This is a genomic window from Streptomyces sp. NPDC006435 (genome assembly GCF_040612315.1).
Classification (GTDB): domain Bacteria; phylum Actinomycetota; class Actinomycetes; order Streptomycetales; family Streptomycetaceae; genus Streptomyces.
The window spans coordinates 114,105-169,765 of sequence record NZ_JBEXPY010000010.1 but is presented as its reverse complement, the minus strand read 5'-3'; the positions used below and the strand labels follow the sequence as shown (position 1 = coordinate 169,765).

Below are 55,661 nucleotides of genomic sequence, written 5' to 3'. Positions count from 1 at the left end.
GTCGAGGAGGAACTGGACCCGTGGCCCGCGGCCGTCCGTCTCACCGCCGTGACGGAGGGGCTGGCCATGCAGGTCTACCGCGACCCCGCCGGGGTGAACGGCGTGCCCGCGGCCGAACTGTGCGCGTCGCTGATCGCCGCCGAACTGGCCACCGTCTTCACCGGCGAGTGCCGCCAGTACACCGCCGGGAACGCCGTCGGGGCCGCCGACGCGTGATCGCGTCGACGGCCCCGGCCGGGTCCGGCTCCGGCCTCAGCCGGTCGCGAGAAGGATCGTCAGCAGCACGGCACCCACCACCGCCGGCGCGATCACCTCGTACGCCCAGCGCACCGACACGGCCGACTCCGCGCCCCCCTCCGAGGAGGAGGCCGAGGGCTTCGCGCCCGCCTTCGCACGCTCCGCCAGTTCCCGCAGGTCCGCCATGGTCTGGTCGGCCGTCGCCGTCCGGGCCTTGGTGTCGCGGACGTCGGCGGTCGCGGACGTACGGTCGTACGGGTCGTCCAGCGAGCGCCGGGACTGCTGCCGGGCCGCCTTCTTCCGCTGCCGCAGCGACACCGGCACCGCCCACAGCTGGTACTTGGCGCCGCCCTCGGTGAACAGCTCGCTCGAATACCCGGCCCGCAGGTCCGCGACCTCGGTCCACGGCATGGTGATCGTCCGGAACGGGTTGCGGATGCGGATGCGCTGCTCGTTGGCGGACACCACGGGCCGCAGCGTGAACGCGACGATCAGCGGCACCGCCGTCAGCGCCCCCGCCAGCGCCAGCCACGGCACCCGGCCGCTCCCCCGGAACAGGGCGTCCCCGCCGATCCAGCAGATGAGCAGGAGCAGCAGGACGCCTCCGACCATCCCGGCGGGCGAGCGGAAGGTCCGGTCGGCGTAGACCGGCTCGGCGGGCGGTGTGGGGCTCGTCATGGGCCCGATTCTGCCTGACGGTCCCGAGCGGCGCCGGGGCGGCCGCCCCGTACCGCGCACCCGCCGCGCGGCGCACCGCCCCGCCCCCTGGAGGACCGGGCCCCTGTACAGGTCGCTACGCGCGTAGATATGCTCCCCTGGTGACCATGCCCACCACAGCTCCAGCATTCGCCGACGCGACCGCGTCCGACAGTGCGCTGCGCCGCTTCCTGCACGGGCTGCCCGGCGTCGACGCCGTCGGCCTCGAAGCGCGTGCCGCGTCCCTCGGAACCCGTTCGATCAAGACGACGGCCAAGGCCTACGCCATCGACCTGGCCATCTCGATGATCGACCTGACGACCCTGGAAGGCGCGGACACCCCGGGCAAGGTCCGGGCCCTCGCCGCCAAGGCCCTCAACCCCGACCCGATCGACCGCACCACCCCGCGCACCGCGGCGCTCTGCGTCTACCCCGACATGGTGCCCACCGCCGTCGCCGCGCTGGCCGGCTCCGACGTGAAGGTGGCCTCCGTCGCGACGGCCTTCCCCGCCGGACGCGCCGCGCTCGACGTGAAGCTCGCGGACGTCCGCGACGCCGTGGCCGCCGGGGCCGACGAGATCGACATGGTGATCGACCGGGGCGCCTTCCTCTCCGGCCGCTACCTGAAGGTCTACGAGGAGATCCTCGCCGTGAAGGCCGAGTGCGCGCGGCCCGACGGCCCCGACGCCCGCCTGAAGGTGATCTTCGAGACGGGCGAGCTGTCCACGTACGACAACATCCGCCGCGCCTCCTGGCTCGGCATGCTGGGCGGCGCCGACTTCATCAAGACGTCGACCGGCAAGGTCTCCACCAACGCCACGCCGGCGAACACCCTGCTGATGCTGGAGGCGGTGCGCGACTTCCGGGCGCAGACCGGCGTGCAGATCGGTGTGAAGCCGGCCGGCGGCATCCGCACCTCCAAGGACGCGATCAAGTTCCTGGTGCTGGTGAACGAGACCGCGGGCGAGGACTGGCTGGACAACCACTGGTTCCGGTTCGGCGCCTCCAGCCTGCTGAACGACCTGCTGATGCAGCGTCAGAAGCTCAGCACCGGCCGTTACTCCGGCCCCGATTACGTGACGGTGGACTGATCCCCATGGCATCTGCATTCGAATACGCGCCCGCGCCCGAGTCGCGCTCGGTCGTCGACATCGCGCCCTCGTACGGCCTGTTCATCGACGGCGAGTTCACCGACGCGGCCGACGGCAAGGTCTTCAAGACCGTCTCGCCGAGCAGCGAGGAGGTGCTCTCCGAGGTCGCGCGGGCCGGGGCGGCCGACGTGGACCGGGCGGTGAAGGCGGCCCGCAGGGCGTTCGAGAAGTGGTCGGCGCTGCCCGGCTCCGAGCGCGCCAAGTACCTCTTCCGGATCGCCCGGATCATCCAGGAGCGCAGCCGCGAGCTGGCCGTCCTGGAGACCCTCGACAACGGCAAGCCGATCAAGGAGACCCGCGACGCGGACCTCCCCCTGGTCGCGGCGCACTTCTTCTACTACGCGGGCTGGGCCGACAAGCTGGACCACGCCGGTTTCGGCGCCGACCCGCGCCCGCTCGGCGTCGCGGGCCAGGTCATCCCGTGGAACTTCCCGCTGCTGATGCTGGCCTGGAAGATCGCCCCGGCGCTCGCCACCGGCAACACGGTGGTCCTCAAGCCCGCCGAGACGACCCCGCTGTCCGCGCTGTTCTTCGCGGACATCTGCCGTCAGGCGGGCCTGCCCAAGGGCGTCGTGAACATCCTTCCCGGCTACGGGGACGCGGGCGCCGCCCTGGTCGCGCACGAGGACGTGAACAAGGTCGCGTTCACCGGCTCGACCGCGGTCGGCAAGGCCATCGCCCGCCAGGTCGCCGGCACGGACAAGCGGGTCACCCTCGAACTGGGCGGCAAGGGCGCCAACATCGTCTTCGACGACGCCCCGATCGACCAGGCCGTCGAGGGCATCGTCACCGGCATCTTCTTCAACCAGGGCCAGGTCTGCTGCGCCGGTTCGCGCCTGCTCGTGCAGGAGTCGATCCAGGACGAACTGCTGGACGCCCTGAAGAGGCGGCTGTCCACGCTCCGGCTCGGCGACCCGCTGGACAAGAACACCGACATCGGCGCGATCAACTCCGCGGAGCAGCTGGCCCGGATCACCGCGCTCGCCGAGACGGGCGAGGCGGAGGGCGCCGAACGCTGGACCGCGCCCTGCGAACTGCCCTCCGCGGGCTACTGGTTCGCCCCGACGCTCTTCACCGGCGTCACCCAGGCGCACACCATCGCCCGCGACGAGATCTTCGGCCCGGTGCTGTCGGTGCTGTCCTTCCGCACCCCCGACGAGGCGGTCGCCAAGGCCAACAACAGCCAGTACGGCCTCTCGGCCGGCATCTGGACGGAGAAGGGCTCCCGCATCCTCGCGGTGGCCAACAGGCTCCGGGCCGGCGTCGTCTGGGCCAACACGTTCAACAAGTTCGACCCGACCTCGCCCTTCGGCGGCTACAAGGAGTCGGGCTTCGGCCGCGAGGGCGGTCGTCACGGCCTGGAGGCGTACCTCGATGTCCGATAACCGTCTGAGCGTCTTCAAGACCTACAAGCTGTACGTCGGGGGCAAGTTCCCCCGTTCCGAGAGCGGCCGGGTGTACGAGGTGACCGACTCCAAGGGCAGGTGGCTGGCGAACGCCCCGCAGTCCTCCCGCAAGGACGCCCGCGACGCGGTCGTGGCCGCCCGCAAGGCGTTCGGCGGCTGGTCGGGCGCGACGGCGTACAACCGCGGCCAGGTCCTCTACCGCGTCGCGGAGATGCTGGAGGGCCGCAGGGACCAGTTCGTGCGGGAGGTCGCGGAGGCCGAGGGCCTGTCGAAGTCCAAGGCGGCGGCCGTCGTGGACGCGGCGGTCGACCGCTGGGTCTGGTACGCCGGCTGGACCGACAAGATCGGCCAGGTCGTGGGCGGGGCGAACCCGGTCGCGGGCCCGTTCTTCAACCTGTCCACACCCGAACCGACCGGGGTGGTCGCGGTCCTGGCCCCCCAGGAGTCGTCGTTCCTGGGCCTGGTCTCGGTGATCGCCCCGGTGATCGCGACCGGCAACACCGCGGTCGTCGTCGCCTCGGCGGACCGCCCGCTGCCCGCGCTCTCCCTGGGCGAGGTGTTCGCCACCTCCGACCTGCCGGGCGGCGTGGTGAACGTCCTGTCCGGCCGGACGGCGGAGATCGCGGCCCCGCTCGCGTCCCACCAGGACGTCAACGCCATCGACCTCACGGGCGCGGACGCCGGGCTCGCGAAGGAGCTGGAGATCGCGGCGGCGGACAACCTGAAGCGCGTCCTGCGCCCGCAGGACACGGACGGCGACGGCACCGCGGACTGGGTGGCCGCCCCCGGCATCCACCGCCTGACGGCCTTCCTGGAGACGAAGACGGTCTGGCACCCGACAGGCGCACTGGGCGTGTCGGGCTCCTCGTACTGAGGGGCCGCCGGGTGGCCTCCGGGCCACCGGCCGCCCCTCCCCCGTGCCGCCGGCCGGCCCGTGCGTTCCCCCTCGCCGCGGGTCGGCCCGTGCGGCCGGGCGGCGGCCCGCCCCTCCGGGACTCCCGGGCGGGGCGGGCCGCCGTCGTCTCAGCCGCCGTGCAGCGCCTGGGCCACCTGCCCCACCACGGGCAGGTCCTTGAGCGCGCCGCCGCTGGTCAGCGGGTCGGTCAGGACGGTCGTGGAGAGCGGCTTGAAGTCGGCGACCTGGGTCTCCACCCCGTTGTTCAGCGGGTCCGTGCCGGTCCTGGCCAGCGGGTCGAGCTGCAGATGCGTGACGGGGGCGATGCCGTGCTTCAGGGACGACCCGAGCGCCCCGGTCGCCGCACCCGTCGCCGCGTCGATGTCCGTGCCGAGGCCGGTGTCCTGCGCACCGACGGCCGGGGCGGGGGCCGGCGCCGCCTGGGCCGCCGCACCTCCCGCGCCGAGCGCGGCACCCACCGCGGTGACGGTCAGACCTGCCCTCAGCAGGGCGCGGCGCGGGGACTTGGAAAGTGCATGACGTGCCATGTGTTTCCCACCTGATCGAGACGATCGAGTAATCATCTGAGTGCGTAGAGTAGTTGAGATGTGATGCTGGATACCAACACGGGTACCGGGGGATCCCCTGCACGGGTGGATGCCTCACACTCGTGTCCTGTGAATTCCCAACCGATCCCGACCCGCGTGGTGCTCCTCGCGGGACCTTCCGGCTCCGGCAAGTCCTCCCTCGCCGCCCGCACCGACCTTCCGGTGCTGCGCCTGGACGACTTCTACAAGGAGGGCGACGACCCCACGCTGCCGCTCGTTTCCGGCAGTACGGACATCGACTGGGACTCCGCACAGTCCTGGGACGCGGACGGGGCGGTGGCCGCGATCGTCGAGCTGTGCCGCACGGGACGCACGGACGTCCCGGTCTACGACATCTCCACGAGTTCGCGGATCGACCGGGAGACCCTCCACATCGAGCGCACGCCGCTGTTCGTGGCCGAGGGGATCTTCGCCGCCGACATAGTCGCGCGGTGCCAGGAACTGGGCGTGCTCGCCGACGCGCTGTGCCTGCGCGGCCGCCCGACGACGACGTTCCGCCGCCGGCTGCTGCGGGACCTGCGCGAGGGCCGCAAGTCGGTGCCGTTCCTGCTGCGCCGCGGCTGGCGGCTGATGCGGGCCGAACGCCGGATCGTGGCCCGCCAGACGGCCCTGGGCGCGTACCCGTGCGGCAAGGAGGAGGCGCTGGGCCGCCTGGCAGCCGCCGCGGCGGGACGGTGTCGCCGCGCGTCCGTCTCGCGCGAAACGGCCTGACACCGGGCCCCCGCGGCCCCGACGCCCCGGCCCTCGGCCCCGTGGGCGCCCGGTCCGTGCGGGACCCGGGCCGCGAGGGTACCGGTACATGCCGACGGGGCCGGACAGGACCCCCCGGCCCGTCCGACCCCGCGACTTTTCCCCGTACTGCGCCGCCTCCCCCGAAGCGGCGCCCCCGTTGTCCCCCGTGGTTCCCCCCTCGGGCCCCCCGTGGTTTCCCCCTGCCTCAGGCCACCAGCTCGCCGAAGGACTCCTCCTGGTCACGGCCGAAGCTGAGGACCTCGTCCTCGCGCAGCCGGCGGAGCGACCGCCAGATGCTGGACTTCACCGTGCCGACACTGATGTCGAGGATGGACGCGATCTCCGGGTCGGTGCGGCCCTCGTAGTAACGCAGGACCAGCATCGTGCGCTGGAGTTCGGGCAGCCGCGCCAGCGCCTGCCAGAGCACGGCGCGCAGTTCCGTGCCGCGCATCGCGTCCGTGTCGCCCGCCGTCTCCGGCAGCTCCTCGGTCGGGTACTCGTTGAGCTTGCGCCTGCGCCAGGCGCTGATGTGCAGGTTCGTCATGGTGCGGCGCAGGTAGCCGCCGACCGCCGCCTTGTCGCTGATCCGGTCCCACGCCCGGTACGTCGAGAACAGGGCGCTCTGCAGCAGGTCCTCGGCCTCGAACCGGTCACCGGTCAGGTGGTAGGCGGTCGCGTACAGGGAGGCGCGGCGCTCCCGGACGTAGGCGGTGAACGCCGCTTCGGCGTTCTCGGCCTGCGCCGGGACCTTCCGCTCCCCCGTGCCCTCCCCGTACGCGTTGCCCCCGTTGTTCCCCCCGTTGCCCCCCACGGGCACGTCAACCACCGTCATGTACGACGTGTGCTGACGCCCGGCACCGCGAATGCACCCCCGCCCACCCGAAGCACCGGACTTCTCGGCACTCCGACCGACATCGTGCAGACGCGTGACAACTGCGCTTGCGGTGATGCTGTGAGTTGCGTTCATCTCGCGCCCCCCATCGGTGGAGTCCGTCCGTTCCTTGTGTCGAAGAGCTTGCCGGGGCAGTTTCATGGCCCTGTCCGCCGACTGTCACAGGCCTGTCACAGGGGACTTCGCCCCGCGCCGGAGGTGCGCCGTGGGTACGCCGGAGGCACGAGTGGGCCGTAACGGTCGAACTGGGGCTCCACCATGGGTCAGAATGACCAGCGTGCCTTTCCTGTTGCTGATCGAGGACGACGACGCCATCCGCACGGCCCTCGAACTCTCGCTGTCACGCCAGGGCCACCGTGTGGCCACTGCGGCGACGGGAGAGGACGGCCTGAAACTGCTGCGCGAGCAGCGGCCGGATCTGATCGTGCTGGACGTGATGCTGCCCGGCATCGACGGTTTCGAGGTGTGCCGGCGCATCCGGCGCACCGACCAGCTGCCGATCATCCTGCTGACCGCGCGCAGCGACGACATCGACGTCGTGGTCGGGCTGGAGTCCGGTGCGGACGACTACGTGGTGAAACCCGTGCAGGGCCGGGTGCTCGACGCCCGTATCCGCGCGGTGCTGCGCCGCGGCGAACGCGAGTCCACCGACTCCGCGTCCTTCGGGAACGTGGTGATCGACCGGTCCGCGATGACCGTGACCAAGAACGGGGAGGACCTCCAGCTCACGCCGACCGAGCTGCGCCTCCTGCTGGAGCTGAGCCGCCGGCCGGGCCAGGCCCTGTCGCGGCAGCAGCTGCTGCGGCTGGTCTGGGAGCACGACTACCTCGGTGACTCCCGGCTGGTGGACGCCTGTGTGCAGCGGCTGCGCGCCAAGGTGGAGGACGTGCCGTCCTCGCCGACCCTGATCCGTACCGTTCGCGGTGTGGGCTACCGGCTGGACTCGCCTCAGTGAGCGATGCCACCGCGCGGCGCCTGCTGACCGGGCTCCGCTGGACCAGTCTGCGCCTGCGTCTCGTCGTCGTGTTCGGGCTGGTCGCCCTGACCGCCGCGGTCTCCGCCTCGGGCATCGCGTACTGGCTGAACCGCGAGGCCGTGCTGACCCGCACCCAGGACGCCGCGCTCGGGGACTTCCGCCAGGAGATGCAGAACCGGGCGGCCGCGCTGCCGTTGCGCCCCACCAAGGACGACCTGCAGAACGCGGCCACGCAGATGGCGAACAGCTCGCCGGGCTACAGCGTGCTGCTGGTCGACGAGCGCGACGCCGGCAAGCCGATCGTCGGCAACTCCGACCTGGACACCTTCACGCTCGACAACGTGCCGCCGGCGTTGCAGAAGGCGGTGAACAAGAAGCAGTCGCTGGAGTCCGGCAACAAGTACGAGTACCACCTGTTCTGGCAGCGGACCAGCATCCGGGGCACCCCGTACCTGGTGGGCGGCACGAAGATCATCGGTGGCGGCCCGACCGGCTACATGCTGAAGTCCCTCGACCAGGAGCGGCAGGACCTCAACTCCCTCGCCTGGTCGCTGGGGATCGCCACCGGGCTCGCGCTGGTGGGTTCGGCGCTGCTCGCGCAGGCCGCGGCGACGACCGTGCTGCGCCCCGTGCAGCGGCTCGGCGACGCCGCCCGCAAGCTCGGCGAGGGCAAGCTCGACACCCGCCTCGTGGTGTCCGGCACGGACGAACTGGCCGATCTCTCCCGTACGTTCAACAAAACCGCGAGTTCGCTGGAGAAACGGGTCGCGGACATGAGCGCCCGGGAGGAGGCGAGCCGGCGGTTCGTCGCCGACATGTCGCACGAGCTGCGCACCCCGCTCACCGCGCTGACCGCCGTCACCGAGGTGCTGGAGGACGAGGCGGACGGCCTCGACCCGATGATCGCGCCCGCGGTGCACCTGGTGGTGAGCGAGACCCGGCGCCTCAACGACCTGGTGGAGAACCTGATGGAGGTGACCCGCTTCGACGCGGGCACGGCCCGGCTGGTCCTCGACACCGTCGACGTCGCCGACCAGGTCACCGCCTGCATCGACGCCCGCGCCTGGCTGGACGCGGTGGACCTGGACGCCGAGCGCGGCATGATGGTCCGCCTCGACCCGCGCCGCCTCGACGTGATCCTGGCGAATCTGATCGGCAACGCGCTCAAGCACGGCGGTTCGCCGGTACGGGTCGCGGTGCGGACCGAGGGCGACGAACTCGTCATCGAGGTCCGCGACCACGGCCCCGGCATCCCCGAGGACGTGCTGCCGCACGTCTTCGACCGGTTCTACAAGGCCAGCGCCTCGCGTCCGCGCTCCGACGGCAGCGGTCTCGGCCTGTCGATCGCCATGGAGAACGCGCACATCCACGGCGGCGACATCACGGCCTCGAACTCACCGGACGGCGACGGCGCGGTGTTCGTGCTTCGGCTGCCGCAGGACGCCGAGCGGCTCACCCGTTCCGACGGGGGGCACGGTGCCGGGATCCGGGACGAGGAGGGCGACGAGGCATGAGGAACAGCGAGAACCACCGGACACTCCGCCGGGCCGCGGCACTGACCGGCGCGGTGGCCGGGGCCGTGCTGCTCTCGGCCTGCGGGATCAGGACCACGTCGGTACCGGTGGACGCCGGGGCCGCGCCGTCCCAGGTGCCCTGCACGACGTCCGCGAAGAGCGTGGCGACGCAGGACCTGCGCGGCGTCCCCGTACAGGTCTATCTGGTCTGCTCCTCGCAGCTGGTCACGGTGGACCGTACGGTGCGGGCGACCGACGGGTCCGGGGCGGACCGGATCCGCATCGCGCAGGACCTCCTCGACGAGCTGCGGCAGAAGCCGCCCGCCGCCGAGCGGAAGGCCGGATACTCCACCACCGTCCCGGAGTCCCTGCGGATCGGCCCGGCCCGCGCCGGCGACCGGCCGGGCACGCTGCGGCTGACCGAGCAGCCGGAGGACCTGCAGTCCGAGGCACTGGCCCAGATCGTGTGCACGTACGCGGAGAACAAGTCGCTCGCCCCGGACAGCACGGTGATGCTGGCCGGCCCCGGGGAGTACGAGCCGCGCGGGTACCTGTGCACCTCGGAGATGAAGACCCGCCCCAAGGCGGTACCGAACCTGGGCGTGGGCCTGACGGCCGGCACGGGGGCCTGACAGCGGCCGGGGAACGGGGCCGCGGTACCGGGGCACACCCCGCGCCGGGGCACCCCGGACGGACCTCGTACCGCCCCCGAGCAGCCCGGAACGAGCCCCGGACCACCTCCGAGCCACCCTCCGAACGGGCCTCGGACCGTCCCCGAACCGCCCCCGAACCGGATTCCGGCTATGCGGAACCGATCCTGCCGTGCGGCGCGTCTTGGGGGACGTGCGTCAAGGTCTGGAAGGTTTGGACGGTCAAACCGTTATCCGTTTCCGCGGGGCCGGGGTATCTCTCCTCCTCGCGCATCTGCTGTTCGTCGGGTGGCTGACCCTGCGGCCGCTCGACGTGCCCTGGATGACTGCCTCGAATCTGCAACCCCTCGCCGGTATCAGAGCGGACCTGTCCCTCGGCCCCGTCGAGGCCACCCGCCGGATCGGCGAGGGACTGCTGCTGCTCGCCCCGCTCGGCGTGCTGCTGCCGATGGCCGGGGGCCGGCTGTTCGTCTCCCCGTGGGCCTCGCTGGCCCGCACCGTCGCCGCGGGCGCGCTGATCTCGCTGGGCATCGAGCTGGCGCAGACCGGCGTGCCCGGCCAGGTCGTCGACGTCGACTCGCTGCTCCTGAACACCGCCGGCGTGGCGTTCGCCCACCTGCTGGTGGTCCCCATGTGCCGGGCGCGGCTGCGCCGGAAGCATGAGCGGGTCGGAGTGCTGCGCCGGAAGCAGCAGCGGATCGGGGTACTGACCCGTCCCAGGGACGAGGCGGCTCAGGGGGCGACCCCGACGATTCCCAGGGTCGGGATCGCCCCGTAGAGCGACGCTTTGCCCCTGTTCGCCGGAGCACCATGGATGCACCGGGAGCACGACGGAGCTGCTCCCCGCAACGGTTCGCGAAGGAGCCCACCATGGCCGCACTTGCCCGCCCCACGGACGGACGCATGATCGGCGGAGTGTGCGCGGCGCTGGCACGGCGCTTCGGCACCTCCGCGGGGACCATGCGGATCATCTTCCTGGTCTCCTGCCTGCTGCCGGGACCGCAGTTCCTGCTCTACCTGGCGCTCTGGCTGCTCTTCCCGTCCGAGAAGACGTCGGCGGCCTCCGCCTGGTGACCCTGGTACGCGCATACGCCTGTGGGCGGACACCCGGTCCGGGTGTCCGCCCACAGGCGTATGCGCGTATGCGCCGCGGGTCAGCCGCCGAGCGGGAGGGTGCTGGTCGACAGGCCGTTGGCCGTCAGACCGTTGGCGTTCAGGCCGCCGCCCGCGGGCAGGCCGCCGAGCAGGCCCTTCGCCGTGCCGGTGGCTCCGCCGACGAGCTTCTGCTGGCCCTTGCCGAGGAGCGTGGTGGTGACGTCCTCGGCCGGCAGGGTCCGGGTCGCGGTGTCCAGCGCCGCACCGGCGACCGGCAGGACGGTGGTGGCGGCGGCTCCGCCCGGCAGCACGGCGGCGGAGGCGGTACCCGCGGCGGCAGCGGCGAAAGCGGCCCCGAGGGCGGCGACGCCGAGAGTCCTGGCAGCAGACTGCTTCATGTGAAATTCATCCTTGGGGAGAGGGATGTGGGCTCCGAAAATTAGCCAGCCCATCGCCTTCCCGCAAACATGGCGACACGCGGAAAAAGACGACCGGCGGCCGGGAAATCATTGCCCCGGCCGCCGGTCGTCAAGGCACCGATCAGTCGGTGGAGGCGGAAGAAACGCTGGTCGCAGCGGTCTGCTCGAAGAGCCACTCGGACTTCAGCTCGGCGTACCCGGGCTTGATCACCTCGTTGATCATCGCCAGACGTTCATCGAAAGGAATGAATGCCGACTTCATCGCATTGACGGTGAACCACTGCATGTCGTCGAGCGTGTATCCGAAAGTCTCGGTCAGCTTCTCGAATTCATTGCTCATGGTCGTACCGCTCATCAACCGGTTGTCCGTGTTGACGGTGGCCCGGAAATGCAGCTTCCGCAGCAGCCCGATGGGGTGCTCGGCGTACGAGGCGGCGGCACCGGTCTGCAGGTTGGAGGTCGGGCACAGCTCCAGCGGGATGCGCTTGTCCCGTACGTAGGAGGCGAGGCGGCCGAGCTTCACGCCGTCGTCGGTGACCTCGATGTCGTCGATGATGCGGACACCGTGGCCGAGCCGGTCCGCGCCGCACCACTGGAGGGCCTGCCAGATCGACGGCAGACCGAACGCCTCGCCCGCGTGGATGGTGAAGTGGTTGTTCTCGCGCTTGAGGTACTCGAAGGCGTCGAGGTGGCGGGTGGGAGGGAAGCCCGCCTCCGCGCCCGCGATGTCGAAGCCGACGACGCCCTGGTCGCGGTGGCGGTTGGCGAGCTCGGCGATCTCCAGGGAGCGGGCGGCGTGCCGCATCGCGGTCAGGAGCGCGCCCATCCGGATGCGGTTGCCGTCCTCGCGGGCCCTGCGCTCGCCCTCGCGGAAGCCCTCGTTGACCGCCTCGACGACCTCTTCGAGGCTCAGCCCGGCCTCCAGGTGCTGCTCGGGGGCGTACCGCACCTCGGCGTAGACGACCCCGTCGGCGGCGAGGTCCTCGGCGCACTCGGCGGCCACCCGGAACAGCGCCTCACGGGTCTGCATGACGGCGCAGGTGTGGGCGAACGTCTCCAGGTAGCGCTCCAGCGACCCGGAGTCGGCCGCCTCGCGGAACCAGATGCCGAGCTTGTCGGGCTCGGTCTCGGGAAGTCCGTCGTAGCCGCTCGCGCGGGCGAGGTCGACGATCGTTCCCGGGCGCAGACCACCGTCGAGATGGTCGTGGAGAAGGACCTTGGGGGCACGCCGGATCTGATCCTGGCCGGGCACGTGAAGGGTCGGGCTCATCATCTGCGCACTCTAGCCCCTACGCGCGTAGATGTCGCTTGTCGATACGTAACAGTGACCGCGAATACGGGTGGAGTACACCCGCCCTTCTGACACTGTTCTGCCATGGCACAGCGCGCACTCCCCCTGCCTGCTGCGAGGCTGGGACGGGCCGTCAGGACGGCCGGAGCACCAACAGCGGTCAGCGGCGTGGTTCTGCTGCTCCCGGACGGCGAGGCCGACTCGTATCGCCGCCCTTCCCCTGTCTCCTACGCACTCCAACTCCCCCTGGCCCGGTCCCTGGCCCGCGCGGGCCGCGAGGACGGGCTCGTCACGCACGTGGTGCGGTACCGCTGCCACGGCTGGAACGCGACGGCCGCCCACCTCGCGGCGGACGCCGAGTGGGCGGTGGACGAGGTCGTACGACGGTACGGCGACGTCCCCGTCTGCCTGGCCGGCCACGGCATGGGCGGCCGGGCGGCCCTCCGGGCGGGCGGCCACCCGGCGGTCAACTCCGTCCTCGCGATGGCCCCCTGGCTGCCGGAGGACGAAACCGACCACCCCGAACCGGTGAAACACCTGCTCGGCCGCCAGGTCCTCCTCGTCCACGGCACCAACGACGCCCGCACGGACCCCGAACTCTCCTTCCGCCTGGCCGAACGCGCCAAGAAGACCAACCGCGACACCTGCCGCTTCGAGGTCCACTCGGACGGCCACTCCCTCCGCCAGCACCGATCCGAAGTCTCCGCCCTGGCAACCGACTTCATCCGCGGCTCCCTCTTCGACCACCCCTACGCCCGCCCGGTGGCCGACGCCTTGGCGGCCCCGCCGCCACTGGGGCTGCGGATGCCGTTGGCGGCGGGGTTCGGGAAGTCCTTGCGGAACTGAGGAGTTGAGGAGTTGAGAAAATGACTCAGGACGCCCGTGTCGCGCGGATGCCACCTGCCCACGCGAACGGGGCAGGCCTTATGGCCGTTATGCCGGAACCTTTGGAGGTGAGCGAAATCGGCACCTGGGCGCGGTGACGTCGCAGGTCACGAACTGTGATCCCTGCGTGGGCGGGGGTGGTCCCTCTCGGCGCTTGCGGCCCTGGAGGTCTTCACCGTGGTCCCCGCGTGGGCGGGGGTGGTCCCGCGATGGCCTTGGCCACCTGCCGCATCTGCTTGTGGTCCCCGCGCGTGCGGGGGTGACCCTGCACAGGCCACCGTTCGTCGCCCCGGTGACGGCCTGCGTCAAAGCACGCTGGTGTTATCGGCGTACCGGCTCACATGGTCGGAAGTGCCGACGGCCAGGTACAGGACCACGAGGAACAGCCGCTGCACCGCCGTTCGTATGCTTGTCCACAGGCGGTGGCGGCATCCCCGAACCTCGGGCCTCGAACGGTCCCACGCGCCAAGCGCCAAGCGCTGCGGAACTGGGGGACAGACATGCGGAAGAGACGCCCTCTCTCGGCGATCTGCTACTTCCTGATGGGCAGTGCGTGCCTGCTGGTCGCCGTGGCGATGGCGACGGGCGTGCGCAACGTGACCGGCCTGATCCCGATCGTGGTCCTGGGTGTACCGGGTGTGATGCTGACGTTCCGCGCGCCGATGTTCAGCGTCTCCTATGGGTCGACCGGGGTGAGGTACTCCGGGATGTTCGGGACGCGCTCCCACGCGTGGGCGGACGTCCTGGAGGTGCGGGTGGCCGTTCTGTCGGGCAGCGTCTACCAGTCCGACGTCCCGGAGCTGGTACTGGCCTCCGGCGGGACGGACCAGCTGCTGATGATGGGGGGCCACAGCTGGGGCCGGGCCCGGAATCGGCGGGTCGTGCGGCTTGTGGCCCAGCTGGAGGCGGCGCGCGTGGCCGCGTCCTGACGCCGGTCGCTTCCACCGGCGGCGCGCGGTACCGGCAGTTTCCCGATACCGGTTTCCCAGCGGGCTGCTCGGGACGCGGACGTTGAGCCATAGTGGGCTCGGGCACGAATGCCACAGCAGCGGTTGCCGGGCCGGGTTCGGCGGCAGATTTCGACCTCGGCGGCATCTGCCGCGCCGAGGTGATGGCTGTCGCGCTTCGGCATACGGTCCAGTGATCCCCGCGTGTGCGGGAGTGGTCCAGTGAAGGACTTCGTGAAAGGCCTGATGCCTGGATGGTCCCTGCGTGAGCGGGGGTGGTCCCTCGGGACACTTGTTGGCCAGGAAACAGCCGTCGGTGATCCCTGCGCGTGCAGGGGTGGTCCGCCGTCGAGGCCGATCCGGACCGCGTAGAGGTCGTGGTCCCCGCGCGTGCGGGGGTGGTCCGCCGTAGAAGCGCGCGTTGCCGTCGGCGTTGGCATGTTCCCTGCGTGGGCGGGGGTGGTCCGAGCCGTGAGAAGTACGGGCCGGTCATGGTGCCGTGTTCCCCGCGCGGGCGGGGGTGATGTCGGTGCCAGGGTCGCGCCGGGTCTGCTCTGCTCGATCCAGGCGTCCGGGACGGCCGCTCACGAACGCGGACCGTGATGCCGGGCCCGGCCGCAACGAGTCCGCCGTATGCACTCAACTGGCCTTGCATCAAAGGCTGTTGACATTGGGAACATCTCGCCGGCGGACCTCCCGCCACACCCGGGCGAGTTGGACCGCGACCAGACATGGCGCATGTCGACAAGCGGCACACACGCAGGTGTGGCCGAGGAGTGCGCGGTACGCCTTGTCGCCACCCGATCGGGCGGACTTCATCGTAATGATCACTGTTCGTAGCCTTTCCAGCAGACAGGGCAGCAGCGGGGAAACCACAGAGCCGAGGTTCCGTGGGCATCCACCGGGCGGGGCCCGAGGTCACGGGCCGTTCCGTTGACCAGCGCGACGGAGCACCAGACACAGTGGGTGCCGCGTTGCTGCGCGCCGGACAGGAGTGCCGGATCGGGCAGGCCGATCTCAGCAGTGGGCATCGTCGGCTCCAGTACTGACGAAGGAATCGCAGCCGCAGGAGATACTCGGCCGCGACCGAACCTGCCCTGACAGGGCAACGGCCCTGGCCTGCACGGGGTATCGGACCACAGCGCCACAGCACCAACGAGCGGCGTTGTGGAGACAGGTGTTGCGCCCCTGCCCCTCGACGAGCGTGGGGGTGGCCATGAGGCCCTCCTCTACCTGCATGATGCGGACAGACAGAGCTTGAGGCCTGGGCCGAACCGCAACTGCTACTGCTTGTAGCAGTTGGTTCAGACAGCCCCGATCCAGTGCGCGAAGTACGACAGGGCCTCCACGTCGGCGCGATGAAAACGCCGCAGGCTGCCGGCCACTTCACGCGCCCACGGGTGCTCGCGTGTGTGCTGCGGAGCTGCTGCCCGCGCTGCTTTGAGACTCCCGAACGCGTCGGCTTGAAGCCCGGCCCACTCCTGCGCACGGGCCAGCTCGATGTAGAAACCGCTGCGACGCTCGGCCGGCAGGCCGACAGGGGGCGTCCACTCCGTCGCTACGCGCAGAGCGCGGTCGACGTGGTCGCGGCCGAGGCCGACAGCGACGGACACCTCATGGATTCGGACCGAGTCGGGGCCGAACGCAGTGCCCAGATAGATGCCCTCGCGCGCGACCTGATCACCGAGCTGCCGGGCGTGCTCCAGGTGGGTGTCGGCGGCATCTGCGTTTCCGTCGCGTCCGGCGATGACGGCGGCCCGCATGTGGAGGGCACCGCGGGAAGCCGCTTCCGACCGGGACGACGGCGCGGGCGCCACGTCGATCGCCTGCTCCAGTGCAGCAAGGCCGGCGGCGTGGGACCGGGCCGTGAAGAAGACCTCGGTCCGTACGTATGCCGTGGCAGCCTGAACGAGAGGGTCCTCCGTACGGTCGGCTGCCCAGCGCATCAGGTCGATCAGCCGGGCAGAAAGGTCACGTGCCCCGTACTTGAAGGCAATCGCGTCACCGACGCGGGCGGCAGCGGCCAGCATCCGGGCAGCGGTCCGCTGTTCGGCGCCACGTGCGGTGTGGACGTACCGGATGGCGTCGTCCAACAGGCTGGGGATCTCCGCGGCGATCCGCCCGTACTGGGCGCCGAGCCTCCAAACCACTGCTGTACTGATCGCGTCCGCCAGCTCGTCCGGCGTACGGGTCGGAGAGCCTTGTGGGATGTCGTACCCGGCGATCGTGGCCGACAGTTCCGGGAGGGCTTGGTGAACCCGCCGTTCAGTGCCCACATAGCCCGTGCGCAGTTGGGTGGCATCCACCGCGAGAGCGGCGGCGATCGCTTCGATCACCTCGTCGCTCGGCCGCCGCGCACCACGCTCGACGGCGCGGATGGTGGCGTAGGAGACGTGCGCGGCCGAGGCCAGACCGGTCTGGGTGAGGCGGCGCGCGCGTCGGCACGCGGCAATTCGCTCACCGACCTCGCGCGGGGAGTCGGCGGACATGCTCCGACCGTACCCACGCCGTCACGGTGTGGGTACGGAACCGGCTATTCGCCGACGATGCCGATCAGGTCCATGAGCGAATCGATCACCCAGTCCGCAGTCTCCCGGACTTGGGGATCGTCTGCCCACAAGTGTCCCCAGGGGCCACGGCGGAGGTGCGCCGCGCGAAGCCCTGCCCGTGCGGCCGGGACGGTGTCGTTCATGGGGTGGTCACCGACGTAGACGGTGTCCTGCGCCGGGGCGTGGGAGGCATCGAGAACCCTCGCGAAGAACTCGGGCGACGGCTTGGCGCAGCCCCACTCCCCGGAGGTGGCGATGAAGTCGGCCGGCAGATCCATGCCGCGCAGCAGGTCCCCGGCACGAATCGTCTGGTTGCCCGCGACGACGACCCGGGCCCCAGCTTCCCGCAGCGCGGTGAGTGCGGGGCGCACGTCCTCGTACAGGTCGGATTCGTCGAGGCGCTCGCCACGGCCGGCAGCCTCGCGCGCGGCGTACTCGGCCGCAATGTCAATACCGGGGCGCAGGAGGCGGAGGGCTTCCGCGTTGTCGAGGCCCTGTGCGGTGACGGCGCCGACGAGCGCGGACAAGGTGTGTCCGGGTACGCCCAGCCAATCCGCCCAGGAGGCCCAGTAGCGGTCGTCGCGAACGAGGGTCTCACCGATGTCGAACACGATCGTCTTCACCTGGTGAGCTTACGGGCAGGGCCAGCAGCCAGGACTGGCAAGCCGCATGCGTGCCGTACAGCCCGAGGTACCGACCAGATCGACGTCGTCGGTGAACAACTCCCGCCAAATTCCACCGGCGCGGACGACCTGGTTCCCCGCGACGCCGAGCCACGGCCCACCACCTCGAAGCTGTACAAGAGCCGAGCGGACATCGGGGTACAGGCCGACCTCGCCGAAGCGCTCCGCCCGCCCGGCAAGTCGCCGCAGAAATGCCCCGGCAGGCGGTGGGAAGGCGCCAGTTGCCGGGAAGCAGCTGGACCAGGCGGCTACGGGCGTTGGTGTTGTCGGTCCGTCAACATGTGGCCATCCAATCGCGACACAAGCCCAAGCCTCCTCCTTGCGGACCAAGTCCAGTCATGAGGAAGAGCCTTGAGGTGAAGACGGTCTGAGATAATCACTCTGTGCAGGCCCCCTACCCACCACTTAGAAGAAATACCGCTTATGGGCGTCATGTCGGAATCTTTGGAAGTAAGTAAAACTGGCACCCTGCCGCGATAAAGCAGCAGGTCACGAACTATGGTCCCCGCGCGTGCGGGGGTGGTCCCCCCGAACTGACCCCGAACGCTTCCGCGTCGCCATGGTCCCCGCGCGTGCGGGGGTGGTCCCGCCGTGCTGGTCGGGCCGACGCCCACGTTGTAATGGTCCCCGCGCGTGCGGGGGTGGTCCCGACGGGCGCGCCCTCGCGGTGGCCCGGCAGATATGGTCCCCGCGCGTGCGGGGGTGGTCCCTCCATGGACTGGGACCGCCGGCACCGCGGCGTATGGTCCCCGCGCGTGCGGGGGTGGTCCCCACTGGACCATCCACGAGGCGGGGAACGCCGAATGGTCCCCGCGCGTGCGGGGGTGGTCCCTACCAGAATCCGGGCCCCTGCGACCGCTACCCATGGTCCCCGCGCGTGCGGGGGTGGTCCCGCGCTCAACCTCGGCGCGCAGCAGATCCGCCGATGGTCCCCGCGCGTGCGGGGGTGGTCCCGAACGGGCAAGCCTGTCCGCGCTGATCGCAATGTGGTCCCCGCGCGTGCGGGGGTGGTCCCGATGACCGGGCTCTGGGTTCTTTTCGTTGACCGTGGTCCCCGCGCGTGCGGGGGTGGTCCCATGGTGACGGCCGACGGCGAGGACCACCACCGGTGGTCCCCGCGCGTGCGGGAGTGGTTCCCGGCGGGCGCACTTCGAGCGCCGCCAGGCGGAGTGGTCCCCGCGCGTGTGGGGGTGGTCCCGCGGTCTCGCTGGCTCCGGAGCCGAGGATGCCGTGGTCCCCGCGCGTGCGGGGGTGGTCCGTCGCCGAACTCCTCGGGTACACCCGTACCTCGGTGGCCCCAGCGACGGCACCAAGACCGTCATCCGGCTGACGTGGTCCCCCGCGCGTGCGGGGGTGGCCCCTTCGAATACCTCCAGGTCACCGGAGTGACCCGGTGGTCCCCGGGGCGGTGGTGGAAGTTCCGTGGTCCCCGCGCGTGTGGGGGTGGTCCCGGGTTCGGCGAAATGTCTTCGAGCTTGATCTTGATGTCGTGCAGTCCCCGCGCACGCGGGGTGCTGGTTGGTGTTGTCAGTCCGGCAGCAGGTGGCCGCGGCGGGACAGGAGGAAGTGTTTGAAGGCGGCCACCGGTGGGGTGTCGGGGTGGCCGTCGAGCCAGGCGACGCCGATTTCGCGGGCGGCCCTCGGGGCCGTGACCGTCAGTTCGACGACTCCGGGGCGGGCCACCGCCGGAGGGGGGAGGAGGGCCACGCCCAGGCCGGCGGCGACCAGGCCGCGGAGGGTTTCCGCCTCCTCGCCCTCGAAGGCCACCCGGGGAGTGAAGCCCGCCTCGGCGCACAGGTCGTCGGTGATCCGGCGCAGGCCGTAGCCCGGTTCCAGGGTGACGAACTTTTCGTCGGCGGCCTCCGCGAGGCGGATGCGGCGGCGGCCGGCGAGGCGGTGGTCCTCGGGGACGACCAGGCGCAGGCGTTGTTCGTCCAGGCGGCGGGCGACCAGGTCGGGGGCGTCCGGGACCGGGGAGGTGAGGCAGAGGTCGAGGCCGCCGGCCCGGAGGCGTTCGAGCATCGCCTCGCCGTAGTTCTGCACGAGCTGGAAGCGGACCCGGGGGTGGTCGGCGCGGAAGGCGCGGATGAGGGCGGGGACGGTCTCCGAGCCCATGGTGTGCAGGAAGCCGAAGGCGACCTTGCCGGTGGCCGGGTCGGCGTCGGCCCGTACCGAGTCGGCGGCCTTCTCCACCTCGGCCAGGGCCCGCTCGGCGGAGCCGAGGAAGGTGCGGCCCGCCGGGGTGAGCGAGACCGTACGGCCCTTGCGGGCGAACAGGGCGACGCCCAGGTCCTGTTCGAGCCTGACCATCGCCCGCGACAGCGTCGACTGCGGGACGCCGAGCTCCTGCGCGGCGCGTGTGACGTGTTCGTGGCGGGCCACCGCCTCGAAGTGGGCCAGCCTCGGCGCGAGCACGGCGCGGATGTCTTCTTCGTAACTACCCGGTGACAGCCGAGGCTGTGAGCTGCGTTCATGCACCATGGGATTGATTATCGCCAATTTGTGCATTGGACGCATGAAATGGAGAGGTCTACTTTCGAAGCATGCCTCCCGCCAGTACCGGGGCGTCCACGCTCGTCGTGGCCGCCTCGTCCCAGCCGTCCCCCGTCGCCGACTCCCCCGCGCCCGCCGCCGCCGCGACGGACCGCCTCGAACCCGGCCGCCCCGGCTACCGCCGGATGAGCTTCGCGCTCTTCGCCGCAGGCGTCGCGACCTTCGCGCTCCTCTACTCCACCCAGGCCCTGCTGCCCGCCGTCTCCGCCTCCCTCGGCGCCACGGCCGGCCAGGCCAGCTGGACGGTCTCCGCCGCGACGGGCGCGCTGGCGCTGTGCGTACTGCCGATGAGCGCGCTCTCCGAGCGGTTCGGGCGGCGGCAGATGATGACCGCGTCGCTGACGGTCGCCGTACTGGTCGGGCTGCTCGTGCCCTTCGCCCCCTCGCTGGGCTGGCTGATCGCGCTGCGCGCCGTCCAGGGCGCGGCACTGGCCGGACTGCCCGCCTCCGCGATGGCGTACCTGGCGGAGGAGGTACGGCCGAAGGCGCTGGTCGCCGCGATCGGACTGTTCGTGGCCGGCAACAGCATCGGCGGCATGAGCGGCCGCATCGTCACCGGCTGGATCGCCCAGCTGTGGGGCTGGCGGGCGGCGCTCGGCGCGGTCGGGCTGATGGCCCTGGCCTGCGCGGTCGTCTTCCACTTCATGATCCCCAAGGCCCGGAACTTCACCCCCGGGACGCTGAACCCGAAGGCCCTCGCCAGGACCGTGGGCGACCACCTCTCCGACCCGCTGCTGCGTCGGCTGTACGCGATCGGCGCGCTGTTCATGACCGTGTTCGGCGCGGTCTACACGGTGATCGGCTACCGCTTGGTGGAGGCGCCGTTCAACCTTCCGCAGGGCGTCGTCGGCTCGATCTTCCTGGTCTACCTCGTCGGTACGGTCTCCTCCGCCGCGGCCGGCAAGCTGGTCGCCCGGCTCGGCCGCCGGGGCGCGCTGTACCTGGCCGTCTCCACCACCGCCGCCGGGCTGCTCCTCTCCCTCTCCGACCGGCTGGCCGCCGTGCTCCTCGGCCTGGTCCTGATCACGGCCGGCTTCTTCGCCGGGCACGCGGTCGCCTCCTCGTCCGTGAGCCGTACGGCAACCAAGGGCCGCGCCCAGGCGTCGGCGCTCTACCAGTCCGCGTACTACCTGGGCTCCAGCGCGGGCGGCACGCTCGGCGCGGTCGCCTTCCACTCGGGCGGCTGGACCGGGACCGTGGCGCTGGGCCTGTTCGCGGTGCTCGGCGTCGTGTCGATCACCCTGTACGGCTCGCGGGCCGCCCGCGCCGAACGGCTCCGGACCTCGCCGGTGGCGGCCGTACGGGCCTGAAGCCCGGCCCGCCCCGGCCCGTCCCCGGTCCGGCCCGCCCCCGATCCGGCCTCCGGCACCCGCCCGGGGGCGGAACCCGGCGCCCGGTACCCGTGCAGAACTGAGACATCCGGCGCACAACCATCGACTCCCCGACGCGCGTCTAGCAGGCGGAAACACCTCACGGCGCGCGAAGGGGAGTTGGCGTAATGGGAGTCGCGGGGAACATACGGGGAATACGGCTGCGGCGCGGCATCGCGCTGACGGTCGCGGGGCTGGCCTCGGTGCCCGCCCTGGTCATCGGTACCGGCGGGTCGGCGCAGGCGGCGTCCTGCACGAAGTCCACCGGGCCGTACCAGAAGCAGGTCGAGAAGTATCTGCACCTGCCGGTCGACGGCAAGCAGTCGTCCGCCGACTGCAAGGCGATCCGGTCGTTCCAGAGCACGTACGGGGTCACCCCCACCATCGGGTACGCCGGGCCGGTCACCTGGCGCACGATGAAGACGCTCACCGCCCAGAAGGCGGCCGGCAAGAACCCGAACAAGGACAAGAAGTGCCCCACCAACAAGGGGCGCATCGCGTGCGTCGACCTGACCCGGCAGCTGAGCTGGATCCAGGACGGCAGCAAGCTGAAGTTCGGCCCCGTGCCGGTGCGGACCGGACGCAACGGGTACGAGACCCGCACCGGGTCGAAGAAGATCTACTGGCGGAACATCGACCACGTCTCCTCGATCTACCACGTGGCCATGCCGTACGCGCAGTTCTTCGACGGCGGGCAGGCGTTCCACTCGGTGGGCGTGAAGATGTGGAACCCGCCGGGGTCGCACGGCTGCGTCAACATGCGGTCCGCCGACGCGAAGTCGTACTGGAAGCTGCTGAGGAACGGCGACGACGTCCACGTGTACGGGCGCAAGCCCGGCACCTGATCCGGCCCGGCCGCCCGGGCCCGGCACCTGGTCCGGGAGCCGGTCGGAACCCGTTCCGGGCCTGCTCCGGGTCCGGTCCGGGCCTGATCGGCGCTCGGCCGGAACTCGCCCCGAACGCGACTGGAACACGGCTGCGGCAGGAGCGGCTTCGGCGCTTTCCACCCCTGTTGTCAGTGGCCTGCTGTAGCTTCCGAAGTGCTGAAGTGGGCGGTGTCACAGCACAACAGGGGTGGAACGATGGGTGATCTGACGGCGACGACGGACATCGACAGCCGTCTGGAGGGGCATCGGGTCGAGCTGACCGGCTACTGCTACCGGATGCTCGGCTCGGCCTTCGAGGCGGAGGACGCCGTGCAGGACACGCTGGTGCGTGCCTGGCGGAACTTCGAGAAGTTCGAAGGGCGTTCCTCGTTGCGGTCCTGGTTGTACCGCATCGCCACCAACGTCTGCCTGGACATGCTGAACGCGGGCAACAAGCGGGCCCGTCCCGTCGACCTGACGGGGCCGACGCCGCTCGCCCAGGCGGCGCTCAACCCGCTGCCGGAGAACACCTGGCTGGAGCCGATGCCGGACGGCCGCGTCCTGCCGACGGTGGCCGACCCCGCGGAGGCCGCCGTGGCGCGGGAGTCGGTGCGGCTGGCGTTCGTCGCCGCGCTCCAGCACCTGCCGCCCAAGCAGCGGGCCGTGCTGATCCTGCGCGAGGTGCTGGCCTGGAAGGCGAGCGAGGTCGCCGAGCTGCTGGACACCTCGGTCGCCTCCGTCAACAGCGCCCTCCAGCGGGCGCGGGCCACCCTCACGGAGCACGAGGGGAAGCCCGCGGACACCGCGAATCCGCTCGACGAGGAGCAGCGCAAGCTCCTGGAGCGGTACGTGGCGGCCTTCGAGGGGTACGACATGGCGGCGCTGACCGCGCTGCTCCACGAGGACGCCGTGATGACCATGCCGCCGTTCGACCTCTGGCTCCAGGGGCACGACGACATCACCGGCTTCATGCTCTCCATCGGCGCGAGCTGCGCGGGCTCCCGCCTGGTGCCGACGTTCGCCAACGGCACCCCGGCGTTCGCCCACTACAAGCCGAACCCGGAAGGCCCCGGGTTCGTGCCGTGGGCGGTGCAGGTCATCGACATCTCGGACGGCGCCATCACCGGGATGCACTGCTTCCTGGACACGCCGCGCTGGTTCCCGCTCTTCGGACTGCCGGACCACCTCGACGACGACGCGACGGAGTGAGGCCGGGCCGGTGAGACGCGGAATACGGAACGGGCTGGTGGCCGGCTGGGTGGTGCTGGCGGCCGGTGGCTGGGGCGTGGCCCAGTGGATGGGCGAGCCCTCCGCCACCGGCGGCCCGGCCCCGGTGGCAACGCCGTCCTCCGGGGCGGAGCCGGGACCGCAGCCCGAGTCCGACTGCGGGGACTTCGTGGCGGCACCTCCCGGCCCCAGCGCCTCCCCGAACTCGTCCGCCACGCTGACGAAGGTCCCGGCCGACGGAAAGATCTCCATCGGTACGACGTTCTGCGACTCGGTCCGGACCACGTCGTCCGGGGACGAGGAGGACTGAGCGGGACAGGAACGGGCGCGGGGCGAGGACGGGGGCAGGAACGGTAGCGGGAGCGGGCGTGGCTTCGGTGCGGGCGAGGTGGGGGTGAGGTGTCGGCGGCGTGCTCGGGCGGTCGGGTCGTGGGCTTCCCGGTCGGCCCCGGTCCTGCCCGGCCGTCGGCCCCGGCCCGCACCTCGTGTCCGCCGTCTACCTCGTGTCCGGCCCGCCCGCCGGGCCCGTAACGCCCGTCACGCCCGTCACGCCCGTCACGCCCACCACACCCGTAACACCTGTCCCGCCTGCCGGACCCGTCGTGTCTGCCGCACCCGTCACGTCGGCGATGCTCATCACATCGGCCAGTCCCACCAGGTCCAGCAGGCTCCGCAGTTCCGGGGACGCGTTGCGCAGCCGTAGCCTCCGGCCGCCCGCCCGGCGGGCCACGAGCACCAGTCGGGCTATCGCCTCGACCAGTGCCAGGTCCGGCCGCACGACCCCGCCCACATCGCAGTCCACCCCGGCCTCCGGGTCGTGGGCGGCGCCGTCGGGGCCGTGCAGCAGCGCCTCCAGCCCGGCACAGATTCCCGGCACCGCGTCCCTGGTGACGCGGCCGGTGACGACGAGAACGATCGGGGTCATGGCTTCCACATCAGGGGAGACCGGCGCGGCGGCCGAAACTCATCGCTGCCCGGTCCGGCACTTCCCTCGGCCGCCGCGTACCCCCGGCGGCCTCCCGGCGTCCCTCTGCCGCACCACACCACCCGGAACCGGGATGTTCCGGGCTGCTCCGGGCCGTCCCGGGCCGCCCCGAGCTGTTCCGGGCCGTCCCGAAGCACCTCCGGAGCGATGATCTTTCGTCAACTCCGTTGATCTGTGCGATTTCTGTGAACCCGTCTGCCCAATTCCCCCTCTAGGTACGTGAACCGGCCGGCACCGGCGTCGCCGTCGCGCCGGCTGACCAGTGGCCCTCGGGGCCGCCTGATTCTCCAGGGGGAGAGTTGCGCAAACACGTGAAAAACGCGTGTGTTTCGACCGTCGCCGTGGCAGCCGCCGTGGCGCTCGCGGCCGGGATGACCAGCCCGGCCGTCGCACAGCCCGACACCGCCCGGCCGACCGGCACCAAGTCCTCGGCCCAGCACCGGCTGACGCTGATCACCGGTGACCTCGTCACGGTGGACGCCAAGGGCCGGGTCGTCGGTTTCCGCGCCGCGAAGGGCCGCGAGCACATACCCGTGCAGCGCCAGATACGCGACGGGCACACCCTGCTCGTCCCGGCCGACGCACACCGGCTGATCAGCTCCGGGAAGCTGGACCGCCGACTGTTCGACATCACCGAGCTGAGCCGGGCGGAGAACCGCCGGGCCCAGAAGTCGGGCCTGAAGCTGATCGTCTCCTACCGGGGCGCGAAGGCCGCCACCGCGAAGGCCGAGGTCCGCGACGCCGGTTCCACCCGGGTCGCCCGGACCCTGAAGACGCTGAACGCCGAGTCGGTGATCACCCCGCAGCGCGACGCCGGGGACATCTGGCAGGCGCTGACCAGCAAGACCTCGCGCAGCACCCAGCTCACCACCGCCGCCGGGATCGACCGGGTCTGGCTGGACGGCGTGCGCAGGGCGAGCCTCGACAAGAGCGTCCCGCAGATCGGCACCCCGGCCGCGTGGAAGGCCGGTTACACCGGCAAGGGCGTCAAGATCGCCGTCCTGGACACCGGAGTGGACGCCACCCACCCCGACCTCAAGGGCCAGATCCTCGACACGAAGAACTTCACCTCCTCCCCCGACGCCAAGGACCGGGTCGGCCACGGCACCCACGTCTCGTCGATCGCGGCCGGTACGGGTGCCAAGTCGGGCGGCAAGTTCAAGGGCGTGGCCCCGGACGCCAAGCTCCTCGAGGGCAAGGTCCTCGACGACGACGGCTTCGGCGACGACTCCGGCATCCTGGCCGGGATGGAGTGGGCGGTCGCGCAGGGCGCCGACGTCATCAACCTGAGCCTCGGCGGCGGCGACACCCCCGAGGTCGACCCGCTGGAAGCCGCGGTCAACAAGCTGTCGGCCGACAAGGGCGTCCTGTTCGCCATCGCGGCGGGCAACTCGGGCTCCGGCGCCGGAACCGTCGACTCCCCCGGCAGCGCGGAGGCCGCGCTGACCGTCGGCGCCGTCGACGACAAGGACGAGCTGGCGGAATTCTCCAGTCGCGGCCCGCGCATCGGCGACAGCGCGATCAAGCCCGACGTCACCGCCCCCGGCGTGGACATCACGGCCGCCGCCGCCCCCGGCTCCGCCATCGACCAGGAGGTCGGACAGAACCCGCCGGGCTACCTGACGATCTCCGGAACGTCGATGGCGACCCCGCACGTCGCGGGCGCCGCCGCGCTCCTCAAGCAGCAGCACCCGGAGTGGAAGTACGCCGAGCTCAAGGGCGCGCTCACCGCCTCGACGAAGCCGGGCGCGTACACCCCGTTCGAGCAGGGCACGGGCCGGATCGCCGTCGACCGGGCGATCGCCCAGACCGTCGTCGCCGAGCCGGTCTCGCTGAGCTTCGGCCTCCAGCAGTGGCCGCACACCGACGACACCCCGGTCACCAAGAAGCTGACGTACCGCAACCTCGGCGCCAGTGACGTCACCCTCGACCTCACGACCGAGGCGACCGGGCCGAAGGGCGAGCCCGCCCCGGCCGGCTTCTTCACCCTCGGCGCCGACAAGGTCACCGTCCCCGCGGGCGGTACCGCCGACGTGCCGCTGACCGTGAACACCAGGCTCGGCGGCAACGCCGACGGCGTCTACTCCGCGTACGTCGTCGGGACCGGCGGCGGCCAGAGCGTCCGCACTGCGGCCGCGGTCGAGCGCGAGATCGAGTCGTACGACGTCACCGTCAAGACCATCGGGCGCGACGGCAAGCCGGCCCAGTTCGTCGAGACCGACTTCTTCGGTCTCTCGGGAACGGCGCTCGGCCAGTGGCTCTCCCCGACGAGCACCGACGGCACGGCCAAGGTCCGTCTCCCCAAGGGCGGTTACACCCTGAACGGGGCCGTCACCGTCGACCCCGAGGACTACACCAAGGGCACCGACTGGCTGTCCCAGCCGAAGCTGGACGTCACCAAGAACCTCGCCGTGACGCTCGACGCGCGCAAGGCGAAGCCGGTGAACATCACCCTGCCCACCACCGGGACGAAGTCCCTGCTGGCCGCGCCCGACCTCCAGTTCTCGACCGAGGAGGGCGGCTACTCCTACGGCTGGATCCTCGACACGTACAAGAACTTCAACACCGCGCACTTCGGTCCGAAGGTGACCGACGGCTCGCTCTCCCAGCACTGGCTCGGCAGCTGGGCCAAGGGCGCCTCCACCCGGTACGAGATCGCGGCCGGCGGCCCGGCGACGCAGGCGTCCACCGGTTACCAGCGGAAGTACACCGCCGCCCAGCTGGCCAAGGTCGGCCTCACCCTCGGCTCGCCCGCCAAGGGCAAGACCGGTGAGGTCTCCGCGTGGGCCGCGCTGCCCGGATCGGACAACGTCTGGGCGAGCTGGACCGCCCACAAGATCCCCGGCAACGTCACCACCTACGTCTCCACCGCCGACAAGGTGAAGTGGGGCTTCGAGTTCAGCCAGGACGGCGGGCTCGACGAGGACGGCTACCCGGTGACCGAGGCGCAGTACTCCCTCGGCAACCCGCAGACGTTCAAGGCGGGCAAGTCCTACACGAAGAAGGTCAACACCGCGGTGTTCGGCCCCGTGGTCACCTCCGAGTACGGCGTCCTCCGCGACGGCGACAACATCGTCGGCGTGCTGCCGCTGGTGGCCGACGGAAGCGGCAACCTCGGTGACTCCGCCTACAGTTCGGCCAAGACGGTCCTGTACCGCAACGGCAAGAAGTTCGCCCAGAACGAGGACCCGCTGGCGGGCAGCACCCCCTTCGCCGTGCCGGCCGGTGCCGCCGACTACCGGCTGACGACCTCGCTGCGGCGCAGCGCGGCGCTCTCCCCGGTCTCCACCCGGATCGACGCGAGCTGGACCTTCCGCTCCAAGCGGACCTCGGGTCCGACCATGCTGCCGGTCTCCACGGTGCGGTTCACGCCCAACGTCACCGCCGACAGCCGGGTCACGGCCGGCCGGACCGCTTCGGTGCCCGTGACGGTGCAGGGCGCCGCCGCCGGGAAGAACCTCAAGTCGCTGACGGTGTACGTCAGTTACGACGGCGGCAAGACGTGGAAGAAGTCCGCGGTGAAGAAGGGCAAGCTCTCCGTGAAGAACCCGGCCAAGGGGAAGTCCATCTCCTACCGGGCCGATGTCACGGACAAGAAGGGCAACAAGTCGTCGGTGTCGATCTACAACGCCTACTTCGGCAAGTGACCGACACCGGGCGGTGAGCCGACAGGCCCCCGCCCGTGCACGACAGCGGCCCGCCGGGACGGATTCCTCCGCCCCGGCGGGCCGTTCGCATTCCCGGACCACCGCGCCCGGCAGCACTTGTCAGCTCACCGGGAACACCCCGGTGTCCAGGACGAGCCCGAACGGCTCGGGCAGCGTCAGCTTCTCCCCGTACTCGACCGTTTCCAGCACCCGGTAGGTGCCGCCGTCGGGCTCCCCGTACAGCGTGGCAGTGGGGCGGCCCGAGTGCCACGGGTCGAGCAGCAGGAACAGCTCGACACCGGCCTTCGCGTATCCGCGCACCTTGCCGATGCGGTCGTGGTTGGCATTGGCCTTCGAGGTGATCTCGACGACGAGGCGGGCTTCCTCGGCAGGGACCCGGTTGCCCGGTCCGATCACGGCGGCACACGGCATGACGACGAGATCGGGGACGTGGATCCCGCCCCGTCCCGGCACCGAGACGGCGAGGGTCTGGAAGATCCCCCAGTCCTCCGGAACGACGTTGTAAAGCCTGCGCTGCAACAGGGCCGCAGTAGTGCTGTGGTCCTTGGACGGCGGTGGCGACACGGTGACGATCCCCTCGATGATCTCCACCTTGCAGCCCTCGGGCGCGTCCGTCTCCTCCCAGATCCGGACGAGGTCGTCCCATTCCCGGTCGTGGCCCGGAGTGGGGTCGCCGGTAGGTGCGCCCATGGCGGTCTCCTCCCGTCGGTGCGTCGCCTCTTGTCGGTGCGTCACCGAGTCCAGCATGCCGAACGGGACCGGCGGTGGTCCACCGGTCCCGTTCACCCGTATGGGAAAACCGCAGGTCAGGCGATACGTTCCCGCACCACGGGGGTGGCGGTGAAGGGCGTGCCCGCCGGGGCGATGTCGTACGCGTCGGGCAGGGCCTTCAGCGCGTAGTCGAACTTCTCCGGGGTGTCGGTGTGCAGCGTCAGCAGCGGCTGGCCTGCCGTGACCGGGTCGCCCGGCTTGGCGTGCAGCTCGACGCCCGCGCCCGCCTGCACCGGGTCCTCCTTGCGGGCCCGGCCCGCGCCGAGGCGCCAGGCGGCGACGCCGATGTCGTAGGCGTCCAGACGGGTCAGCACGCCGGTGGACGGGGCCGTGACCACGTGCTGCTCGCGGGCGACCGGGAGCGACGCGTCCGGGTCGCCGCCCTGGGCGGAGATCATGCGGCGCCACACGTCCATCGCGGAGCCGTCGGCGAGGGCCTTCTCCGGGTCGGCGTCCTTGAGGCCCGCCGCGTCCAGCATCTCGCGGGCCAGGGCGAGGGTGAGGTCGACGACGTCCTTCGGGCCGCCGCCGGCCAGCACCTCGACGGACTCGCGCACCTCAAGGGCGTTGCCCGCGGTCAGGCCGAGCGGGGTGGCCATGTCGGTGAGCAGGGCGACCGTGCGCACGCCGCTGTCGGTGCCCAGCGCGACCATGGTGGAGGCCAGTTCGCGGGCGTCCTCGATGGTCTTCATGAAGGCGCCGGAGCCGACCTTGACGTCCAGGACCAGCGCGCCGGTGCCCTCGGCGATCTTCTTGGACATGATCGAGCTGGCGATCAGCGGGATGGCCTCGACGGTGCCGGTGACGTCGCGGAGCGCGTACAGCTTCTTGTCGGCGGGGGCCAGGCCGTCACCGGCGGCGCAGATGACCGCGCCGGTGGTGTCCAGGACGTTCAGCATCTCCTCGTTGGACAGGTGCGCGCGCCAGCCGGGGATGGACTCCAGCTTGTCCAGCGTGCCGCCGGTGTGGCCGAGGCCCCGGCCGCTGAGCTGCGGCACGGCGGCGCCGCAGGCGGCGACCAGCGGGGCGAGCGGCAGGGTGATCTTGTCGCCGACGCCGCCGGTGGAGTGCTTGTCGGTGGTGGGCCGGGAGAGCGAGGCGAAGTCCATCCGCTCGCCGGAGGCGATCATCGCGGCGGTCCAGCGGGCGATCTCGGTGCGGTTCATGCCGTTCAGCAGGATCGCCATGGCCAGCGCGGACATCTGCTCGTCGGCGACCTCACCGCGGGTGTACGCGTCGATGACCCAGTCGATCTGTTCGGGGGTCAGCTCGCCTCGGTCCCGCTTGGTGCGGATGACGGAGATGGCGTCCATGTCCTGGGAGTCCTTCCGGCCGGTACGTGCGTGTGCGTGCGGTACGCGAGAGTCCCGAATGACTCTACGCGCATAGAGGGTGGAGATGGGAGTGGCCCTCCCGACGGGCGGGAGGGCCACGGTGGTCCGGGGGCCGCGGTGGTCCGGGGCCATGACGGTCCGGGGCCGCGGTGGTCGCGGTGCGGACGTCCGCCGCCCCGGGCGCCCCGGTTACTTCAGGTGCCCCGGGCCGAACGCCTGCGGCAGCATCTCGTCGAGCGTGCGCAGCCCGTCCGGCGTCTCCAGGACCAGTTCCGGGCCGCCGAACTCGTACAGCAGCTGCCGGCACCTGCCGCACGGCACCAGGATCTCGCCGGCCCCGTCCACGCAGGTGAAGTGGGTCAGCCGGCCGCCGCCGGTGGCGTGCAGCTCGGAGACCAGGCCGCACTCGGCGCACAGCCCGATCCCGTACGAGGCGTTCTCGACGTTGCAGCCGGAGACCGTGCGGCCGTCGTCGACCCGGGCCGCGGCGCCGACCGGGTAGTGCGAGTACGGCACGTACGCGCGCGTCATGGCGGCCCGTGCGGCGCCGCGCAGCGCCGCCCAGTCGACCTCCGCGGCGGCCGTCACTTGCCCTGGCCCTTCCGGTAGACGAGACCGTCCGCCTTGGGCATGCGCAGCCGTTGCGCGGAGAGCGAGAGGACGAGCAGCGTCGTGACGTAGGGGGCCGCGTCGACGAACTGGCTCGGCACCTGGTCGGTCAGCGCGTACCAGGTGAAGAGCAGCCCGGAGACCGCTGCCGAGACCGCCGCCGCCACGTACTTCTTCCGGTACAGCTGCCAGATCAGCACGGCCACCAGCAGGATCGCGAGCAGCAGGAGCATCGCGTGCACGTTCTCGGCACCGCCGCGCAGCTTGAGGCTGTCGGTGAAGCCGAACAGGCCCGCGCCGAGCGCCATCCCGCCCGGCATCCAGTTGCCGAAGATCATCGCGGCGAGACCGATGTAGCCGCGGCCGCCGGTCTGGCTCTCCTGGTAGATGCCGGTGGAGACGATCGCCAGGAAGGCGCCGGCGAGACCGGCGAGACCGCCGGAGACGACGACGGCGATGTACTTGTACTTGTAGACGTTGACGCCGAGCGACTCGGCGGCGACCGGGCTCTCGCCGCAGGAACGCAGCCGCAGCCCGAACGAGGTGCGCCACAGCACCCACCAGGTGCCGGGGATCAGCAGCAGCGCGACGACGGTCAGCCAGGACAGGTTGGTGACCAGGCCGCCGACGACCCCGGCGATGTCCGAGACCAGGAACCAGTGCTTCTGCTGGATGTCCAGGAGCCAGTCCGACAGTCCGGGAATGGTGATGCGGTCGATCGCCTCGATCCGCGGGGACTGCTTGGACGAGCCGCCCTCGACGCCGTCGAAGGCGTAGTTGGAGAGGTAGCGGGTCGCGCCGACCGCGAGGATGTTGATGGCCACACCGGAGACGATGTGGTTCACCCCGAAGGTGACGGTGATGACCGCGTGCAGCAGGCCGCCGAGGGCGCCGCCGATGATGCCGAACAGGACGCCCACCCACGGGCCCCACTGGAACCCGGCCCAGGCACCGAACCAGGTGCCCAGGATCATCATGCCTTCGAGACCGATGTTGACGACGCCCGCGCGCTCGGCCCACAGGCCGCCGAGTCCGGCGAGACCGATCGGGACCGCCAGTTCGAGTGCGCCCGCGACCTGTCCGACGGACGTCACGTCGTTGGCGCCGCTGATCAGGCGGACGAGCGAGACCAGCGCGAGACCGCCCGCGATGATCAGCAGGATGACGGGCAGGGTGAGCTTGCGGCGGCCGCCGCCCTTCTTGGGGGCGACGCTCGCGGCGGAAACCTGGGTTGCGCTCACAGTGCGGCCTCCTTCTCGGTCTTGAGGGCATGGCCGGCGGCGAGTTCCTCGCCGACCTTCTGCTGCTGGCGGCGGGTTCCGTAACGGCGCACGAGTTCGTAGCTGACGACGACCGAGATCACGATCAGCCCCTGCATGATCGTGGCGATCTCCTTCTCGTACCCGAACTGGTCGAGCGAGGCGGACGCCTTGTCCAGGAAGGCGATCAGCAGGGCGCTGAAGGCGATGCCGACCGGGTTGTTCCGGCCGAGCAGGGCGATGGTGATGCCGGTGAAGCCGATCCCGGTCGGGAAGTCGAGGCTGTAGGTGTGCGAGTCGCCCAGGAGCGTCGGCATGCCCGCGAGACCGGCGACGGCGCCGGAGATCAGCATCGAGGTGAGGATCATCTTCTTGGCGTCCACGCCGGAGGCCTGGGCCGCGCTCTCGCTCTCACCCGTGGCCCGCAGGTCGAAGCCGAAGCGGGTGCGGTTCAGGACGAACCAGTAGATGATGCCGCAGGCGGCCGCGACGAAGGTGAATCCGTAGATCTCCCCCGCCTCGTCGCCCATGGACAGACCGGGGAACCAGGCCGACTCCGGGAGGTCGCCGGTGGTCAGGTTGTTGGAGCCGGCCGGCTGCACACCGAAGTTCTTCGGCAGGATCAGCCAGGCGATCAGCGCGGTCGCGATGGAGTTGAGCATGATCGTCGAGACGACCTCGCTCACGCCCCGGGTGGTCTTGAGGAAGCCGGCGATGCCCGCCCAGAAGGCGCCGACCAGCATCGCGACGATCACGATCAGCGCGATCTGCAGCGGTCCGGGCAGGTCGACGCTCGCGCCGACCAGCGCGGCCATCATCGCGGCGAGCCGGTACTGGCCGTCGACGCCGATGTTGAAGAGGTTCATCCGGAAGCCGACGGCGACCGCGAGGGCGGCGAGGTAGTACGTGCCCGCCTGGTTGATGATCAGCACCTGCACGTCGACGTACGCCGCCGAGTCGAGCATCAGCCGGTACGGCTCGAACGGGTTCTTGCCCGAGGCGAGCAGCACCGCGGTGGTGAGCACGAAGGCGACGACCAGGGCGAGAACGGGGCCGGCGAAGCCCAGGATCAGCCGGTCCTTGTCGAATTTCTTCATCGGTCCTCGTCCTCCGGTGCTGCCTCGAGATGACCGGTGGCGGCGCCGGTCATGGCCGAGCCCAGTTCCTCCGGGGTGATGGTGCCGGGGTCGGCGTCGGCGACCAGCCGACCGCGGTACATGACGCGCAGGGTGTCGGAGAGCCCGATCAGCTCGTCCAGGTCCGCCGAGATGAGCAGGACGGCGAGGCCCTCGCGGCGCGCCTCCCGGATCTGGTCCCAGATCTGCGCCTGCGCGCCGACGTCCACACCGCGGGTGGGGTGGGCGGCGATCAGGAGCTTCGGGTCGTGGCTCATCTCCCGGCCGACGATCAGCTTCTGCTGGTTGCCGCCGGAGAGGGAGGCCGCGGTGACCTCGATGCCGGGGGTGCGGACGTCGTACTCGCGCACGATCCGCTCGGTGTCGGCGCGGGCCGCCTTGATGTCCAGCAGTCCGTGCCGGCTGTTGGGGCGTTCCGTGACGTGGCCGAGGATACGGTTCTCCCAGAGGGGCGCCTCCAGCAGCATGCCGTGCCGGTGGCGGTCCTCCGGGATGTAGCCGATGCCGCTCTCGCGCCGCTTGCGCGTGGGGATGTGGGAGATGTCCTGGCCGTCGAGGGTGATCACACCGCCGTCGGGGTTCCGCATGCCGATCAGTGCCTCGATCAGCTCGGTCTGGCCGTTGCCCTCCACACCGGCGATGCCCAGGACCTCGCCCTTGTGGATGGTGAGGTCGATGCCGGCCAGCACGTCGCGCACCGCGCCGTCCGGGTCGGTCACGGTGAGCGCGAGGTCCTCGACGCGCAGCATCGGGACGTCCGTCACCGTGGACTCACGGGTCTCGGGGGAGGGCAGCTCGCTGCCGACCATCAGCTCGGCGAGCTGCTTGGTGGTGGTGTTGGCCGGGTCCGCGGTGCCGACCGTCGTGCCGCGGCGGATCACCGTGATGTCGTCGGCGACCGACAGGACCTCGCCCAGCTTGTGCGAGATGAAGATGACGGTCAGACCCTCGGCCTTGAGCTCGCGCAGGTTGTCGAAGAGCGCGTCGACCTCCTGCGGCACCAGCACGGCGGTCGGCTCGTCCAGGATCAGGATGCGCGCGCCGCGGTAGAGGACCTTGAGGATCTCCACGCGCTGGCGGTCGGCGACGCCGAGGTCCTCGACGAGGGCGTCGGGCCGGACCCCCAGACCGTACGCGTCCGAGATTTCCAGGATCTTCTTGCGGGCTGCGGAGCCGATGCCGTGCAGCTTCTCGCCGCCGAGAACCACGTTCTCCAGGACGGTGAAGTTGTCGGCGAGCATGAAGTGCTGGTGCACCATGCCGATGCCGCAGCCGATGGCATCGGCCGGACTGCCGAACGTCACCTCGGTCCCGTCGACCGTGATGGTGCCCTCGTCCGGCTTCTGCATGCCGTAGAGGATCTTCATCAGGGTGGACTTGCCGGCACCGTTCTCACCGACGAGGGCGTGAACCGTGCCCTTGCGGATGGTGATGTCGATGTCCCGGTTGGCGACGACGCCGGGGAAGCGTTTGGTGATGCCGTGCAGTTCTACGGCAGGGGGGCTGGACGCGTTGATGACGCACTCTCCTTGGCCGGACAGGAGCGGGGCGGAGGGGCAGGGGCGGGGTGAAGTTATCGCGCCGGAGGGCTGTCTACACGCGTAGCGCTGCCGAATCGTAAGACGCCTGTGCTCAACACGGCGAAAGACCGGGGTCGTGCCTCTGTGCTGGGAAGACGCTGTGACGGGCGGAACTTCTTCGGGACTGTCTTCGGAACTTCTTCGGTGCTTCTTCGGGAACATCCCCTGGGCCCGGAGCGGCGGTGTGCGCGCTCCGGGCCCGGGGGAAGCAGCCGTACCGGCAGGTGCCGTTACGGGGTGGTCTTGACGGTGACCTTGCCGTCGATGATGTCCTTCTTCGCCTTGTCCACGGCGGCGATGACGTCGGTCATCTTGGTGAAGGCCGGGTTGGAGTCGGCCAGGCCGACGCCGTCCTTGTCCAGGCCGTAGCGGACCTCACCGGACTGCGGCTTGCCGTCCTTGACCGACTTGATCAGGTTGTAGACGGAGTCCGCGACGTCCTTGGTGACCGAGGTCAGGATCTGGTCCTTGTAGGCGGCCAGGCCCTTCTGGTTGTACTGGTCGGAGTCGACGCCGATGGCCCACTTGCCCGCCTTGGCGGTGGCCTCGATGGAGCCGGAGCCGGCCAGACCGGCCGCCGCGTAGACGACGTCGGCCTTCTTGTCGAGCTGCCCCTGGGCGGCGGCCTTGCCGAGGTCGGGCTTGGAGAAGCCGTCGAAGTTCGGCGGCTGGGTCAGGTACTGCGACAGGACCTTCACCGACGAGTCGGTGTCCTTGACGCCCTGCTCGAAGCCGGCCTGGAACTTCTTGATCAGCGGGGTCTCCACACCGCCGATGAAGCCGACCGTCTTGGACTTGGTCACCTTGGCCGCCGCGACACCGGCGAGGTAGGAGCCCTGCTCCTCGTTGAAGACCATGTTGGCGATGTTCTTGCCGGTCACCGAGGCGTCGTCGATGATGCCGAAGGTGGTCTTCGGGAACTTCTCCGCGACCTTCTTGATGGCGGGCGCGTACGCGAAGCCGACACCGATCACCGGGTTGTTGCCGGCGCGGGCCAGCGTGGTGAGGCGCTGCACCTTGTCGGCGTCCGCCTCGCCGTCCGACGGCTCGGCCTCGGTGCCCTTGAAGCCGAGTTCCTTCTCGGCCTTGGCCAGACCGGCGTAGGCGGCGTCGTTGAACGACTGGTCGCCGCGACCGCCGACGTCGTACGCGATGGCCGTCTTGGCTTCCTTGGAGTCGGAACCAGCATCCGACGAGGTCTTACTGCCACAGGCCGTGGCGCTGAGTGCGAGCGCCGCGGACGCAAGGCCCACGGTGGCAATCCGGGTGATCCGGCGCAAGGGAAGGCTCCTTCAAACCTGACCGAAGCGCCTCTTCCGGCGCTGGTTTCGCCGCGATCGTAACGCGCGTAGATGTCAGATAAAGCCCCGTACGGAAGCCGTTATCGGATCGTCGCGAACGAGAGGTGACCAACCCGGTTACGGGTGGTTGCCATCGGGCGACACGGAGGAAGCGAACGGTCCGGGAACACGTTACCCGCCGCGTGGCAGGGCCTGTTCGGGCGGTCGGGAAACGGGGCCCGCGCCCCCGTTTCCCGACCGCCCGTTCCCGCCGTTCCGGCCCGTTTCCACCGCACCTGTCCGGTCGCCGTTCCGGGTCGGTCGCCCCTCCCGTCCGGCCGCCGCGACCGGTCAGTCGCCGCGGCCGTCCAGGAGCGCCGCCGCGGTGAACAGCTCGACAGCCACCGTGATCGCCTCCTCGTCCGCGTCGAAGTCGCCGCGGTGCAGGTCGAGGCGGGCGGTGTCGCCGGGGGTGCGGACGCCGAGGCGGGCCATGGCACCGGGGACGTGCTCCAGGTACCAGGAGAAGTCCTCGCCGCCGAGGCTCTGCTCGGTGCTCTCGATCGACTGCGGTCCGCGGCGGGCGGTCATCGCCCCGGCGAGCAGGTCGATCACGGCGGCGTCGTTCACGACGGGCGGGACGCCCTGGACGTAGTCGATCACCGTCTTGGCGCCGTGCAGCCCGGCCACCTCGTCGATCGCGGCGTGCACCAGGTCCGGCGCCTCCCGCCAGGCCGCCAGGTCCAGGCAGCGGACGGTGCCCGACAGCTCGGCGTGCTGCGGGATCACGTTGCAGGCATGGCCGGTCTCCAGCCGCCCCCAGGTGACGGCGAGGCCGGAGCGGGCGTCGACCCGGCGGGCCAGCAGCGCGGGCACCTCGGTGGCCACCTTGGCGGCGGCGGTGACCAGGTCTGTGGTCAGGTGCGGGCGGGCGGTGTGGCCGCCCGGTCCGTCGAGGGAGACCTCCAGCCGGTCGCAGGCCGAGGTGATCGCCCCGACCCGCAGGCCGATCCGGCCCACGTCCACCTTCGGGTCGCAGTGCACCCCGATGATCCGCCCGACGCCCTCCAGCGCCCCGGACAGGATCGTCTCGGGCGCCCCGCCGGGCAGCACCTCCTCGGCCGGCTGGAAGATCAGCCGCACCGGGTTCGGGAGCAGCCCCCGCCGGTCGAGGTCGGCGAGCACGAGACCGGCGCCGAGGACCGCGGTGGTGTGGACGTCGTGCCCGCACGCGTGGGCCCGGTCGGGGACGGTGGAGCGGTACGGGACGCCGGTCTTGGTGTCCGGAATGGGCAGGGCGTCGATGTCGGCGCGCAGGGCGAGGACGGGCGGGGTGGAGCCGTCCCGCGTGCCCACGTCGCAGATGAGTCCGGTTCCGGTGGAGAGCACCCGGGGCCGCAGACCGGCCTTCTCCAGCCGGGCCTTGATGGCCGCGGTGGTGCGGAACTCCTGGTTGCCGAGTTCGGGGTGCATGTGCAGATCGCGTCGGAAGGCGATCAGTTCGGCACGCAGGTCCTCGGGCAGGGTGCCGGGCAGGGCCTCGGGGAGGGCTTCGCCCTGGACGGTCGGCTGGGCATCGGACGCGCGGGACATCAAATGGTTCACCTGTCGAAGCGTACGACGCTTCCCCCTTCAACTGCCCGTGAAACAGGAAAGGTTCAGCCACGTGGACGAATATTTGGCCGCGTCGCAGCGTGTGAGCCGCCGACGCGGTGGGTACACTCGCCCGCTTCGTCCGGGGTGCGAGCCGGAGCATGTCGATCTCGCAGGCACAGCGGCGCACGACGTACAGCAGCACGGTCGTGTCCGGGCCCTTCGCGAGCCCGACGGTGAGCTTCGGCGCGCCCCGCGCCCGGTACTCGGCGGCCTCGTCCGGAACGGCCCGGCCATTCACGGACTTCCGCCCGATTCATTCCCTGCCTGCCGGTGGCTTCACCTGCTCGGCCTTCGGCAGTGGCTTCGACCGGACCGACGCCTGGTCGAGGCTCCCGGTGCCGGCGAGCGCGAGGGCGGCAGCGGTGGCCGCGCCCGCTCCGGGCAGACGTCCACGGCCGGTCGTACCGCTTGTGCCGCTCATGAGGAGACCAGCTCCTTTCTGCGGAAAACCGCACAGGCGATCCGGAACAGAGCAAGGGCAAGAGCACCGACGGCGAGGACAACGAGAACGACGATCGTGGGGTTCACCCACGCGGGTACGAGATCGACCTGCTCGTTGCATGCGTTGGCCAACGGGAAGTAGGACGTGCCGTCCGCTCCCGTGCGGTCGCGCCACGCCTGGTCATAGGTGGTGTGGTGGGTGAGCTCGCAGGTTTCCCGAACGTCCAGACCTCCCGCGAAGACGCCGAGAACCCACACCACGACCGTGAAGCCGCCGACGGTCAGGGCGGCACCGATGAGCGCAAGAGGCCGCTCGTGCCATCGCGAATGCTGCTCGGCGCGGCGACGCTGCATCAGCAGCCCTGCCAGGACGGTCAGGACGAGAGCTGCGAAGACGAAGTTGAACATCAGAATTCGGCACCGACCCTTGCGACGATCGCCTCGACGAACCCCTGGCAGAAATTCCGCAGCTTATCGAACTCGTCAGACAAGTTCGCCGGCGCTGTCGAAGGCTGCGCGCCTTTCGCCGGGATCAGCGCGGAGCGCGTCAAGTCGGTGGCATCGCGCCGACCGGTGGACTGCTGGTCACAAGCGCGGGAACCGTCGGCTCGGCGGAGGTCACACCGACCGCGGCATCGGACTGCCCATCGGGCCGGTACTGCGTCTGGTCCGATATCTCCGGCCCACGGCGGGCGTCAGGGCGCGCCGCAGGCCCCCTCCACGACAGGAATACGGAAGGAGCCTTCGGGTCAGCAGGAAGGGGCCCGTGACCACCTCGGTCGATCATTGCTCGACTGATCCGGGGCGGCGTCGCGGGAGTACCGTCTGAGTGTTGCCGCAGAACGGAGTTCGCCGTGTCGCAGAGCACCGAGGAACACACGGGCGCCCGGATCGCCCGGATCCGGAAACAGCGCGGTTTGACGCAGCAGGAGCTGGCAATGCGCGCCCATGTGTCCAAGTCTCTGTTGTCGAAGGTGGAGTGCGGGCAGAAGCCCGCTTCCCCGGCTCTTGTTGCCGCCTGTGCTCGTGCGCTGGGCGTCTCGACGTCCGATCTGCTGGGACAGCCGTACGCCGAGGAGTTGCGGCGCGACCGCATGGACGCCTTGATCCAGCCGATCCGTGAAGGGCTGGAGAATTGGGATGTGGCTCTCGACTGGGAGACGGTCCCGCACTGGCGTCGCCGTCTACACCCACGTCCGGCTCAGCCGGCGAACGCCATCGACGTCCATGTCAGGCTCCGCGGCCAACGCCAAGCCAATGATGCCCTGGGCAACGCACTGGCTGCGGGCGACGACTCCGAGGAGCCGCTGCCCGCAGCGGCAGGTGTCCATTGACGTTGCCGTCAAGCACCTCGTGAGGAGCCACTGGAACTGGAGGAGTTACGCCTCGCGTCGATCTCGTTGCGAAGCTCCTCCAACTCCTCATCGTTTGGCTCGAACGGGGCAGAGCAGGTCTTCAAGACCTCAATCTTCTGACTGACTCCCCACTCATCCCATGCTTCCAACGATGAGGCGTACCGGGCGATCACCTCCCTCGCGTACTCTCTCGTAGACCACTTTCGCCAGGACTTCCAGCGTGTCACCCGACGAGAATCCCGGATTCGTTCACTTTCCAAGATGATCGAATCGACGATTCGGTGATGTGCTGCCGCGAGTCTGGGGCTACCGAAATACGGTTCGGGAGGCTCCTCGCCTTCGAACTTCAAGCGCACCAACGCTGAAGCTAGCGTCTCCAGTTCTTCAAGAGCCAGCTCTACTTGCATAAATCTCTCCTAGCCAAACGGGTTCGGACCGGCGTACAACACGTCGGACCGGTCAAACCGCAATGACCCTTGGTGTATCAGCTCGTTAGGCTGCTCTCCGGACCGGAGATACATGCCCTCCCGCTTCCGGATCGCGATCATAAAGCCACCCTTGCCTGCATAAGCAGGGTTACCAGCGAAGAGAACGTTGTGTATATCCCCAGGTGACACCATCTCCTGGGTAACGTACGCGCGCCCCTTTGAATCCGCTCGAATCGTCCCAGATCCGAGGATCCCCTCATACCCCTTGTAATCCGAGTAATGGAAGATCACGTCATCATCGAGATTCTTCATGAGGTTGTCGACGGACCCAATGGTCGGACATCCGTCGGAATTGTGAACGAGGACCGGGGTCTCCCCCGCCAGCACATAGTACGTGTGCTACGCGAAGCCTTTGACCTGCCTTTTAGCAGGTCAAGTGCGGTTTGCTGGTCCGGTGACGTGCGCGGGCGTCCGTGGTTGTGCGGGGTTGTTGCCGTCGCTACTGCCGTCAGACGGTTCAGCCCAGGTACGGCTTCTCGCGCTGTTCCAGGAAGTGCTGGAGCCTGAGTCGTTGGGTGTGGTGCATCGACAACTCCCCGATCTCTTCCGGCTGTACAAACCGGAGTTCGGTGGACTCGTCGGAGATTGCCAGTTGGCCGCCGGTGATGCGGGCCGTGAAGCAGACGTTGAACTGGCGGCGGACCTCGCCGTCGGTGTAGGCGATGATGTGTTTCGGGTCGGTGTAGGTGCCGACCAGGCCGGTGATCTCTACGTCGAGGCCGGTCTCTTCCTTGACTTCACGGACGGCCGTGCCTGGCAGGGAATCGGTGAGGTCCATTCCTCCGCCGGGCAGGGCCCACAGGTCGTTGTCGCGGCGGCGCTGGAGGAGGATGCGCCCGTGGTCGTCGGTGACGACGGCGGACGCGGCGACGACCATGCTGTTCGGCTTGGGCGCGTTCGGCTCGTCGTAGTACTCGGTGCGGGCCACGGTCAGCCTTCCTCTCGTACGGGGGTTGCCGTCGTCCACACGGCGTCGAAGCTGTCGGCGTAGGTGTCGAACATGCCGCCTGTCTCGTGTCGGCGAAGGTGCCATACGGGGGCGGCGTAGGCGTTGACGCCCCAGACGTGTGCGTTGACGAGTTGCTGGTCGTCGGCGCGGTAGAGGGAGTTGTAGAGCGTGGTGCCGTGGGTGCGGACCTCGATGCCGGGGGTGTCCGCGAGCGGCCTGTAGTGCATGAGCGCGAGGCGGCAGCGGGATTCGATGCCGTGGCCGAACCGCTCTTCCTGGCCCCTGGCTTGGACGTTGTCGCTGTCGGGGTCCCCGATCGCGATGCGGACGGTGCAGCCTTCGGCGGCGCGTTCGGTGAGGAGTTCGTTCAGCCGCGGGTAGGCCTCGTGGAGGAAGACTGCCGCGTAGACGAGGATGTCGATCCGTTCCCGGGCCTGGGCCATCAGGTCGGTGAACGTCGAGACGGGGATATCGGCCCGCTGCTCGTAGAGCGCCACCAGTTCGGGGCTGATGGCGCGGGCGGGGCGGGCCTGGCGGAGCGCCGGCCAGAGTGCGTGCACGTCTTCTCCCAGGGCCTTGGCCGCCTGGAGGGCGGTGGCACGACGTGGGATACGCCCGAGGTTCACCCAGCGCTCGACCGACTTGGGGTCGATCTCGACCTGCTGAGCGAGGGCGGCGTACGTCCAGCCTCCCGCCGCCATGACGGCTCGTAGTCTCTCGTTCGGCACGAGTCTCCCCCTTCGTCTCAGGACGGCACTAGGGACGTTCTACACGGTGCAGGACGTCCCGGAGTGGGGTTTGGTGGAGGTTCCTTCGTCCCGGTGACCGGCGTGAGGATCGGTGTCGACCCTGCGGCACCAGCAGGCCCAGGGGCACGCATCAACGCCGCCGAGGAGCGTCACCGTGCGAATGAGCGCCACCCCATGTGTTCCCGCCCTGCGACTGGATGCCCGGTCGCGCGCCGCTTCGCCGGGGTGGTCACGATGACGGCCCCCACCCCTGATGCCGACGGGCACACCGTCTCGCCCGATGCCGGCGCCCTGGTGGTCGACCGGCGAAGCGGCAAGGTGGGCGTGGTGATGGGGCATGTGGGGACGTACGTGCAGCTTCGGCCGCCGCGCGGTGGCCGGGAGTGGGACGTGCCACCCGAGGACGTACGTCCGCCGACTCCCACGGAGGAGTTGAGCGCGAAGGTGGCCGTGGCCAACCGGAGGTGGGGACGGTGACCCCTCGCTCGGTCCTGCGCTACGAGACCTGGACTCTCCAGCCCGACCGCGAGCCGGACGCGGAGCCGGTCCTGTACGCAATGCAGTGCGCCGTGGACGGAGAGACCTCGCCGACGAGCGAGGACTTCGCCGAACCGCAGGACTGGGTCCTGCGGCACTGCGGCCAGAACCCGTCCCACCACACCTACCGGGAGATCATCACCCGCCCCTGGCGGACCTGGCGCCAGACGTGACCCGCCTCGCTCGCCCAGGCGCCGCACTGCGCTGACCCACCCGACTCCCGTCCCTGCCGGGCGCAGCCGATCGAGGCTCCCCCGCACTCGTCAGCCCCGGCAGGGACGGGCCTCACGTACGTGCCGTGCCCATGGCTGTGGGGGTGCTGGCCTCTGCCACAGAAAGTCAGCCACGACGACGGGCTCGCCGACCGACCACCCGCCACGTGTGTCTCGCTCAACCCCGCACCGGCATCAGCCCAGTTATCTCCATCGTCACGGCCCCCAGCCAGGCAGCAAGCATGAGCGTCCGGGACGGCGCGAGCCCGCCGGGCGGCCTCTCAGGTGCCCGGCCAGCCTGCTGCTGAGGGGTCGGACCGGGGCTTCCGATTGGTGGTCCGGCTACGCTCCCGGGCTCTGCGCGCCGAGTGGTCGGCGGCCGTCGCCAGCGGGGCGGCAGACAGTAGCGGGCGGCGGTCGCCGACCGCCGGCGCGCGGCGGCCCGCGTCAGCGGGGCGCCCTTGATCAAGTAAAGAAACTCTGAACAGCTCACGCACTGATCGAGTTGCCCGGTCGATGGTCAGGGCCGCTGTTGCCGGCGCTTCTTCGATTCGGCCAGCGCGGTGTTCAGCTTCTCGCTCGGCGACATGTCCGGCTCGGCGTCGTCGTCATGCAGGGGTGGCAGGAACAGGCCGCGTCGGCTCTTCTCCCGCTTGACCTTCCGGCGCTCGCCGTAAAGCCGCTGATGCTCCTCCCGAACCACGTCCCATCGTCGGTCGAGCTCTGCTTCCCGCGCCAGCAGCTCCTCGTCGCTGAGGTCGGCGAACTCGGTGGCGGCCACACGTGCCTCGCGGGCGATCTCATCGCGCAGCAGGTAGTTCGTGATCGTCCCGTGGTGCTTGCCCGGCTCCGGTTCCTGGCGGACGAAAACACCACGTCCCTTGACCGCGTACACCAGCCCGTCCTGCTTAAGGCGCCGATAGGCGTTCTGCGCCGTGGAGTTGGCGACTTTGAATCGCTCTTGGATCTCCCGGGCGGGAGGGAGCTGGGAGCCTGGAGGGTAGGTGCCTTCCAGGATTTCCCGGCGGAGGATGTCGGCGACCTGGGCGTACGGCGGTCGGGGATCACCGTTGTAGATGACGTCGACTGGCCAGTCCGGCCCCGCGGCATCGGCTTCCTCATGATCACCGTCGACCTCTTCGGTGCTCCCGCCGACGGAGTCGCTGACGTAGCTGCCCCGGCCGAGCTGGGAGTAGACCAGGCCTTCCTGCTTGAGCACGCGCAGAGCGTTCTGGACGGTGGAGCTGGACACCCCGAACCGATCACCCAGCACGTTGGCCGAGGGCAGGCGCTCGCCGGAGCGGTACTCACCGTTCAGGATCGCGTCCCGCAGGGCCTCGGCGGCCTGGAGGTACGGCGGCCGGGAGTCCTCGTCCAAGGGCAGGGTCATGCCCCCACGGTATCGCCAAGCCGTAGCGATACAGACACATCCCCAGGTTCCCCACCTGACCGCCTACCAACCTGATCGAAGTCATAACCTAATCGACCTTGCAAGTTGAGCGATCATCTCCTTATGCTCCATGTCGAGCCGATCAAGCGGCTCCATCGAACAAAGGGTGTGATGGCATGGCCATGACTCGAATCCGTGTTGCCCTGCTGCCGTCGGCGGTGTGCATCGCGGGCACCGACCCGGCGCTGAAGATCAAGGACCAGCAGACTGGGGAGGTCGCCACGGACCGGGAGACCGGGGCGTCGCTGTACACGGTGACCGTGATGCTCATGGAGGACGGCCGGGCCGAGGTCCTGAAGATCACCGTCCCGGAAACCGGCCTGGCCGCCGGGCTCAAGCCGGGTGTGATGGTGCGGCCCGTGGAGCTGTTCGCGACTCCGTGGGCGCGGATCTTCAACGGTCAGCTCTCCGACGGCGTCGCCTACCGGGCCGCCCGCCTGGAGCTGGTGACGGTGGAGGCGGCCCAGTGATCCGCTTCGAAAATTCCGGGCCGGAATACGCGCCGGACGCGCTGCTGGCCGTGGCCGTCCTGGTCGGTGTGTGGCTGCTGGTGACGGTGGGTCGCTACGTGCGGGCCGACCGGGGCACGCGGGTGAGCATGCGGCAGGCCGTGCGGGTGCGCTGGGGCTGGGTACGCCTCGCACGGATGGCCAAGCTGACGGTCACCGACAAGACGCCGAGCCTGCTCGCGCATATCACCGCCCAGAAGGATGGCCCCGGCCCCGCGCCCCGGGTGCTGACTCCGAAGATCAAGGTCAAGCCCGACCCGTATGGGGTGATCGTGCGGGCCCAGACACTGCCGCAGGTCGGGCTGGAGGAGTACCAGAAGGCGGCGCGGTTCCTGGCGGACGCCTGGCGGTGCACGCGGGTGTCCGTGCTGCCGGACGGCCCCGGCAAGGTGGTGATCCGGGGCGTGCGCTCCGACCCGCTGACCACGCCGACCACGCACCGGCCCACCGGCCGCCCTCCCACGGACCTGACGCGCTGGGAGCTGGGCGTGGACGAGTACGCCGCCCGGGTGTGCGTGTCCCTGGCGAATGTTCCCGGGGTGACCGTGGCCGGCGTCCCGGGTGCGGGCAAGACCTCGGGGGTCAACAAGTTCGTGTGCGACTTCGCACCGTCCCCGGCCGTGCAGATCGTGACGGCGGACGGGAAGGCGTCGCGGGCCTCGGAAGGGGATTACGCCGATCTGGTCAAGCGGATGTTCGCGTTCTGCGGGGACGACCTTGACGAGGCGAACGCCCTGTTCAAGCAGCTGGTGGAGCTGCGCAAACGGCGGTCCTCGGTGATCCGTGACGTGCTGGGCGTGAAGAACATGTGGCACGTCGGCCCCTCGCCGGAGTGGCCGCTCACGGTCCTGATCATCGACGAGGCGCACACGTACTTCCGCGAGTACAAAGGCAACGCCGCCACCACCAAGCGCCTTGCCGCGCTGACGGCGGAGAACGCCCGGCTGGTGGAGGACCTGGTCAAGAAGGGCCGCAGCGTCGGCATCCTGGTGATCCTGATCAGCCAGAAGACCACCGGCGACGCCATCCCCACCTTCATCCGCGACGTGTGCCCCATCGGGCTGTCCTTCGCGCAGAAGACCGTGGAAGCCGCGGTGGCCGCACTCGGTGACGACATCCGCAACTGGCCCGACGCCAGCCCCGTCACCTTGCAGGACCCCGCCTACGTCGGCGTCGCGGTGATGGCGATGCAGGGCCGCCCCGGCTACACCCGCATCCGCACCCCCTACGTCTCCGACGCCGACGCCGCCCGCATCGCCGAAGCCACCTCGCACCTGACCGCCGACCCGGACCTGTGCCTGGACGCCCTCCTCCGCTCGACCGGCCGGACGGCACCACCCTCGCCCACGCTCGCCAAGTGAGACCGAACATCCAACGTCGGAAAGGAGGTTGAGGACATGGCGGAGGAACGGCTCACCCGGCGCACCGTGACCGTGGTCATGGCGGTCATCGCGGCCCTGGCCTTCGTCTTCTCCTTCGGCAACGTCTGGGCCCTCGCCCTACGCCTTGGCGTCCCCCACCCGATCGCGCCACTGATCGCGCCCATGGTGGACCTGTCCGTCGTCGGTCTCCTGGTCGCACTGCGCTTCCTGGCCCTGCGCGGTGTACCGAAGGCGGAGTTGCGGGCCGGTACCCGGCTGCTGCACCTGTGCGGCCTGCTCACCCTCGCGCTGAACACCGCCGAACCGCTGTTGGCCGGACGCTATGGACGGGCCTGCCTGGACACCGTCGCCCCGCTCCTGCTCCTCGGCTGGGGCCACGTCGGCCCCGCCTTCCTCGCCCAGTTCCACACCCTCACCCACCCCACCAGGCACCTGGAGGACACTCCCGCTGCTATCTCCGAACCGGTGCCCGACGAAGCACCCGCGCCCGAACCCTCGACGCCCGCCCCGACCGTCGCCACCTCTTCGGCCGAGGAACCGCAGCCCGTTACGTCTCCGGTCACAGTTCTGCCGGTCGCTGTCTCCAAGACGACCCGATCCGCCTCCGGCCCGGCCCTGCCTGCCGCCCTGCTGGACGCGGCCCGGCGCATCGCGGACATCCACCGCGCCGAGCACGGAACCCCGATCACCGCCACCCACCTGGGGACTCGCATGGGCATCGCCCTGCCCGTGGCCACCGCCGCCCTCGCTCAACTCTGAGCCCCGGCCCTCGCGAGCCACACCACCCCCGCTCAACCCCACGCCCGCCCATTGGCCTGGTTCGTCATGCCCCGAGCAGCAACCAACACGCCTCCTCCCCTGCTGGTTGCTGCTCGGGGCCACCCACCCGAACAGAAGGGACACGCCCCGAATGGTCACCCTGGACCTGCGCCACGTGGCAAGCCCCGCCGTACGGGACCTGCTCCACCTCGTCAACCACCCCGACTTCGACCGCACACAGCAGCAGATCGAACACCTCGGCGGCTGCACCGAACCCATCCGCCTGACCGGCCGCACCACCACCGTCAGCACCACGACCGGTGAAGTCCTGCGCTCCTACGCCGCCTCGGACGAGCCCACGGGCAGTCTGCTCACCGCGTGCGGCAACCGCCGTGCCTCGCGCTGCCCGGCCTGCTCCCGCCTCTACGCCGCCGACACCTACCACCTCATCCGCGCCGGCCTCTCCGGCGGCAAGACCGTGCCCGACACCGTCCGCACCCACCCCCGCGTCTTCGCCACCCTCACCGCACCCTCCTTCGGCCCCGTCCACAACCGCCCCGACGCTCGGCCCTGCCGCTGCGGCACCCGCCACGAACTCACGGACCCCCTGCTCGGCACACCGCTGAATCCGGCGACGTACGACTACGCGGGCGCGGTCCTCTTCAACGCCCACGCCGGAGCCCTGTGGGCCCGCTTCACCACCTACCTGCGCCGCGAACTCGCCACCCGACTCGGCCTCACCCAGAAGACCGCCCGCTCGGTCCTGCGAGTGTCCTTCGCCAAGGTCGCCGAGTACCAGAAGCGCGGCCTGGTCCACTTCCACGCCGTGATCCGCCTCGACGGACCCAACGGCAGCACCCAGCCCCCGCCCTCATACGCCACCGACGCCGTGCTCACCGACGCCATCCGCGCCGCCGCACCGCGCGCCCGAATCTCCGTCGCCTCGGACGCGGTCGGGGAACGCCAACTCGGCTGGGGCCAGCAGCTCGACGTACGCGAGATCGCCGCCTTCGGTGCTGAGACCGAATTCACCGACCAGGCCGTGGCCGCCTACGTGGCCAAGTACGCCACCAAGTCCGCCGACGCCTCCGGCACCCTCGACCACGCCCTGTTCTGCCGCCCCTGCCAGGGGCGCGGCGCAACCCTTCTGCCCCACGGGACCCCGCTCCCCTGCACCGCGTGCGACGGCACCGGCCAGGCCCGCCCGCTGCCCCGGCTCGCCGTCGCCCGGCACGTGCGGCAGATGATCCGCACCTGCTGGGAACTCGGCAAGCTGCCGGAGTTCGCCGAACTCAAGCTCTGGAAGTGGGCACACATGCTCGGCTTCCGGGGCCACTTCTCCACCAAGTCCCGCCGCTACTCCACCACCCTCGGCACGCTGCGCGCCGCCCGCCGCGCCTGGCGCACCGAACAGGCCCGCTCTCACGCCGGCCTGCCCGAGCACGACCCGGACACCACCCTCGTCATCGGCCACTGGGCCTACCAGGGCTCGGGCTACAGCCCCGGCGCCGCACTCCTCGCCGCCCACGTCTGGCACCGCAGAGAACTGGAACGCCGGTTCGTCGCCGAAGGTGGCTGCGGATGAACGCGCAGGAACCCGCCCCGACCTGGCGGGGACTGAGGGCGTCGGAGGAACTGCTGACTGTGCCCCAGGTCATGGAACGCCTCCAGCTCGGCCGTTCCGCCGTCTACGACCTGCTTCGCACCCGCCAGCTCTCCTCGATCACCCTCGGCCGCGCCCGCCGCATCCCCGCCCACGCGCTGGCCGACTTCATCCGCACCCGCCTCGAACAGGAAGCCGCCGCCTGATGACCACGCCCCGCGACACCCCCGCCTCCCGCCGCAGCCGTGCGAACGGCGACGGAACCGTTTACCAGCGCAAGGACAGCCGCTGGGAGGCCGCTGGATACGTCCTCGCCCCCGGTAACACTCGCAAGCGCGTCCGCGTCTACGGCAGCACCCGCAAGGAAGCACTGGCCAAGCTCACCGAGAAGATCGCCGCCAGCAACCGCGGCCTCCCCGTGCCCTCCGCGCAGGGCAGCATGGCCGCGTACCTGACGTACTGGCTGGAGAACGTCGCCGTCCACCACCTCCGCGAGAACACCCACACGCGATACGCCGCCTGCGTCGACCGGTACCTGATCCCCGGCCTGGGCAAGAAGAAGCTCACCAAACTCACCGCCAAGGACGTCCGCACCTGGCTCAACCAGCTCCGCACCACCTGCCAGTGCTGCGCACGCGGCATCGATGCCCAGCGTGATGAGCCCCGTTGCTGCGCCACCGGATCATGCTGCTCCAAGCGGCTCTCCCCGCTGACCCTGACCTACATCCACTCCGTGCTCAAGTCCGCCCTGGAGCACGCCGTCCGCGAAGAAGAGATCCCGCGCAACGTCGCCCGCAACGTCCGCACCGGCACCCCACGGCCCCGACGCTTCGAACCCCTCACCACCGATGAAGCCCGCCGACTCCTCACCACGGCCCAGGGTCACCGGCTCCATGCCCTGTTCGAACTCGCCCTTCACACCGGGCTCCGCAAGGGCGAACTCCTCGGCCTGCACTGGGAAGATCTCGACCTTGATCGGGGCACCGCTGCCGTCCGCCGCACATTGCAGCGCACCAGCACCGGCGGACTCACCACGTTGCCCACCAAGACCCGTGCCTCCGAACGCCGCATCGCCCTCCCCACCCGCTGCCTCCACTCGCTGAAGCAACACCACGAGCAGCAGCAGCGCGAACGGCACGCGGCAGGAACTGAGTGGCAGCACAACGGGTACGTGTTCACCACGCCACAGGGCAGGCCGATCGACCCGACCAACCTCACCCGCGCCTTCACCACGCTCCTCCGCAAGGCCGGCCTCCGTCGCATCCGCTTCCACGACCTCCGCCATTCGACCGCGACCCTGCTTCTGGAGCAGGGCGTCGAACTCGTCGTAATCAAGGAACTCCTCGGCCACGCCCACATCGGCGTCACCGCCACCGTCTATGCCCACGTGAGGCTCCGCCTCCAGCGAGACGCTATCGACGCCCTCTGCAGCGCGCTCGACGGCCCGACGAACACCGGGACAGGCAACGCCGACGGCGACGAACCGCCGCCCTGCGCCGCGCTCGTCCGCTGACGTTGCCGTCAACTACTGCCGTCACCCCACGCAGAAGCCCCGCCAGGACTCACCTGACGGGGCTTCAACTTTACTACTGGCAACCAGTGCGACGGTTGCAGGATCGAGCGAAGAAGTTACGCCTCACTTCCCGCTGATCAGTCTTCATCGAGAAGACCAATGGCTTCCGGAAGCCCCAGAATTACCCTCCTGCGCTCCGGGTTCTCTTCCAGTTCGGCGCACTCAAGAACCAGGGAAGTAACTTCCCGACGCCCCTCTTCCGATAGATCACGAAACAGGGCGGCAGCAGGTTCGAGAATGTCCGTCGCGATATCCGGATCAATATCTTCATCATCCGTCAAGTCGATCGAGACGACGAGGCTTACGAATGCGCGAACCAGGACCTTGTTGACATCCATCAGGGCACGACCCTCACTCGAATGTTGGTGATCAGGAGGCCGCCGAGGACTTTTCGAGCCCGCGCGGCCTCAGCCGCAGTGGGGACTTCCCACCGGCCGCTGTAACCGTTCTGCTCAAGTGCCAGAGATTGATTCATGGCTTGTCGGTATGTCTTGTTGAAGGTTGTGACGCTCACCTTTCGGTCGATCATCACGCCGTTGGCCGCATCAAACCCATCGAATTTGATCTGAGACAGCCGATTCCCGCCAGCCTTGTAGTACTGCAACGCCGGGGCCACGCCAGCCCTGGAACCCGCCGCCCCAGCATCATAAGCCCGCGCTGCGGAACTCATATTTGCGTTCTCGTTGACCCAATCGACGCTGCCATCGCAGTTGTGGACAAGAACCGGAGTCTGCCCCGCCAGCACATAGTACGTGTGCAGATCACTGACGGTGAGGTCGTGTGTGCGTTGCGGGCCCTGCTGGTTACGGACCTCGGTCACGGCCGTGCTGACGCCGTTCGGGGTGCGCAGCTCGTCGCCGACCCGGAGGTCACCGGCGTTCTTCCACCGCTGGTCGTCCTCGAGCCAGAACGGATGGTTGTCGGTCGCTGTAACGGCGGCGGGGCCCTGCCCGGTGGTGATGGTGAGCCGGGTGAAGTTCTTGTCGTCCTCGGTGGTGAAGGTGTTGGTCACCGGTCGTGCGGCGGTCAGCCCCGTCCGGGGGTCACTGGCGGCGACTCGGTCCCCGATGCGTACGTCCTCGATGGCCCGGGTGGCGCCGTCGGCGAGCAGCACCCGGGTCCCGGAGGGGAAGCTGTGCGGTGTGGCGCAGTCCGCGGCGTTCCGTTCCGACTTTGCCTGGTCGGCGAGTTTCTTCGCCTCGACCTTGGCCAGTGCGCGGGCGTCGATGAGGGTGCTGGCGCGGAGCGGGTAGGTGAGGCGGACCCTGCAGCCGCAGGCTCGGGCGTCGGCTTCGGCCTGGGCCTGGACACGGGCTGCGACCGAGGCGTAGAGCGGTCCGGCTCCCGGGTTGGAGCACTTCAGGGTGCCCGAGATGTCGTTGCCCCGGACGGGGAAGGTCCGCTGGGGGCTGGTGCACTGGCCGGCGGATTTGCCGTCGATGGTGAACGTGGCGTTCATCACGGCGGTGACCTCGCCCTTGGTGACGCGTTCCTTCCGGGCGATGGAGGTGACCTTGCCCGTGAAGCTCTGGGTGGCGGTGCAGCCCCCCGGGCTGCAGTCCATGTCGCCCGCGCCGTCCAGGGTGAAGTTGATGCCTCTGTCGGTTGCGTCCTTGAGCTGGTCCGCGTACTCGACCAGGGTGTCGAACATCTTGTCGGCGGCGTCGGCGAGGATCGGGGTCAGGTCCATTCCCTCTGCGTCGCCGGACGCCAGGGGCCCGGTGGTCACCGTGCGGGGAGCTGTCGGTGTCTCACCGTTCTCGAGCTGGTCCTTCATGTCGGACAGGCCTTCGAGGGGGTCGTAGGCCTCGAGCCTCAGCACTCGGTGCGGCTTGTCCTTCGTCACCAGCAGGCGGCCGGCGGAGGTGTCGATGCCGAGCGCGGGTGTTCCGTTCACGCTCAGTGGCTTCTGCCCGGACGTCCTCGGCTCGCTCGCCGGTGACGGCGACTTCTCCAGGTCGTTCAGGGCTTTGTCCAGAACTGCCGCGAGTTGCGGCGGGGCGATGGTGCGGGACAGTGCCTCGTCCATGAGGTCGGAACCGTCGTCCAGCCCCACGATCCACTCGCTGGGCGGTGCCTTCTTGCCCGCTTCCACGCTTTCCCTGGGGGCGGGGTCGACCTGCCATCGCGTGAACGTCTTGCCGCCGATGCGCAGCACGTCCCGGCCGTGGTCGTTGCGCCCGGAGGAGGTGGTGCCGAACTGGCTGCCGCCGGCGGTGACGCTGATCTCGTTCTCGGTGATGCCGAGGGTCGAGGTGTCCTTGTAACGCAGGCCAGGGGCGTCGGCCAGGTCGTCGACGGCTTCCCGGAACGGCTTGAGGTTCTGCCGGGACGCCTGAGTCTTGTCGGAGTCGGAGTCGGAGTCGGAGGACGTCAGCAACACCTGCCCTGCCACCAGCGCCACGACGACGAGGCCCACCACGCCTGCCAGCAGCGCCCGTTGAGCTCCGGTCAGAGCCCGGATCCACGCCATCAGCGGCCTGCCGGTCGGCCGGCCGGCAGGTGCTGGGGGCTGGGTGGGGGCCGCAGGCGTGGTCGCCCCGTTCGGGTTCGTTGCAGGCGGTGACGCCGGGTGCGTCGAGTTGTGTGGTGCCGGCGTGGCGGAAGGAGGGTTTGGCCCTGTGGGGGCGGGGTTGCCCAACGGGGGTGGGGTGGAGCGCGGCGTCTGCTGCCACGTGGCCGGGGTCGGCCCGGTCGCTCCTGGCTGATCTTCTGGTCCGGAATTCCAGTAGTGGTGATTCACCACGAATACCGCTCTCCTTGCACGTGTTCGTCATGGCCGAAGCCCCGTTGTGCGTTGCCGGATGCGCCGCTTGCTTCTGTCGGCAGTACACGGTGTGGGCGAGCGTGGGGTGGTTCCGGCTCTGCCGGGCCGACCGGCCGTTGTCACGGCGGAGGGTGATGGCCCGGTAGTGGCTGGCGCGTGGCCGGTTGTGTCTCGTCGGCTCGTTGTTCCGCGGGCCTGGTCCAGTAGTGGTCCGGCTCCACGGCGAACCCCGTTCTCTCGGGGTGTTCGTGGTACGGGAGCCCGGTGACGGCCGGGAGATGCAGGTGTCGCCCGCGGGGAGACCGAGCAGCTGCCGGCCTCAGGCGACCCTTGCGCAGATGGTGCCCTCGCCGTCGTGGACCTCCCAGGCATAGTCCTGGCCGCAGTTGCCCTCGGTGCCCTCCCCTACCGCGGTGATCTGCATGATGAAGTCGTATTCCACCGGCACCTTGCTCGCGTCGCAGTCCCAGACCGTCATCAGGCCCGCGCCGCCCGGCTTCCCACCCGCCCCTTTGGCGAGAAAGCAGGTTCCCTCCTGGAACCGCCTCTCCAGGCACAGAGCGGTGGTCGTGGCGTCGTCGTTCACATGGGACCAGGCGGAGCTGTCAGCTCCGTCCTCGCACGTGTCGGAGTCGTCGGTCACGTCGGTGACGCTGACGTAGGCGGTCGTCCAGTCGCACGGCACGGTGTCCGGTTCGTCCTCGCTCCATTTGCCGTATCCGTCGTCGTGGACGTTGAGGCAGTCCCCGGGGCTCACGTCCGCGAACGCCTCGTCGAGGGGGTCGGGCTCCTCGGGTGTGGGCGTTTCGTAGGAGTCGTCCTGCGAACTGTCGTTGCCACCGGTGCCGGCACCACCGTCGGAGGACTCGTATCCGGGCTCGGGTGGGGTGTAGGTCTCCTCGGAGACCGTGGGACGAGCCGAAGCGTTCCCCGCAGAGTCGGAATCGTTCTGCGCGACCCCGACAATGACGAAGATCAGGAGCAGGCCGACAGCCAGAGCGCCCACGGTCTCTTTGAGGGACGACCAGTTGATACGGCCCGGAGACGCCGCCGGTGTGGGTGCGGTGCCCGGAGCGCTGCCGGCCGAGGAGGCGTTGCTGGGGCGGGGTCCGTTCCGGGCAACGGTGGCTGCGGCAGAGGTGGTGGACACCGCGTGGCTGGCCGCGGTGAGTTGCTCGACCCATGCGTTCGAGGTGGGTCTGCGAGCCGGATCGGGGTCAAGGCTCGTGCGGGCCAGATCGCCGAGTTCCGGGCTGATGGCAGCCAGGGCGGAAGGGTCGGTGGTGGTCTGGTCACGGGCGAACAGACGGATGGCGAGCAGTCCGAGTTTGTACACGTCACTGGCCGGGGTTGCCTTTTCCTCACCACCGGGGACCTGCCAGTCGGGTGTTTCGGCCTGGGGAAGAGCGGTGGCGCCGTGCAGGCGCATTGCGTCGCAGTCGATGAGGAAGCACTGGGGTGCCGGATCGGTGGTGAACAGCAGGTTCTTGGGTGAGAGATCACCGACGGCAATACCGATGCGGTGAAGCCGGCTGAGGGTGACCGCGAGGTCGGCCAGGAGCAGGACCCGGTCGGGGTCGCTGATGCCGAGGCCGATGCCGGTGATGTAGGCGTCGGTGTTGAGCAGGTACTCCAGATTGGCCAGCCGCCGGGAAGCCGGGGAAGTGCTGGTGAGGCCTTTGAAGGTGAACTGGAAGCGATCGGGCACCAGGCGCATGAGCAGTCCGCAGACCTGGCCGTTGCGCCGGACCACCGCAGCAGGCCAGGCCGTGCTGTCGCACAGCCACCGGCCCTCCGTGGCACCCAGCGCGCTGGGCAGATCCACCTGTGCGGACAGTACTGCGACATCCAGTTCGGCCAGGACCGTGGGGGAGTACTCCTTGTAGGCCACTTCCCAGCCGCCGCCGGCATTCTTGTTGATCCTCTTGTTGGTGACCTCGTGCACCGTGCCCTGTCCGCCCTGGCCGAGCCTGCGCCCCAGGGCGAGCGTGCCGTATTCGACAGCGGGTGTGGAGCCGTGTGTCGCGTTCACGCCGGTACGTCTCCGGGGTGTGGCCAGATCGCCAGCAACGTGCGGTCGTCGTCGAAGGTCTCCCTGGAGAAGTCGAGGAGGTGCGCCAGCCACGCCGGAGATGTCGGTGCGTTCAAGTGGTGGGCGAACAGGGCGCCGACCAGGCCGTCGCCGTCACCGAGCGGATCCGCGAAGCCGTCGGTGCCGACCAGCAGGACCTGGCCGGGCTCCAGCCGCACCCTGGCCGCCTCCAGCACATCGGGGACGTGAGGAAGCGGGGTGACCTCGTTCGACACCAGCAGGCTGTCGGAACCGGTCTTGGAACTGAACAGCGGCCGGAACTGCTTCAGAGGCTGCTCCAGCACCCAGGCCATCGAGTCGGCGATGCGTACCAGCTCGGCCGTGGGGCCCTCTGGGCCGGGGCGTACGACGCCGGTCACCAGCGTCGTGGCGTAGAGGCCCGCCACCTCGCCCGGCTCCGGTTCCCTGCCCTCCAGGCGCCACAGAGCCAGCTGGCGGAGGCGTTCGGCGGCGTAGCGTGTCACGTCCTGGAAGTCGAGCGTTTCCCCACTCGACGACAGGAGGTGCAGCATGCGTTCCAGTGCGGCCTTGCATGCTTCCACGGCCCCGAGTTCCGAATTCGCGGCGCTGGACACACCGTCGGCGACGGCGAACACGATGCTGCCGGTGGCCTCGTGGACCGCTGCACGCGCCGTGTCCTGGCGGGGCTGGCGGTAGTAGCGGTGCTTGGCGCCGCGCACCGACGCGAAGCGAAGACGGAGAGCCGGTGTCGACCAGCCGTCGCACTCGGTATCGGGGAAGTCGTAGGCGTACTGGCCTGGCGGCCGGGCCTCGAACTCGGGGCCCGGCGTGCCCACGGTGACCTGCTGCCACGGCACGGTACGGACGGCGGAGGGCGGGGCGGGCACCGGCGGACGGTTGCGGGGCGCGGGCGC

At 70.1% G+C, this 55,661-nt stretch carries 53 protein-coding genes, 1 pseudogene and 1 CRISPR repeat array (1 of these 55 only partly in view); of the genes and pseudogenes, 26 read left to right on the top strand and 28 right to left on the bottom strand.

What is annotated here, in order from left to right; all coding sequences use genetic code 11:
* Positions 1-216, top strand: the 3' portion of a protein-coding gene (locus ABZZ04_RS13870) for a TetR/AcrR family transcriptional regulator (RefSeq protein ID WP_356932406.1). Its footprint begins 453 nt before the window's first position; only the last 216 of its 669 coding nucleotides appear in the window; its start codon lies off the left edge, out of view; it ends in the stop codon at positions 214-216.
* 36 nt (positions 217-252) lie between these two features.
* Here ABZZ04_RS13870 and ABZZ04_RS13865 read toward each other — a convergent pair whose 3' ends face one another.
* Complete coding sequence (locus tag ABZZ04_RS13865; protein WP_356932405.1) at positions 253-915, bottom strand: PH domain-containing protein; 663 nt, start codon at positions 913-915, stop codon at positions 253-255.
* Between the two features lie 146 nt (positions 916-1,061).
* Between ABZZ04_RS13865 and deoC the strand changes: the two genes are divergently transcribed.
* Genes deoC through ABZZ04_RS13850 form a run of 3 tightly spaced genes read left to right on the top strand, consistent with a single transcriptional unit; the run spans position 1,062 to position 4,364 of the window.
* Positions 1,062-2,024, top strand: coding sequence for a deoxyribose-phosphate aldolase (gene deoC / locus ABZZ04_RS13860; protein ID WP_356932423.1), 963 nt, complete (start codon positions 1,062-1,064; stop codon positions 2,022-2,024).
* A gap of 5 nt (positions 2,025-2,029) precedes the next feature.
* Positions 2,030-3,469 carry an aldehyde dehydrogenase family protein gene (locus ABZZ04_RS13855; RefSeq protein WP_356932404.1) on the top strand — a complete coding sequence of 480 codons (1,440 nt, stop codon included), beginning with the start codon at positions 2,030-2,032 and terminating at the stop codon, positions 3,467-3,469.
* The gene (locus ABZZ04_RS13850) at positions 3,459-4,364 is read left to right on the top strand and encodes an aldehyde dehydrogenase family protein (RefSeq protein WP_356932403.1); all 906 of its coding nucleotides are present in this window, start codon (positions 3,459-3,461) and stop codon (positions 4,362-4,364) included. The genes ABZZ04_RS13855 and ABZZ04_RS13850 overlap by 11 nt, the downstream gene beginning before the upstream one ends.
* A gap of 149 nt (positions 4,365-4,513) precedes the next feature.
* Here ABZZ04_RS13850 and ABZZ04_RS13845 read toward each other — a convergent pair whose 3' ends face one another.
* A complete protein-coding gene (locus ABZZ04_RS13845; RefSeq protein WP_356932402.1) occupies positions 4,514-4,933 on the bottom strand; it encodes a hypothetical protein in 420 nt (139 codons plus the stop codon).
* 63 nt (positions 4,934-4,996) lie between these two features.
* On the opposite strand from ABZZ04_RS13845, the gene ABZZ04_RS13840 reads away from it, so the two are divergent.
* The gene (locus ABZZ04_RS13840) at positions 4,997-5,704 is read left to right on the top strand and encodes a uridine kinase (protein WP_356932401.1); all 708 of its coding nucleotides are present in this window, start codon (positions 4,997-4,999) and stop codon (positions 5,702-5,704) included.
* Positions 5,705-5,930: 226 nt separating this feature from the next.
* Here the strand turns inward: ABZZ04_RS13840 and ABZZ04_RS13835 are convergent, their stop codons facing one another.
* Positions 5,931-6,692, bottom strand: a complete 762-nt coding sequence (locus ABZZ04_RS13835) for a SigE family RNA polymerase sigma factor (protein WP_356932400.1) — start codon at positions 6,690-6,692, stop codon at positions 5,931-5,933.
* A gap of 202 nt (positions 6,693-6,894) precedes the next feature.
* On the opposite strand from ABZZ04_RS13835, the gene afsQ1 reads away from it, so the two are divergent.
* The 5 genes from afsQ1 (at position 6,895) to ABZZ04_RS13810 (ending at position 10,831) form a co-directional block, all read left to right on the top strand.
* Positions 6,895-7,572, top strand: a complete 678-nt coding sequence (gene afsQ1 / locus ABZZ04_RS13830) for a two-component system response regulator AfsQ1 (protein ID WP_176729344.1) — start codon at positions 6,895-6,897, stop codon at positions 7,570-7,572.
* Positions 7,569-9,107, top strand: a complete 1,539-nt coding sequence (locus tag ABZZ04_RS13825; RefSeq protein WP_356932399.1) for a HAMP domain-containing sensor histidine kinase — start codon at positions 7,569-7,571, stop codon at positions 9,105-9,107. Before afsQ1 ends, ABZZ04_RS13825 begins: the two co-directional genes overlap by 4 nt.
* Positions 9,104-9,739 carry a hypothetical protein gene (locus ABZZ04_RS13820; RefSeq protein WP_356932398.1) on the top strand — a complete coding sequence of 212 codons (636 nt, stop codon included), beginning with the start codon at positions 9,104-9,106 and terminating at the stop codon, positions 9,737-9,739. Before ABZZ04_RS13825 ends, ABZZ04_RS13820 begins: the two co-directional genes overlap by 4 nt.
* Positions 9,740-9,950: 211 nt before the next feature.
* The gene (locus ABZZ04_RS13815; protein WP_356932397.1) at positions 9,951-10,535 is read left to right on the top strand and encodes a VanZ family protein; all 585 of its coding nucleotides are present in this window, start codon (positions 9,951-9,953) and stop codon (positions 10,533-10,535) included.
* Positions 10,536-10,627: 92 nt separating this feature from the next.
* Entirely contained in the window at positions 10,628-10,831 is a 204-nt protein-coding gene (locus ABZZ04_RS13810; protein ID WP_356932396.1) for a PspC domain-containing protein, read from the top strand.
* A gap of 80 nt (positions 10,832-10,911) precedes the next feature.
* Here the strand turns inward: ABZZ04_RS13810 and ABZZ04_RS13805 are convergent, their stop codons facing one another.
* Positions 10,912-11,250 carry a hypothetical protein gene (locus tag ABZZ04_RS13805; protein WP_356932395.1) on the bottom strand — a complete coding sequence of 113 codons (339 nt, stop codon included), beginning with the start codon at positions 11,248-11,250 and terminating at the stop codon, positions 10,912-10,914.
* Between the two features lie 142 nt (positions 11,251-11,392).
* The gene (locus ABZZ04_RS13800) at positions 11,393-12,544 is read right to left on the bottom strand and encodes an adenosine deaminase (protein ID WP_356932394.1); all 1,152 of its coding nucleotides are present in this window, start codon (positions 12,542-12,544) and stop codon (positions 11,393-11,395) included.
* Between the two features lie 102 nt (positions 12,545-12,646).
* Here ABZZ04_RS13800 and ABZZ04_RS13795 point away from each other — a divergent pair, with 102 nt between their 5' ends.
* Positions 12,647-13,408: an alpha/beta hydrolase gene (locus tag ABZZ04_RS13795; RefSeq protein ID WP_356932393.1), complete on the top strand. Its 762-nt coding sequence runs from the start codon at positions 12,647-12,649 to the stop codon at positions 13,406-13,408.
* A 539-nt stretch (positions 13,409-13,947) separates the two neighbouring features.
* Positions 13,948-14,376 (top strand): hypothetical protein, encoded by a 429-nt coding sequence (locus tag ABZZ04_RS13790; RefSeq protein ID WP_356932392.1) that lies wholly within the window; start codon positions 13,948-13,950, stop codon positions 14,374-14,376.
* A gap of 1,322 nt (positions 14,377-15,698) precedes the next feature.
* Here ABZZ04_RS13790 and ABZZ04_RS13785 read toward each other — a convergent pair.
* From ABZZ04_RS13785 to ABZZ04_RS13770, 4 genes and pseudogenes are all read right to left on the bottom strand, one after another.
* On the bottom strand, positions 15,699-16,883 hold the full coding sequence (locus tag ABZZ04_RS13785; RefSeq protein WP_356932391.1) for a helix-turn-helix domain-containing protein: 1,185 nt from the start codon (positions 16,881-16,883) through the stop codon (positions 15,699-15,701).
* Between the two features lie 44 nt (positions 16,884-16,927).
* Positions 16,928-17,566 (bottom strand): HAD family hydrolase, encoded by a 639-nt coding sequence (locus ABZZ04_RS13780; protein ID WP_356932390.1) that lies wholly within the window; start codon positions 17,564-17,566, stop codon positions 16,928-16,930.
* 63 nt (positions 17,567-17,629) lie between these two features.
* Positions 17,630-17,803: pseudogene (locus tag ABZZ04_RS13775) on the bottom strand (haloacid dehalogenase); the annotation flags it as partial.
* A 322-nt stretch (positions 17,804-18,125) separates the two neighbouring features.
* Positions 18,126-18,885: direct repeats of the CRISPR family, unit length 28 nt; unit sequence TGGTCCCCGCGCGTGCGGGGGTGGTCCC.
* A gap of 268 nt (positions 18,886-19,153) precedes the next feature.
* Positions 19,154-20,107 carry a LysR family transcriptional regulator gene (locus ABZZ04_RS13770; RefSeq protein WP_356932389.1) on the bottom strand — a complete coding sequence of 318 codons (954 nt, stop codon included), beginning with the start codon at positions 20,105-20,107 and terminating at the stop codon, positions 19,154-19,156.
* 62 nt (positions 20,108-20,169) lie between these two features.
* On the opposite strand from ABZZ04_RS13770, the gene ABZZ04_RS13765 reads away from it, so the two are divergent.
* The 4 genes from ABZZ04_RS13765 to ABZZ04_RS13750 all read left to right on the top strand — a co-directional run bounded on the left by ABZZ04_RS13765 (position 20,170) and on the right by ABZZ04_RS13750 (position 23,952).
* Positions 20,170-21,489, top strand: a complete 1,320-nt coding sequence (locus ABZZ04_RS13765; RefSeq protein ID WP_356932388.1) for an MFS transporter — start codon at positions 20,170-20,172, stop codon at positions 21,487-21,489.
* Between the two features lie 188 nt (positions 21,490-21,677).
* Positions 21,678-22,394: a L,D-transpeptidase family protein gene (locus tag ABZZ04_RS13760; RefSeq protein ID WP_356932387.1), complete on the top strand. Its 717-nt coding sequence runs from the start codon at positions 21,678-21,680 to the stop codon at positions 22,392-22,394.
* Positions 22,395-22,631: 237 nt separating this feature from the next.
* Complete coding sequence (locus ABZZ04_RS13755; RefSeq protein WP_356932386.1) at positions 22,632-23,624, top strand: sigma-70 family RNA polymerase sigma factor; 993 nt, start codon at positions 22,632-22,634, stop codon at positions 23,622-23,624.
* Between the two features lie 10 nt (positions 23,625-23,634).
* Positions 23,635-23,952 (top strand): hypothetical protein, encoded by a 318-nt coding sequence (locus ABZZ04_RS13750; RefSeq protein ID WP_356932385.1) that lies wholly within the window; start codon positions 23,635-23,637, stop codon positions 23,950-23,952.
* 186 nt (positions 23,953-24,138) lie between these two features.
* Here the strand turns inward: ABZZ04_RS13750 and ABZZ04_RS13745 are convergent, their stop codons facing one another.
* Positions 24,139-24,567, bottom strand: coding sequence for an STAS domain-containing protein (locus tag ABZZ04_RS13745; RefSeq protein WP_356932384.1), 429 nt, complete (start codon positions 24,565-24,567; stop codon positions 24,139-24,141).
* 431 nt (positions 24,568-24,998) lie between these two features.
* On the opposite strand from ABZZ04_RS13745, the gene ABZZ04_RS13740 reads away from it, so the two are divergent.
* The gene (locus ABZZ04_RS13740) at positions 24,999-28,274 is read left to right on the top strand and encodes a S8 family serine peptidase (protein ID WP_356932422.1); all 3,276 of its coding nucleotides are present in this window, start codon (positions 24,999-25,001) and stop codon (positions 28,272-28,274) included.
* A 120-nt stretch (positions 28,275-28,394) separates the two neighbouring features.
* Here ABZZ04_RS13740 and ABZZ04_RS13735 read toward each other — a convergent pair whose 3' ends face one another.
* The 10 genes from ABZZ04_RS13735 to ABZZ04_RS13690 form a co-directional block, all read right to left on the bottom strand.
* Positions 28,395-28,985 (bottom strand): Uma2 family endonuclease, encoded by a 591-nt coding sequence (locus ABZZ04_RS13735; RefSeq protein WP_356932383.1) that lies wholly within the window; start codon positions 28,983-28,985, stop codon positions 28,395-28,397.
* A 116-nt stretch (positions 28,986-29,101) separates the two neighbouring features.
* Positions 29,102-30,379, bottom strand: a complete 1,278-nt coding sequence (locus ABZZ04_RS13730; protein WP_356932382.1) for a thymidine phosphorylase — start codon at positions 30,377-30,379, stop codon at positions 29,102-29,104.
* Between the two features lie 210 nt (positions 30,380-30,589).
* Entirely contained in the window at positions 30,590-30,988 is a 399-nt protein-coding gene (locus ABZZ04_RS13725) for a cytidine deaminase (RefSeq protein WP_148838842.1), read from the bottom strand.
* A complete protein-coding gene (locus ABZZ04_RS13720) occupies positions 30,985-32,250 on the bottom strand; it encodes an ABC transporter permease (RefSeq protein ID WP_356932381.1) in 1,266 nt (421 codons plus the stop codon). Before ABZZ04_RS13720 ends, ABZZ04_RS13725 begins: the two co-directional genes overlap by 4 nt.
* A complete protein-coding gene (locus ABZZ04_RS13715; protein ID WP_356932380.1) occupies positions 32,247-33,365 on the bottom strand; it encodes an ABC transporter permease in 1,119 nt (372 codons plus the stop codon). Before ABZZ04_RS13715 ends, ABZZ04_RS13720 begins: the two co-directional genes overlap by 4 nt.
* The gene (locus ABZZ04_RS13710) at positions 33,362-34,945 is read right to left on the bottom strand and encodes an ABC transporter ATP-binding protein (protein ID WP_356932421.1); all 1,584 of its coding nucleotides are present in this window, start codon (positions 34,943-34,945) and stop codon (positions 33,362-33,364) included. Before ABZZ04_RS13710 ends, ABZZ04_RS13715 begins: the two co-directional genes overlap by 4 nt.
* Positions 34,946-35,214: 269 nt before the next feature.
* Positions 35,215-36,264, bottom strand: a complete 1,050-nt coding sequence (locus ABZZ04_RS13705) for a BMP family ABC transporter substrate-binding protein (RefSeq protein WP_356932379.1) — start codon at positions 36,262-36,264, stop codon at positions 35,215-35,217.
* Positions 36,265-36,615: 351 nt separating this feature from the next.
* Positions 36,616-37,857, bottom strand: coding sequence for an amidohydrolase (locus tag ABZZ04_RS13700; protein ID WP_356932420.1), 1,242 nt, complete (start codon positions 37,855-37,857; stop codon positions 36,616-36,618).
* 316 nt (positions 37,858-38,173) lie between these two features.
* The gene (locus ABZZ04_RS13695; protein ID WP_356932378.1) at positions 38,174-38,341 is read right to left on the bottom strand and encodes a hypothetical protein; all 168 of its coding nucleotides are present in this window, start codon (positions 38,339-38,341) and stop codon (positions 38,174-38,176) included.
* Positions 38,338-38,769: a hypothetical protein gene (locus ABZZ04_RS13690; protein WP_356932377.1), complete on the bottom strand. Its 432-nt coding sequence runs from the start codon at positions 38,767-38,769 to the stop codon at positions 38,338-38,340. Before ABZZ04_RS13690 ends, ABZZ04_RS13695 begins: the two co-directional genes overlap by 4 nt.
* A gap of 446 nt (positions 38,770-39,215) precedes the next feature.
* Between ABZZ04_RS13690 and ABZZ04_RS13685 the strand changes: the two genes are divergently transcribed.
* The gene (locus ABZZ04_RS13685; RefSeq protein WP_356932376.1) at positions 39,216-39,695 is read left to right on the top strand and encodes a helix-turn-helix domain-containing protein; all 480 of its coding nucleotides are present in this window, start codon (positions 39,216-39,218) and stop codon (positions 39,693-39,695) included.
* An 8-nt stretch (positions 39,696-39,703) separates the two neighbouring features.
* On the opposite strand, the gene ABZZ04_RS13680 is transcribed toward ABZZ04_RS13685, so the two are convergent.
* The 3 genes from ABZZ04_RS13680 to ABZZ04_RS13670 form a co-directional block, all read right to left on the bottom strand.
* Positions 39,704-40,123, bottom strand: coding sequence for a hypothetical protein (locus ABZZ04_RS13680; RefSeq protein WP_356932375.1), 420 nt, complete (start codon positions 40,121-40,123; stop codon positions 39,704-39,706).
* A 538-nt stretch (positions 40,124-40,661) separates the two neighbouring features.
* Positions 40,662-41,132 (bottom strand): NUDIX domain-containing protein, encoded by a 471-nt coding sequence (locus ABZZ04_RS13675; protein WP_356932374.1) that lies wholly within the window; start codon positions 41,130-41,132, stop codon positions 40,662-40,664.
* Positions 41,133-41,134: 2 nt separating this feature from the next.
* Positions 41,135-41,854 (bottom strand): XRE family transcriptional regulator, encoded by a 720-nt coding sequence (locus tag ABZZ04_RS13670; RefSeq protein WP_356932419.1) that lies wholly within the window; start codon positions 41,852-41,854, stop codon positions 41,135-41,137.
* Positions 41,855-42,127: 273 nt separating this feature from the next.
* On the opposite strand from ABZZ04_RS13670, the gene ABZZ04_RS13665 reads away from it, so the two are divergent.
* Together ABZZ04_RS13665 and ABZZ04_RS13660 are read left to right on the top strand one after the other, a co-directional pair.
* Complete coding sequence (locus tag ABZZ04_RS13665) at positions 42,128-42,379, top strand: hypothetical protein (RefSeq protein ID WP_356932418.1); 252 nt, start codon at positions 42,128-42,130, stop codon at positions 42,377-42,379.
* Positions 42,367-42,612, top strand: a complete 246-nt coding sequence (locus tag ABZZ04_RS13660; RefSeq protein ID WP_004000830.1) for a hypothetical protein — start codon at positions 42,367-42,369, stop codon at positions 42,610-42,612. The genes ABZZ04_RS13665 and ABZZ04_RS13660 overlap by 13 nt, the downstream gene beginning before the upstream one ends.
* 559 nt (positions 42,613-43,171) lie before the next feature.
* Here ABZZ04_RS13660 and ABZZ04_RS13655 read toward each other — a convergent pair.
* Positions 43,172-44,041, bottom strand: coding sequence for a GntR family transcriptional regulator (locus tag ABZZ04_RS13655; RefSeq protein WP_181924363.1), 870 nt, complete (start codon positions 44,039-44,041; stop codon positions 43,172-43,174).
* A 176-nt stretch (positions 44,042-44,217) separates the two neighbouring features.
* Here ABZZ04_RS13655 and ABZZ04_RS13650 point away from each other — a divergent pair, with 176 nt between their 5' ends.
* The 6 genes from ABZZ04_RS13650 to ABZZ04_RS13625 all read left to right on the top strand — a co-directional run bounded on the left by ABZZ04_RS13650 (position 44,218) and on the right by ABZZ04_RS13625 (position 49,867).
* Positions 44,218-44,571, top strand: coding sequence for a hypothetical protein (locus tag ABZZ04_RS13650; RefSeq protein WP_093854933.1), 354 nt, complete (start codon positions 44,218-44,220; stop codon positions 44,569-44,571).
* The gene (locus ABZZ04_RS13645) at positions 44,568-45,971 is read left to right on the top strand and encodes a cell division protein FtsK (protein WP_356932373.1); all 1,404 of its coding nucleotides are present in this window, start codon (positions 44,568-44,570) and stop codon (positions 45,969-45,971) included. Before ABZZ04_RS13650 ends, ABZZ04_RS13645 begins: the two co-directional genes overlap by 4 nt.
* Positions 45,972-46,007: 36 nt before the next feature.
* Positions 46,008-46,751, top strand: a complete 744-nt coding sequence (locus ABZZ04_RS13640; protein WP_356932372.1) for a DUF2637 domain-containing protein — start codon at positions 46,008-46,010, stop codon at positions 46,749-46,751.
* A 151-nt stretch (positions 46,752-46,902) separates the two neighbouring features.
* On the top strand, positions 46,903-48,336 hold the full coding sequence (locus tag ABZZ04_RS13635) for a replication initiator (protein ID WP_356932371.1): 1,434 nt from the start codon (positions 46,903-46,905) through the stop codon (positions 48,334-48,336).
* On the top strand, positions 48,333-48,560 hold the full coding sequence (locus ABZZ04_RS13630) for a helix-turn-helix domain-containing protein (RefSeq protein ID WP_356932370.1): 228 nt from the start codon (positions 48,333-48,335) through the stop codon (positions 48,558-48,560). Before ABZZ04_RS13635 ends, ABZZ04_RS13630 begins: the two co-directional genes overlap by 4 nt.
* Positions 48,560-49,867 (top strand): site-specific integrase, encoded by a 1,308-nt coding sequence (locus ABZZ04_RS13625; protein ID WP_356932369.1) that lies wholly within the window; start codon positions 48,560-48,562, stop codon positions 49,865-49,867. The genes ABZZ04_RS13630 and ABZZ04_RS13625 overlap by 1 nt, the downstream gene beginning before the upstream one ends.
* Before the next feature lie 137 nt (positions 49,868-50,004).
* Here ABZZ04_RS13625 and ABZZ04_RS13620 read toward each other — a convergent pair whose 3' ends face one another.
* The 4 genes from ABZZ04_RS13620 to ABZZ04_RS13605 form a co-directional block, all read right to left on the bottom strand.
* The gene (locus ABZZ04_RS13620; RefSeq protein ID WP_143615896.1) at positions 50,005-50,265 is read right to left on the bottom strand and encodes a hypothetical protein; all 261 of its coding nucleotides are present in this window, start codon (positions 50,263-50,265) and stop codon (positions 50,005-50,007) included.
* A complete protein-coding gene (locus tag ABZZ04_RS13615) occupies positions 50,265-52,400 on the bottom strand; it encodes a polymorphic toxin-type HINT domain-containing protein (RefSeq protein WP_356932368.1) in 2,136 nt (711 codons plus the stop codon). The genes ABZZ04_RS13620 and ABZZ04_RS13615 overlap by 1 nt, the downstream gene beginning before the upstream one ends.
* A 613-nt stretch (positions 52,401-53,013) precedes the next feature.
* Positions 53,014-54,726, bottom strand: coding sequence for a hypothetical protein (locus ABZZ04_RS13610; protein WP_356932367.1), 1,713 nt, complete (start codon positions 54,724-54,726; stop codon positions 53,014-53,016).
* The gene (locus tag ABZZ04_RS13605; protein WP_356932366.1) at positions 54,723-55,634 is read right to left on the bottom strand and encodes a protein phosphatase 2C domain-containing protein; all 912 of its coding nucleotides are present in this window, start codon (positions 55,632-55,634) and stop codon (positions 54,723-54,725) included. Before ABZZ04_RS13605 ends, ABZZ04_RS13610 begins: the two co-directional genes overlap by 4 nt.
* Positions 55,635-55,661 lie beyond the last annotated feature (27 nt).

What these genes read in the sequence shown, in the direction of transcription:
- ABZZ04_RS13855 (WP_356932404.1), top strand. Translation starts at nt 2,030, where the DNA reads ATGGCATCTGCATTCGAATACGCGCCCGCGCCCGAGTCGCGCTCGGTC.
- ABZZ04_RS13745 (WP_356932384.1), bottom strand. Translation starts at nt 24,567, where the DNA reads ATGACCCCGATCGTTCTCGTCGTCACCGGCCGCGTCACCAGGGACGCG.
- ABZZ04_RS13730 (WP_356932382.1), bottom strand. Translation starts at nt 30,379, where the DNA reads ATGGACGCCATCTCCGTCATCCGCACCAAGCGGGACCGAGGCGAGCTG.
- ABZZ04_RS13795 (WP_356932393.1), top strand. Translation starts at nt 12,647, where the DNA reads ATGGCACAGCGCGCACTCCCCCTGCCTGCTGCGAGGCTGGGACGGGCC.
- ABZZ04_RS13820 (WP_356932398.1), top strand. Translation starts at nt 9,104, where the DNA reads ATGAGGAACAGCGAGAACCACCGGACACTCCGCCGGGCCGCGGCACTG.
- ABZZ04_RS13670 (WP_356932419.1), bottom strand. Translation starts at nt 41,854, where the DNA reads ATGGCGGCGGGAGGCTGGACGTACGCCGCCCTCGCTCAGCAGGTCGAG.
- ABZZ04_RS13790 (WP_356932392.1), top strand. Translation starts at nt 13,948, where the DNA reads ATGCGGAAGAGACGCCCTCTCTCGGCGATCTGCTACTTCCTGATGGGC.
- ABZZ04_RS13845 (WP_356932402.1), bottom strand. Translation starts at nt 4,933, where the DNA reads ATGGCACGTCATGCACTTTCCAAGTCCCCGCGCCGCGCCCTGCTGAGG.
- ABZZ04_RS13715 (WP_356932380.1), bottom strand. Translation starts at nt 33,365, where the DNA reads ATGAAGAAATTCGACAAGGACCGGCTGATCCTGGGCTTCGCCGGCCCC.
- ABZZ04_RS13635 (WP_356932371.1), top strand. Translation starts at nt 46,903, where the DNA reads ATGGTCACCCTGGACCTGCGCCACGTGGCAAGCCCCGCCGTACGGGAC.
- ABZZ04_RS13690 (WP_356932377.1), bottom strand. Translation starts at nt 38,769, where the DNA reads ATGTTCAACTTCGTCTTCGCAGCTCTCGTCCTGACCGTCCTGGCAGGG.
- ABZZ04_RS13640 (WP_356932372.1), top strand. Translation starts at nt 46,008, where the DNA reads ATGGCGGAGGAACGGCTCACCCGGCGCACCGTGACCGTGGTCATGGCG.
- ABZZ04_RS13805 (WP_356932395.1), bottom strand. Translation starts at nt 11,250, where the DNA reads ATGAAGCAGTCTGCTGCCAGGACTCTCGGCGTCGCCGCCCTCGGGGCC.
- ABZZ04_RS13765 (WP_356932388.1), top strand. Translation starts at nt 20,170, where the DNA reads ATGCCTCCCGCCAGTACCGGGGCGTCCACGCTCGTCGTGGCCGCCTCG.
- ABZZ04_RS13695 (WP_356932378.1), bottom strand. Translation starts at nt 38,341, where the DNA reads ATGAGCGGCACAAGCGGTACGACCGGCCGTGGACGTCTGCCCGGAGCG.
- ABZZ04_RS13865 (WP_356932405.1), bottom strand. Translation starts at nt 915, where the DNA reads ATGACGAGCCCCACACCGCCCGCCGAGCCGGTCTACGCCGACCGGACC.
- ABZZ04_RS13680 (WP_356932375.1), bottom strand. Translation starts at nt 40,123, where the DNA reads ATGCAAGTAGAGCTGGCTCTTGAAGAACTGGAGACGCTAGCTTCAGCG.
- ABZZ04_RS13835 (WP_356932400.1), bottom strand. Translation starts at nt 6,692, where the DNA reads ATGAACGCAACTCACAGCATCACCGCAAGCGCAGTTGTCACGCGTCTG.
- ABZZ04_RS13735 (WP_356932383.1), bottom strand. Translation starts at nt 28,985, where the DNA reads ATGGGCGCACCTACCGGCGACCCCACTCCGGGCCACGACCGGGAATGG.
- ABZZ04_RS13620 (WP_143615896.1), bottom strand. Translation starts at nt 50,265, where the DNA reads ATGGATGTCAACAAGGTCCTGGTTCGCGCATTCGTAAGCCTCGTCGTC.
- ABZZ04_RS13650 (WP_093854933.1), top strand. Translation starts at nt 44,218, where the DNA reads ATGGCCATGACTCGAATCCGTGTTGCCCTGCTGCCGTCGGCGGTGTGC.
- ABZZ04_RS13785 (WP_356932391.1), bottom strand. Translation starts at nt 16,883, where the DNA reads ATGTCCGCCGACTCCCCGCGCGAGGTCGGTGAGCGAATTGCCGCGTGC.
- ABZZ04_RS13740 (WP_356932422.1), top strand. Translation starts at nt 24,999, where the DNA reads ATGACCAGCCCGGCCGTCGCACAGCCCGACACCGCCCGGCCGACCGGC.
- ABZZ04_RS13700 (WP_356932420.1), bottom strand. Translation starts at nt 37,857, where the DNA reads ATGTCCCGCGCGTCCGATGCCCAGCCGACCGTCCAGGGCGAAGCCCTC.
- ABZZ04_RS13615 (WP_356932368.1), bottom strand. Translation starts at nt 52,400, where the DNA reads ATGGCGTGGATCCGGGCTCTGACCGGAGCTCAACGGGCGCTGCTGGCA.
- ABZZ04_RS13850 (WP_356932403.1), top strand. Translation starts at nt 3,459, where the DNA reads ATGTCCGATAACCGTCTGAGCGTCTTCAAGACCTACAAGCTGTACGTC.
- ABZZ04_RS13755 (WP_356932386.1), top strand. Translation starts at nt 22,632, where the DNA reads ATGGGTGATCTGACGGCGACGACGGACATCGACAGCCGTCTGGAGGGG.
- ABZZ04_RS13770 (WP_356932389.1), bottom strand. Translation starts at nt 20,107, where the DNA reads ATGGTGCATGAACGCAGCTCACAGCCTCGGCTGTCACCGGGTAGTTAC.
- ABZZ04_RS13760 (WP_356932387.1), top strand. Translation starts at nt 21,678, where the DNA reads ATGGGAGTCGCGGGGAACATACGGGGAATACGGCTGCGGCGCGGCATC.
- ABZZ04_RS13655 (WP_181924363.1), bottom strand. Translation starts at nt 44,041, where the DNA reads ATGACCCTGCCCTTGGACGAGGACTCCCGGCCGCCGTACCTCCAGGCC.
- ABZZ04_RS13840 (WP_356932401.1), top strand. Translation starts at nt 4,997, where the DNA reads ATGCTGGATACCAACACGGGTACCGGGGGATCCCCTGCACGGGTGGAT.
- ABZZ04_RS13625 (WP_356932369.1), top strand. Translation starts at nt 48,560, where the DNA reads ATGACCACGCCCCGCGACACCCCCGCCTCCCGCCGCAGCCGTGCGAAC.
- deoC (WP_356932423.1), top strand. Translation starts at nt 1,062, where the DNA reads ATGCCCACCACAGCTCCAGCATTCGCCGACGCGACCGCGTCCGACAGT.
- ABZZ04_RS13810 (WP_356932396.1), top strand. Translation starts at nt 10,628, where the DNA reads ATGGCCGCACTTGCCCGCCCCACGGACGGACGCATGATCGGCGGAGTG.
- ABZZ04_RS13800 (WP_356932394.1), bottom strand. Translation starts at nt 12,544, where the DNA reads ATGATGAGCCCGACCCTTCACGTGCCCGGCCAGGATCAGATCCGGCGT.
- ABZZ04_RS13630 (WP_356932370.1), top strand. Translation starts at nt 48,333, where the DNA reads ATGAACGCGCAGGAACCCGCCCCGACCTGGCGGGGACTGAGGGCGTCG.